Raw genomic sequence first — 57,671 nt, forward strand, 5'->3', positions numbered from 1 at the left:
GCTTAGCAACGACCGGAGTGGAACGTAGACCGTCGGTTCAGCGCGGACCGAAGCGGAGCGAAGACAGGTGGCACGAAGTGCCGGATGAGGGGATTCATACAACCACTTGGAGGTAACATGGTTCATTTTGTAGGCGCAGGCCCGGGAGCACCGGATCTTATAACCCTTCGGGGTAAAAAACTTATAGAGGAAGCCGACGTAATTATTTATGCCGGATCACTTGTGAACCCGCAGCTTTTAAACTATGCGAAGGAAGGCTGCGAGATACATGACAGCAGCAAATTGAATCTTGAAGAAGTTATAGAACTTTTCAAAAATGCTGAAAAAAATCACAAAGATGTCATCAGGCTACACACCGGTGATCCATCTCTTTACGGCGCAATCAGAGAACAGATGGATGAACTTGAAAAGCTTCATATTGATTATGATGTTACTCCGGGTGTCAGCTCTTTTTGCGGTGCTGCAGCAGCCCTTAATATGGAATATACACTTCCCGGAATTACCCAGAGTGTGATCATAACGAGGATGGATGGCAGGACACCGGTACCTGAGAAGGAATCTATTGAGGAACTCTCAAAGCACGGTGCAACAATGGTATTTTTCCTATCCTCAGGTGATGCAGGAAGACTGCAGGAAAGACTTATAAAAAGCGGAGTTTCAAACGACACTCCCTGCGGCGTCGTCTATAAGGCAACCTGGGAGGATGAAGATAAATTCACATGTTCGCTTAAGGAACTGCCGGATAAGATGAACGAACATGGAATAAGAAAGACAGCACTTATTATTGTAGGAAAATCAGTTGCGCAGTCGGGCTACGAAAAGTCCAGATTATATGCTGCGGATTTTTCGACAGAGTATCGAAAGGGCATAGATGCATAAAAGGACAAACAGCCGTATTGCTGCAGTATTTGTGATTTTATTTATTCTTGTACTTGCAGCTTTTCTGGTAAATCTTTGTGTGGGAAATGTTCACGTAGACATACGAACTATCGCACAAATTATTTTTACCGGAGGCGGTGATGAAAAAAGCAAAAACATAATAATGGATATCAGACTTCCAAGAGCACTTATGACGATGATTCTGGGAGGCGGTCTGGCTGTTTCTGGGTTCCTTTTGCAGACTTATTTTTCAAATCCGATTGCGGGTCCTTATATTCTCGGAATCTCCTCAGGCGCCAAGATGACGGTTGCACTGTTTCTTATTTTTGTAGTAGGAAACACAGGAAAGACATCCTCACTGCTTCTTGTAATTGCGGCATTTGCCGGGGCTCTCATAGCTACCGGTTTTATTATTCTGATATCGAGAAATGTAAAGAACATGGCATCGCTACTTGCTGCCGGCATAATGATCGGATATATCTGCAGCGCGATTACAGATTTTCTCATAGCTTTTGCGGATGATTCGGATATCGTAAATCTTCACAGCTGGTCGCAGGGAAGCTTTTCCGGAGCAAACATGAACGGTGCAATATACTGCCTTGTAATAGTTGGTATATCCATGTTTTTTGTAATGCTGCTTTCGAAAAGTCTTGATGCCTTCAGGCTTGGCGAGAATTATGCAAGAAGTGTGGGAGTCAATGTAAGACTTTGCAGGGTGGTGATAATCCTCTTATCAAGCATATTGTCGGCATGCGTTACAGCTTTTGCGGGGCCCGTTTCGTTTATCGGAATCGCTGTTCCGTTTTTGATGAGAGAGTCCTTGAAGTCGTCAAAACCAATAGTTCTGATACCTGCATCGTTCTTGTCGGGATCGATCTTTTGCCTATTAAGTGACTTATTGGCAAGAAGAATATTCGCGCCAACAGAGCTCAACATTTCTGCGGTTACTTCACTTTTCGGAGCGCCAATAGTTATTTTTATGATAATCAGGAGACATAGAAATCATGAAAATTGAAAACCTGAAAGCGGGATATCATAAAAATATAATAGTGAAAGACCTTAATATCGGGTTTGAAAAAGGAGAGATCATTTCGCTGATAGGTCCTAACGGAGGCGGAAAGTCAACTCTGTTAAAGAGTATATCGGGCCAGATAAAGCTCCTCGGTGGAAGTGTTTTTATTGGTGAGGATGCAATTGACAGGATTCCATTAAAAGAACTTTCAAGGAAAATGTCTATTGTAACCACAGATAGAATAAAGCCGGAACATATGACCTGCAGAGATGTGGTTTTATCCGGAAGGCTTCCCTACAGCGACAGTTTCGGTCTATATAGTGATACGGATTATTCGGCTGCTGATAAATCAATGACGTTAATGAAAATTGATGGCCTTAAAGAAAAGTATTACAACGCATTAAGCGACGGTCAGAAACAAAGGGCACTTATAGCAAGAGCAATATGTCAGGAGCCGGAGTATCTCATCATGGATGAACCGACTTCTTATCTTGATATAAAGCATAAGATGGAGCTGATGAATGTACTTGAAGGACTTTCGGAGCAAGGCACAACAATAATAATGTCACTCCATGAACCGCAGCTTGCACTGCAGATATCAGACAGAATCCTTATGGTTAAAAGCGATGGGAGTGTGGAGTGTTCTTCGCCGACAGAGGTGCTTGAAAGCGGGGCTTTAAAGGAGCTTTACGGACTTACGGATGAGATGTATAAGTCAGTAAAAATGCAGCTCGAATGTACACTGCCGGGCAATGAGACTGAAGATAATACTGTACGTCATTCGAGTTATTTCATAAACAAAGAGTGCGAGTATTATCCATGTCATGATCTTGATGAAAAGGATTTCAACTGTATGTTTTGCTATTGCCCTTTATATGACATGGAGGATTGCGGCGGAGAATTCACCTATACCGATAAGGGCGCTAAGAACTGTAAAAATTGTACGTTTCCTCATAAGAGAGAAAACTACGGCGCTGTAATAAAAAAACTCAAGGAAAAAATGTATGGAAAGCATTGAGGTTTCTGAATATAAATTCATATGTTTTACCGATGCCGGAAAAAGAATCATGCAGGAAATTGCAGAAAAGCTTTCGGGCGCTGAAACAAGAGAAAGGCAGATTAACAAGGAATTAAGCCTTGGTGAATGGACAGAGAGTGTTTTTCAAAAGGGTAATATTCTGATATACATCGGGGCAGTCGGCATTGCTGTGAGATCTATTGCGCCATTCGTAGATGATAAGACTAAGGACCCTGGAGTCATTGTGATTGATGAACAGGGCAAGTACGTAATTCCGATATTATCAGGACATATCGGAGGGGCAGTTGATGCGTCAAGAAAGCTTGCAGAGCTTATCGGAGCGAAGGCGGTTATAACCACAGCCTCTGACCTTAGGGGAGAATTTTCCGTGGACGTCTTTGCTACTAAGAACGGCATAGCCATAAGTGATATAAAGATGGCAAAGGAGTTTACGGCAGATTTTCTTAGATCAGGAAAAGCTTTTTACAGCATTGATGAAAGGTTCGAGGATGAAATACATGTGAACGGAATTCCTGAAAATATTAAATTTACAAGGGAAACTGAAAGTCCACAGTTTTTCATATCTCCTCAAAAAGCAGCAGAAAATTCCGGTGATAATAAAGAACCGCTCATATTGATTCCCAAATGCATCGCTGCGGGGATTGGATGCAGGAAAGGAAAATCTTCCGATGAACTTAGCGCGTTTTTAATGAGCATGCTTGAAACGGAAAACATAGATATCAGAGCTATAAAAGCGATATGTTCAATAGATATAAAGAAGGATGAACCGGGGGTGGTGGAACTATCGGAAAATCTTGCAATACCTTTCATAACGTATTCTTCGACTGAATTGATGGAACAGCAGGGAGATTTTTCATCATCTGAGTTTGCGTTTGAAGTGACAGGTGCGGATAATGTCTGCGAGCGCGCGGTTATGGCCTACGGCTGTAAGAGGCTTATTCTTAAAAAGACAGCCAGAGACGGTATGACGCTTGCCCTCGGCATAATGGATACATTTTTGGATTATATGGGAGAATTACCTGAATGACTAAGGAATTAAAGATTGTCGGGATTGGCCCCGGCAGTTATGAAGATATGACGATAAGGGCTACGCGGGCTTTGGCGGAGTGTGACTGCATAATCGGATATACGGTATATTGCGATCTCGTGCGGCCTCATTTCCCTGACAAAGAATACATAAGCACGCCAATGATGACTGAGGAAAAGCGCGTACGTATGGCTCTTGAAAAAGCGGATGAGGGTTGTAAGGCTACACTTATATGCAGCGGAGATGCGGGCGTCTACGGTATGGCAGGACTTGCTGTCTCCATGTCCTTAGAGTTTAGTGATGTATCACTTGAGGTTATTCCCGGAGTGACGGCAGCCCTTAGCGGTGCTGCGCTCCTTGGAGCACCGCTTATTCATGACTTTTGTCTTATCAGCTTAAGTGACAGGCTAACACCTATGGAACTTATAGAAAAAAGGCTAAGATCTGCTGCTCAGGCTGATATGGTAATTGTTTTATACAATCCGGAGAGTAAGAGCAGGAGCGGATATTTATCTCATGCCTGCGATATTTTGCTTGAGACTGTGGAGCCTGACAGGATTTGCGGCATAGTGAAAAACATTGGCCGGGATGGTGAAATGAAAAAAGTAATGACGATATCAGAACTTAAATCTGCAGATGCGGATATGTTTTCAACAGTTTTTATAGGTAACTCAACGACGAAGAAGATAGAAGATTTGATGGTAACTTCAAGAGGATATAAGAGTGAAGGATAAGATACTTTTATTTGGCGGAACTACAGAAGGAAGAGAACTGTCGAATTATTTGCGAAGCGAGGATATCCCTCATGCCGTCAGCGTTGCAACGCAGTATGGAGAAGAGATACTGCGTGAAAACGGTGAGGACAGTCTTCTTGTGGGAAGGAAAAATGCAGAGGATATTGAGAAGCTCATTGCAAAAGATTCCTATAATATTGTTGTGGATGCGACACATCCCTTTGCTACGATTGCTTCAGGAGAGATTAAAAAAGCCTGCGAAAATGCAGGGGTTACATATTTGAGACTTTCGAGAAATACCGGAACAAATGCATCCGGATCGGCAAATATTTTATATGTGGATTCTCTTGATAAAGCACTTGAAGTACTGCGAGAGGAAAAAGGTAATATACTTCTTTTGACCGGTAGTAAGGAATTAAATAAGATCTGCGAAAGCATAGACGATACTGCACGAATATATGCGAGAGTCCTTCCAAATGAGGATAGTATCTCCAAGTGCACGGCAGCCGGACTTTCTGGCAAACAGATAATTGCGATGCAGGGACCTTTTTCAAAAACTATGAACAAAGCTCTTTTTGAAGAAGTGCATGCCTCGGTAATACTTACGAAGGAAAGCGGGAAGACTGGCGGCCTTGACGAAAAGCTTGAAGCTGCAGCGGAATGCAATATAAAAGCAGTTGTAATAAAGAATCCTGAAAGTAAGTATGAAGCGGAAGATTGCTACGATCTTGAGGGTATTATCGGTGAAATAAGCCGGATTATAGGGATAGAAAATCCTGATTTAAAAGCTCAGTATGCTGCGACTGAAAGTAGTTCGTTAAATAAAAATACAATAGTTCTGGCCGGAGTAGGACCCGGTGATCCTAAGTATTTTACGCTTGAATTAAATGATGCACTTGAAAGGGCAGACATCATTTTTGGTGCAAAGACAGTAATTTCAAGGCTTGAGAAAAATGATTGCCCTAAAGTCCCTGTTTACAGAGGGGAGGAAATACACGAATATCTGAAGGCTCATCCTGAATTCAAATGTCCGGTCGTGGCTTATTCAGGTGACATAAGTCTTTGCAGCGGAGCTTCTTCATCGACTGAATTTTTTGCTGAACATGGCTACGATCTTCATCGCATAGTGGGAATATCTTCTGTAACTCTTTTTGCTAAGAAGCTTGGACTGCATCTTGAGAATGTCAGAATAGTCAGCGCTCATGGCCGCGAGTGCAATGTCCTTGGAACAATTCGAGGGGAAGAGGAACTTATTATTTTGCCTTCCGGAGTAGAACATGCAGCTGAAATATGCAGAGAAATCCTTAATGAGGCTTTTCTTTGGGGAGATAATAGCCGGAACAGATATGTCATAAAGATAGGCTATGAGCTTGGGTCAGAGAACGAGCAGATAATTGAGATTTCAGATGAGGCTGATTTGGACTCTTTGGAAGGACTTGAAAAGGGTAAGTGCCTCCTCTATATACGAGATAAAAAAGCAGCCGATTCTTCGGTCATAAAAGGACTTTCCGATGATGAGATTATTCGGGGGAAAGTACCGATGACGAAGGAGGAGATAAGAACTCTTTCGATAAGAAAGCTGTCACTTACAAAAAATGCAATCCTTTATGATGTCGGGGCGGGGACAGGTTCGATATCGATTGAAGCAGCTTTGACAGCACCGGGGATAAAGGTTTACTCAATAGAAAAAAAGGATGAGGCGGTTTCTCTTTTAAAAGAAAATAAGGAAAAGTTTGCGCTTTCAAATATGAAAATAGTAAAGGGCGAAGCGCCTTTGGCATTAACAGAACTTCCTGCTCCGACGCATGCATTTATAGGCGGAAGCAGCGGCAACATGAGAGAGATTCTGGATGCTGTTTTTGAGAAAAATGAGTATGCCAGAATTGTAATAAACTGTGTAACTTTGGAAACCTTTTCGGAAGTAATTCAAATACTTGAGGAGTTAAAGGAGCGTGTCCGGGATATAAGTGCGGACATTATTCAGGTACAAGTTACAAGGTTTAAGAAGGCAGGGAACTATCATCTGTCTGATGCACTTAATCCTGTGTATATTATTACGCTCCAAAAGGAGAGAAGCTGATGAGCTATGACTTAGATCTTCCAAGAATTCTTATAAGTGCGCCTAAAAGCGGAAGCGGTAAGACTCTGATTACCTGTGCGATTTTAAGGCTGCTTGAAAGAAAAGGTTATAAACCCGCATCCTTTAAATGCGGTCCGGACTATATCGATCCCATGTTTCATAAAACCGTACTTGGTATTCCTTCCAGAAACATAGATCTTTTTCTCATGGAGGAAGAAGGGATAATCAGAGCACTTCGCAAAGGTTCGGAAGACCATGACATCGGTATTATCGAAGGGGTAATGGGCTATTTTGATGGAATGAGTGCAACCTCGGCGAAGGGATCATCTTACGACATCAGCAGAATTACCGGTACTCCTGCGATTCTGGTGGTTGACTGCAAGGGCATGAGCAGATCGATTCTTCCGATGGTTAAGGGATTTTGTGATTATTGTTTAAATGATGTAGCCGGAGATAGCAATATTGGAATTAGCTCAAATAATATAAAAGGCTTATTTCTTAACAATATTTCAGATCATTTATGCGATGAAATTTCCGAGCTGATTCTGCGGGAAACCGGTGTACCTGTTATAGGACACCTTCCTGATCTGAAGGATATAGAAATAGGAAGCAGATATCTTGGACTTGTGATGCCTTCAGAGATTCCTGGGATACTCTCTCAGATATACCGTGTCTGTGATGCGCTTGAAGAGCGGTTTGACTTTGATTCTTTTATAAAAATATCGCGGGAAGCTGAAGATTTGAAAATTAGTGCTGAGGAGAATTACGGGACTAAACCATATACACCTATCAGAGTCGGCGTCGCAATGGATGAAGCCTTTTGTTTTTACTATGAAGACAACTTTGATCTCCTCCGAGAGATGGGGGCTGAGATTGTGTCCTTTTCACCTATTCATGATAAGGAACTCCCTAAGGTTTCAAGATTGATCCTCGGAGGAGGCTATCCTGAATTGTATGCAAAAGAACTCTCAGAAAACAGATCCATGAAAGAGAGCATAAAAAATGCCGCAATTTCCGGAATGCCTATACTTGCTGAATGCGGCGGATTTTTGTACCTGAAAAGCAGTCTAAGAGACCTTGATGGTAACAATTTTGAAATGGCAGATGTCCTTCCCGGAGAAGCATACATGACAGGTAAGCTAACGCATTTTGGATATGTGAACGTATCTGCTGTAAGCGCCAATCCCTATCTTGAAGTGGGAAGTACAGTTCGCGGTCATGAATATCATTATTATGATACGACTGATAACGGAGATATCTGCGACATCGTAAAGCCTTCCGGAACCCGTTCATGGAAAGGCTACCAGACAATGAACAACGTTTTTGCAGGATTCGCGCACCTTTACTATCCTTCCTGCAAAGACTTTATAAGGAAATTCCTATATTAAAAACTATCCCCCCCTTGGGAAAATTTATTGCCTTCTCCCTATGGGAGAAGGTGGCGCGAAGCGCCGGATGAGGGGATCTTAATGAGAATGCAAAAAGATATTATAAATATAAAAATAAATAAGCCATCCGCCACAATTTACAACTCCGTTAAGTCCTCCTGGGACCATATCTCAAAACCTCTTGATGGCCTTGGTGATTTCGAAGAACTTATATGCCGCATTGCTGCGATACAGGAGACGGAAACACCTGTGATATCAAAGCGTGCTGCGGTTATTTACTGCGCAGATAACGGCATAGTTGAGGAAGGAATATCTCAGAGTTCAAAGGATATAACATTATCTGTAGCAAAGGCGCTTGGAAGCGGAATTAGTTCTGCATGTACACTTGCGGGACACGCGGTTGTAGAGATCATCCCTGTGGATGTCGGAATTGACTGCGAAGAAAAGATACCCGGTGTCCGGGACATGAAGGTTTCAAAAGGTACTCGTAACTTTTTAAAAGAACCGGCGATGACTTTGGAGGAGACCTTAAGGGCGATAGACTGCGGGATCAACCTTGTGAAGGAACTTTCGGAGAAGGGATATGGGATTATTTCTACCGGAGAAATGGGAATCGGAAATACTACAACTTCAGCTGCAGTTTTGGCATGTCTACTACAAATTGATAGTGATACAGTTACCGGCAGAGGAGCAGGGCTTGATGATGACGGGCTCTCCAGAAAAAGGCAGGTAATAAAGACTGCTATAAATAAATATCCAGATAGGAACAATTTTGGAGAATTGGAAAGAGATGATGATACAGGCAAGCATAGTGTTTTAGAAATATTAAGAACCCTTGGCGGACTTGATATAGCGGCTTTGACAGGAACTTTTATCGGAGGCGCTATCTACCATATACCTATTGTTATTGATGGACTAATCAGTGCGACCGCAGCACTTATTGCTGAGAGACTGATTCCCGGTGTGAAAGATTACATGATTGCATCACATGCCGGAAGAGAATCAGGATGCTTACTGGCTCTTCAAGAACTTGGACTAAGGCCCTACATCGAAGGAAATATGGCCCTTGGGGAAGGCACCGGTGCACTTATGCTGTTTCCGCTTATCGATATGGTTTTTGATTTTTATAAAAAAGCTGCCAAATTCAGCGATTATGAGATAGACGAATATAAAAGGTTTTGAATATGATTGTATTTGTTTTAGGAATTCCCGACAGCGGCAAATCATCTAAAGCAGAAGAGATTGCTGTCAGACTGGCCGGTGATGGGCGAAAAATTTATATAGCGACCATGATTCCATTCGGAGAAGAAGGGAAAAAGCGTGTTGAAAAGCACAGAAAACTCCGTGCAGGAAAGGGCTTTGAAACCATTGAATGCCCGGTGAAAATTCAAAGCCTGATAGAGGATTTTTCTGTGTATTCTGATAACAGCACCAAAACTGAAAACAAGAGTGGCATCCATCCTCAATCGCAGGACACCTGCCTGCTTGAATGCATGTCAAACCTTGTTGGAAATGAGATGCACTCAGATGATAATAGTAAGCTTTCAGATGATGAGTTTGTAAAATACATAACGCAGTCCGTAAAAGCTTTTGGAAAAAGTGTAAAGAATCTGGTCATCGTATCCAACAGTTTTTCTCTTGAAGGCGAAGGCTATGATGAAGATACAAAGAGGTATACGCGCCTAATAGATTTGGTTAACAATGACCTGAAAAAATATGCGGATGAAGTCTACGAATTTCTAGACGAAAGGTGGACACATAATTGAGCATTTTTAAAAGTATAATAATTGCATTTTCAATGTATTCCAGAATTCCTATGCCTATGTTTACCTGGAATGAAAAGGACATGGAGCATGTGATAACATTTCTGCCGCTTGTCGGAGCGGTGATTGGTGGAATATGCTACGCAGTGGCAAGACTTAGCATATTATTTGAATTGCCATGTATGGTCATAACTCTTATTTTGACTTTGATCCCAATTCTTGTTACCGGCGGATTTCATCTGGATGGATTCATGGATGTCCAGGATGTGATAAAGTCATATCAGTCGAAGGAAAAGAAACTTGAGATAATGAAGGACCCTCATATCGGAGCCTTCGCTGTTATCAGTCTTGTAGGACTTGGACTCATCTGGATATGTTCACTTTATTATGTTGTTTACAGAGCTCTGCAGACGGGTTGCTACAAAACGGTATATATCTATGCAATTGTTTTTGCTTTTGTACGTGGGATTTGCGGCATTACCTGCGTCAAAATTCAAAATGCAAAAAAGGACAGCATGCTGAATATGGAATCAGGGAGAGCAGGAAATGGAGATTTCATCTTCCTTATATTTGAGAGTTTGGCAGCAATTCTTTTGATGGGGTTCATAAAGACAATAGCAGCACCGATTTGTACTGCAGTAATTTTACTCTATACTTTTTATTACAAAAGAGTTTGCGACAAAACTTTCGGAGGAATAACCGGAGATACTTCCGGATATTTTGTAGTAACAGGGGAGTGTCTGCTTACAGTAGCACTGTCAATTTTTTCGATTTGGAGCTGATTGATTAATGAATTTTTCATTGGATATAAAAAGCATAATACTTGCGCATATCATCGCTTTTATTCTAGGCGCTGTTCTTGACAGGATAATCGGTGATCCCATGAACTTTCCGCATCCCATCAGACTAATCGGAAGATTTATCGGTTTTCTGGATCATAAACTTAATCCTGCGCAGAGAAATCACGAAAATAATGGCTTAGAAAGTAAAGCTCACCTTAGAGATGCTGAGAAGAGAAAACATAGTGCTGAATTTAGTGGAGGAATCCTTCTTGTTATATGCGTTACATTTGCTACAGTTTTAATCACAGGAACCATAATGTTTGCGTCTTATTTTATCAGCATATATCTTGGCTTGATAGTAGAAGCTATACTCACCTGTTATATTCTTGCGGCAAAAAGTCTTAAGGTCGAAAGCCTTAAGGTGTCTGAAGCATTGCAAGACGGAACTATAGAGGATGCACGATACGCAGTTTCAATGATTGTAGGAAGAGATACCAAGAATCTTGATGAACCCGGAGTTATCAGAGCTGCCGTTGAGACTGTTGCAGAGAACGCTTCGGATGGGGTCATCGCTCCGCTTATCTATACCTTTATTGGCGGACCTGTCCTTGGGTTTTTCTATAAAGCTGTTAACACAATGGACTCAATGGTAGGTTATCATAACGACAAATATGAGTACTTTGGAAAAGCTGCAGCCAAAACAGATGATGTTTTGAATTTCATTCCTGCAAGAATTTGCGCTGTTCTAATGATAGCTTCAACATTTATTGCTTCGGTTTTCATCGAGCCCGGCATATATTCAGGAAAGCGGGCATTTAGAATTTTCAGAAGAGACAGGTACAATCACAAGAGCCCCAATTCAGCTCAGGCAGAAAGTGTCTGCGCCGGTGCACTTGGACTGCAGCTTGCCGGTGACGCCTATTATTTTGGAAAGCTGGTAAAAAAGCCTTTCATTGGTGATCCCATTCGTGAAATTGAACGAAGGGATATCAGACGCGCATGTAAACTGATGTATATTACTGAAGTTTTGTGTGCAGTCATGCTGATTTTATTTATGGCCGTTATTATTATTTTAAAAGTATATTCAAAATAATATACGTAAGTTGAAAAATGAAACAGGAGAAATAAGTGCTTCACGGCGGAGAAATATACGACAAAGAAATAGAATATGACTTCTCGGTAAATTTGAATCCCAATCCATGCCCGGATTCTGTTAGACAGGCATTGCAAGATGCTATAAGTGAGGTGGATCAATATCCTGATATAACGCAAAGAGAATTCAGGGAGAAGGTGGCAGAAGCAGAGAATAAATATCTTGCAGAGGAAGCCAGCCTAACCCGCACAAAGAATAATGCAAATAATGAATCGAAGAACTTGAATATTTCTCCTGATATGATCATTGGTGGTAACGGGGCATCAGAACTTATACTTGCAATTATTAAGATGCTGCAGCCTAAGAAAGTTCTTCTTCCTATTCCAAGCTTTTACGGATACAGACATGCCTTGAAGGCACTTAATAGCACAGAGAATAATTCAGAGAATATCGTGAATAGCAAAGATGATAATACTGGACAGGCTACGGGTAGGATAATTGTAGACGAATATCTTTTAAAGCCGGAAGAACAATTTGAGCTCAAGGATGATTTTATAAAGAATATTACAAATGATACAGATGCTGTAATTCTTGCAAATCCAAATAATCCCACAGGCAGATGCGTCGGCGAAAACATCCTCGAGAAAATCATAAGAAAATGCAATGAAACTCAAACTAATCTGATAGTTGATGAATGCTTCTTACATCTTTCAACAGGAGCGGCGAGCGCTGTAAAATATCTTGATAGATCAGATAACCTATATATTATTAACGCTTATACCAAGCTGTTCTCAATTCCCGGAGTGCGTATCGGATATGCTATTTCGAGCGAACAAAACATTTCAAGACTAAAACAGTGTTTGCCTGAGTGGAATATGTCTATATTCGCACAGAAGGCAGGGATAGCCTGCACAAACAGTTTGCTTGATACAAACTTCGAAGAAGAATCCAAAGCGCTGATTAAAGAAGAGAGAGAAAAACTCATAAAGGTTTTTTCTGAAAAAGGAATTAGAGTATATCCTTCCGATACAAATTATCTTCTTATCAAAAGTGATAGCAATTTATATGAAAAATTATTATCAAAAGGAATTCTGATAAGAGACTGTTCAAACTTCAAAGGCCTTGAGGAAGGATTTTACAGAATTGCCATAAAGGATTCTTTATCGAATTGTGAACTGATGCAAAATTGCAATAACTGCTTTTTCTCATAGAAATAATGTGCTTTTACTGTTATAATGTAGAAAGTTTTGAGTAAGTGTCGAACGTGATTATTGTTCGACGTTCTGCCGGGAATATACACGCTTGGCGGAACAAAGTTTTAGGAGGTAATACAATGAGAATTGCAGTAACTTATGACAACGGTGAAGTGTTTCAGCACTTTGGACATACAGAAGAGTTCAAGATCTATGAAATAGAGGATGGAAAAGTTAAGTCTTCGGAAGTAATCGGATCAAACGGACAGGGACATGGCGCCCTTGCAGGACTTCTTGGCAACAATGACATCGATGTACTTATCTGTGGAGGTATCGGTGGTGGCGCTAAGGCTGCTCTTGATGAATGCGGAATTGAGCTTTGCGCAGGAGCGCAGGGAAATGCTGATGAAGCGGTAGAGGCTTATCTTAGAGGAGAGCTTGAAAGCACAGGTGTAAACTGTGATCATCACGGCGAAGGACATACTTGCGGAGATCATCACGGTGAGGAACACTCCTGTGGTTCTCACGAAGAAGGTGGCCACTGCGGTAGCCATGGCTGCGGCGAAGAAGAGGAGTCTATGTGCGGACACGAAGGCGGCTGCGGCGGCTGCAGCGGATGTAGTTCTCAGCCTCCGATCGAGGGTAAAAATGTCGGTAAGATTTGCCGCACACATTACAAGGGCACATTTAATGACGGCACACAGTTTGATTCTTCCTATGACAGAGGTGAGCCTCTCCAGTTTATCTGTGGTTCAGGCATGATGATCCGCGGCTTTGACGAAGCTGTTGCAAATATGGAAGTAGGCGAGACTGTTGATGTACATCTTATGCCTGAAGAAGCTTATGGCGAGTTTGACCCTGAGGCTGTTTTCACTGTGGAAATCGCAGAGATGCCGGGATCAGAGGAACTTACCGTAGATCAGCAGGTTTATCTCCAGGATATGTACGGAAGACCGATTCCTGTGAAGGTTACAGCTAAGGATGAGAAGACTATCACTTTTGATGCCAACCATGAGATGGCGGGAAAAGAACTCAATTTCAAGATAGAGCTTGTTGAAGTAGTATAATTTCGGGTGTGAAAATATGCTGGATAAATTCATTATAATCGGGGCTACAACCCTGACACTGAGTGGTATTCTCGGTGCGATTCTTGTAATTTCCTGGCCGGATAATCAGGAGATTAAAATAAAAGAGTTAAATCTTAAGTGGAAGATACCGCTTCTTATTGAGGCGCTTCTTGTTGTGGCTACATTGGTTCTTGCTATTCTTTCCATAATTTTCTGGTTTAAGGGCGGCAGAACGCTTTGATATGTGAATAAATGAATTTTTTACATAAGGAGGAGTTATGAAAAATTACAAGTTAAACACTAAATGTGTTCAGGGAGGATATACTCCGACTAACGGAGAGCCCAGACAGATTCCGATTGTTCAGTCTACTACTTTTAAGTATGACACTAGCGGTGATATGGGAAAACTGTTTGATCTCGAGGCTTCCGGCTATTTTTATACAAGACTTCAGAACCCTACAAATGATTATGTAGCAGCAAAAATTGCTGAGCTTGAGGGTGGAACAGCAGCAATGCTCACTTCCTCAGGACAGGCAGCAAACTTTTTTGCGCTGTTCAATATCTGTGAAGCGGGAGATCACATTGTATCCTCTGCTTCAATTTACGGCGGAACTTTTAATCTTATCGCTGTAACAATGGCAAAGATGGGAATCACGGTTACCTTTGTTGACCCTGATTGTACTGAGGAAGAGCTGAACGCTGCTTTTCAGGACAATACCAAGGTTGTATTCGGTGAGACAATAGCTAATCCTGCGCTCACTGTTTTGGATATCGAGAAATTCGCGAAGGCAGCACATAAGCACGGTGTTCCACTTATTGTAGACAATACATTCCCTACACCTGTTAACTGCAGACCTATTGAGTGGGGTACTGATATCGTTACACATTCCACAACCAAGTATATGGATGGTCATGGAGCTGCGGTCGGCGGAGCTATTATTGATTCCGGAAAATTTGATTGGATGGCACATGCAGACAAGTTCCCCGGACTTACAACTCCCGACGAATCTTATCACGGTATTATTTATGCAGAGAAGTTTGGTAAAGAAGGTGCTTTCATTACTAAAGCTACAACACAGCTTATGAGAGATCTCGGAAGTATCCAGTCCCCTCAGCATGCATTCTACTTGAATCTCGGACTCGAGTCACTTCATGTTCGTATGCCTCGCCACGTTGAGAATGGAACAGCTGTTGCAGAGTTCCTTGAAAAACACCCCAAGGTAGTTAAAGTAAACTACCCCGGACTTAAATCTGATCCTTATTACGACAGAGCTATGAAGTACATGGGTAACGGCGGATGCGGAGTTGTATCCTTTGAAATTGAAGGTGGAAGAGCTGCAGCCGAAGAATTTATGGGTAAATTAAAGCTTTGTGCTATTGAGACACATGTTGCAGATGCGAGAACCTGCTGTCTCAATCCGGCAACTTCAACACACAGACAGCTTACAGATGAGCAGCTCGAAGCAGCCGGAATCCCTGCAGGACTTATCAGAATAAGCTGCGGACTTGAAGATAAGGAAGACCTTATCGCAGACATCGAGCAGGCACTTCAATAAAAAGCCTTCCCCTCATCCGCCCTTCGGGCACCTTCCCCCCAAGGGGAAGGCAAAAAACAAAAAAGCCTTCCCCCTTTGGGGGAAGGTGTCAGCGAAGCTGACGGATGAGGGGCTACGCATTCGCAATTATATGCCCCAGCACATGCACCGCATACAAGCTCATAGCAGCGCGGCTCTGCTTTAGCGCATCAGTCAACTCAAAATACATGGTCTTATCGTTATAGTCCCATTTGAAAACAGGCGAGAAGATGGCATCCCATTCCTTCAGATACTGCCCGGGTTTTCTGGTATAGCAGTTAGCTGCGGTTGCCTGAACCCTGTGAGTCTTGTCAACAAACTGAGCGACGGACTTATGCAGTGCCTGATCCTCAGCGGGAAGATAATAATAATCCTTGTAATTGTTATAGAAGAATTTTAGCTCGGCTTCAAGGAGCGGAATACGAAGAGTGGCAGTGTCGCCTTCAGCCTTGAAGTAGCAGCCTTTATAGGATGCACCTACAGAAGAAGGAAGAGTATCGGGAAGAGATATTTTCATAAGTATCTCTTCCTTTTTTGTTCCGTCAATGTCCTTATAATAGTTTGCCTGGACTTTCATTGCGCGAATAGGCAGGTCTATCACAGCATCGGGGTTTTCGTTTTCAGAACCTTCATCAACCAGGAATCCTGTGCGAACCTCTGGGAATACCGAAGCATCTGTATTGAACAGAATAACCTTCTGATTTATAAGCTTTTGGAAAAGATCATGATAGTAAAGAGCAGGCAGTAGCGCAAACATACCGCGGACATCATCAGCGTTATGAAGCAGCAAAAGATCATAGGAGCGCTCACTCTGAGAAATAAGATAATCCTTGTATACACTTATAAGTTCGCCTCCGGTGTAGACATCTGTTCTGTCGATACCCAGGAATAACTCAATTGTTTTTTGCTTGCAGTCAGGGACTCCGAGAATGTTTTTATATGGAGCAACCCTCTTGTAAATATCAATGGATTTTGCGGTTTCGAGAGTGTCTTCGATATGGAACCTTTCGCATTTGAACTTGATAAAACGCAGATCAAATCTGTCACCGTTGAAATGTAACAGAACCTTAAAGTCCTTTGCAAATGCGAGGAATGCTTTTAAAAGTTCGTCTTCCTCACCGCGCTTATCGGCGAAGAACTGACGGAGCTGCCAGGTTCCTTCTTCGTAGTAAGCACAACCGATGAGATAAATGACACTGTTTTTCGGAGAAAGACCAGTGGTCTCTATATCTAAAAAAAGGATATCTGCAGGATTATCACAAATCCTGCTAAGCGGGTATCCATCTGCAGTATTTTCTATTTTTTCATTAACTATTTTCATACCAATACTCCGTAAATTTTAGAAAAACTATAAACATTTTCATTGTAGCACACAAATAGTGAAAATAAATGAGTATATTTCTTATTAAAATCTGACTAATTCCAAATAATTGTAGTATAATAATTTCAGTATTTTTATTCGTTCAGAATAACATTATTTGGGGTGGGGGTGTTTTCTTTATATTTTTCCATTTTTAAGTAATATTTTTCTGGGCAAAAATTAGCCTTATATGGCAATAAAAGAAAGGGTAGGAAATGGCTAAATTAACTTTTGTGGGGGGAGTTCATCCTTACGAAGGCAAAGAGCTTTCTAAGGATAAGCCCATCAAGGAAGTCCTGCCAAAGGGTGATCTTGTCTATCCGATATCTCAGCATATCGGGGCACCTGCTAAGCCTATCGTTGAGAAGGGCGATCATGTACTGGTGGGACAGAAGATTGCTGAAGCAGGAGGCTTCGTCTCAGCACCAATCTATGCAACTGTATCAGGAACAGTCAAGGGAATTGAGAAGAGAAGACTGGCTACCGGCGGTATGTGCGACAGCATTATCGTTGAAAATGACGGTCTCTACGAGGAAGGCGAGATGCTTCCTACCAAACCCTTGGAGGAACTCACCACGCAGGAAAAGATTGACCTCATAAGAGAGGCCGGTGTTGTCGGAATGGGTGGTGCCGGATTCCCTACTGCTGTCAAATTATCTCCAAAAGAACCTGAAAAAATCGAGTATGTAATTGCAAACTGCTCTGAATGTGAGCCGTACCTTACCAGTGACTATCGTCGTATGGTTGAGGAACCCGAGCTCCTTCTCAGCGGTCTTAGAATTGCGGTTTCGCTTTTCCCGAATGCGCGAGGTATTCTTGCAATCGAGGATAACAAGCCGGATTGTATAGCAAAATTCCGTGAGCTTACCAAGGATGACGATAAGATCATGGTAAAAGCCCTTCAGACAAAATATCCTGAAGGTGCAGAGCGTATGCTCATATATGCGTGCACAAAGAGAGAGATCAATTCTTCAATGCTTCCCGCTGATGCAGGATGCATCGTAGATAATGTTGATACTCTGTGTGCGGTAAGCAGAGCTGTTACCGAGGGAAGACCTTTGATGGAGAGAATAGTTACCATCACGGGAGATGCAGTAGCTGATCCCCGTAACTATAAGGTCAGAATCGGAACAAACTACAGAGAACTTCTGGATGACGCAGGCGGATTTGTAAGAACTCCGGCTAAGATCATTTCAGGCGGGCCCATGATGGGATTTGCACTGTTTGACCTTGATGTTCCAACAACCAAGACTGCTTCAGCGCTTACCTGTCTTACTGAGGATGCTGTTTCCGCAATTGAGCCCAGTGCCTGCATTAACTGTGCTAAATGTGTGGATGTATGTCCCGAGAGACTCATCCCGAAGAATCTTGCGGATGATGTTGAGAATGGTCAGGAAGAAAAATTCCTTGCCGAGTATGGTATGGAATGCTGCGAATGCGGATGCTGCAGTTATATCTGCCCCGCAAGAAGACAGCTTACTCAGCTGATAAAGGGTATGCGTAAGATTCAACTTGGAAAGAGGAAGAAGTAACAGAAAGGAAAAAACAATGAGCGATATGATGAAAGTTTCGTCAAATCCGCATGTTCGGTCCGGTGTGACAACTTCAAACATAATGATGTGGGTTGTCATCGCACTTCTTCCGGCTGCCGGTTTTGGCATTTATAATTTCGGTATCGACGCCCTGATAATACTTTTGATTTCGGTATTCTCCACTGTCGCTACCGAGTTCTGCTATGAAAAGATAATGAATAAGAAAATCACTATAGGTGATTTTTCTGCAGTTGTTACAGGTCTGCTCCTTGGAATGAACCTGCCTTGCACAGCTCCCTGGTGGCTTCCCATCGTCGGTGGCGTGTTTGCGATTCTTGTTGTAAAGATGCTCTTTGGAGGTCTTGGACAGAACTTCATGAATCCTGCCCTTGCTGCAAGATGCTTTTTGCTTATATCATTCCCGGCACTTATGACCAATTTTGCAACGGATACTTATACATCACCCACACCTCTTGCTGCTCTTAAGGCAGGAGAAGAGGTTACCGTTATCGATATGATCATTGGTAAAATCCCCGGTACAATCGGTGAGACATCAATGATTGCGATAGTGATAGGTGCATGTATTCTTATCATGCTTGGAATCATTGATTTAAAGATTCCCGGAACATACATTGCTTCCTTTGTACTGTTCGTTATCATTTTCGGAGGACATGGATTAAACGGCACATATATTTCCGCACAGCTTGCAGGTGGCGGACTTATGCTTGGCGCGTTTTTCATGGCTACCGACTATGTAACGAGTCCCATAACTACAAGAGGAAAATATATTTATGGCGTGTTCCTCGGAGTACTTACCGGAATTTTCCGTGTATTCGGAGCTTCCGCAGAGGGTGTTTCCTATGCAATCATCATCGGTAATCTGATCGTTCCGCTCATCGAGAAGTACACAATTCCGAGAGCCTTCGGTATCAGACCCGTAGAAAAGAAGGAGGAGAAAAAAGCATGACAGATGTAAAAACTATGCTGAAAAATGCACTCATTCTTTTCATAATCACTCTTGTTGCAGGTGTTTCTCTCGGATTTGTTTATCAGGTTACGAAGGATCCGATAGCATATCAGAATGAGCTTGCACAGATTAAAGCTAATCAGGCAGTTTTCCCTGATGCAGCTAATTTCGAGGATGTTGATCTTGATGAAGCTACAGCTGCTTCGGTGCTCAGTGGCCCCGATTACAGCAAAATAGAGATCAACAGTGTAAAAAAAGCAGTTGACGGTTCCGGCAACGGTCTTGGATATGTCGTTCAGGTTACAAGCGGAGGATACGGAGATAAGATTGTCTTCACGGTTGGTATAACAAATGAATCCGTGGTTAACGGCATTTCACTTATTTCCATAAATGAGACTCCGGGTCTTGGAATGAATGCTGAGAAGGTACTTGTACCTCAGTTCCCGGGAAAACCGGCAACTCAGTTTTCTGTTACAAAAAATGCAGCTTCTTCAGATAGTGAGATAGCAGCTATTTCAGGTGCAACAATCACATCTAAAGCGGTTACTTACGGCGTAAATGCAGCTGTTGCATATTTCCAGGCTGCTCTTAACGGTTAAGGAGGTTCGTATGAGTGAAGAGAAAAAAGGAGCCTTGGGCTTTACACAGGACACTCCTATCGAGCGCTTCCTGAATGGACTTATAGTTGAGAATCCCACACTGGTTCTCATGATCGGAATGTGTCCCACGCTTGCAGTTACGACTTCCGCTATAAACGGTGTAACCATGGGACTTGCAACAACATTCGTTTTGGCACTTAGTAATGCGGTTATATCACTCCTTAGAAAAGTGATTCCGGATACCGTTCGTATCCCTGCATTCATCGTTGTAATTGCTTCGTTCGTTACACTGGTTCAGCTTGTTATGCAGGCTTATGTTCCGGTTATGTATCAGGCACTGGGCGTATATATTCCGCTTATCGTTGTTAACTGTATTATTTTTGGTAGAGCAGAGGCTTATGCTTCCAAGCACAACGTTGTTCCTTCATTTTTTGATGGAATAGGAATGGGACTTGGCTTTACCTGCGCTATCACAGTTATCGGACTTTTCCGTGAGCTTATCGGTGGCGGCACAATGTTTGATGTACAGGTATTTGGTGAGGGCAGTGTTGTTCCCGGACCTGTAGGATATTTCTTTAGTCAGTATCAACCGATTCGTATTTTCATTCAGCAGGCAGGTGCATTCATTGTTCTTGCAGTTCTGATCGCAATAATGAATCAGGTTAAGTTCAATCTGGAGAAGAAGGGTAAGGATACTTCCAAGTTTGGTGTCGGCGGTTGCTGCAGTGATGTGGAGATCAAGGATCCCAAGAAGGTTAAGGAAGAACTTCTTTCAAAAGAGAAGGCATCAGCTGAAGCTAAAGCGGATGTTGTAAAGCCTATTGAAGCTAAGGCAGAAACGATAAAGCCTTCCGATATCAAGGTTCCCGAGAAAGAGCCTGTAGTAGTTGGTAATGTATCGGAGCCACAGATAAAAGAAGTAATTGTTCCGGGAGAGGAGGATAAGAAATGACAGATACGATTATAGGACTTTTGTCCATTATGATTACAGCCTCTCTTGTTAACAACGTAGTACTTAGCCAGTTCCTCGGACTTTGTCCTTTTCTTGGAGTTTCAAGAAAAACAGAGACGGCTTTCGGTATGGGTATGGCATGCGTTTTCGTTATTTCGCTTGCATCCCTTGTTACCAATGCTATTTACAAATTTATACTTTCACCACTCGATTTATCATTCCTGCAGACCATCGTTTTCATCATGGTTATAGCGATGCTGGTTCAGTTTGTTGAGATGTTCCTCAAAAAGTTTGTGGTATCTCTTTATCAGTCACTGGGTGTATATCTTCCCCTTATTACTACAAACTGTGCGGTTCTCGGTGTTGCGCTCAACAATGTAACAGACGGCTACAGCCTTCTTGAGAGTACAATCTGCGGCTTTGCTACAGCAGTTGGTTTTACGATTGCCATCGTAATTCTTGCAGGCATTCGTGAGAAGATTCAGTTTAATGACATTCCGAAGCCTTTCAGAGGAATGCCCACCGTACTTCTTGCATCTGCACTTATGGCGATAGCGTTTACAGGATTCTCAGCATTGAGGTGAGATAGCGATTCTGAATAAATCCTCTGCCTTCCCCTTGGGGGGAGGTGTCAGACGAAGTCTGACGGATGAGGGGAAAAAGGAGAAAATTATGATTAGTGGTGTACTCATTGCTACTGCAGTGGTTGCCGGTGTTGGTATTCTTATCGGAATAATCCTTGGCGTTGCCGACATGAAGCTGCATGTAGATGTAGATGAGAAAGAACAGGCTATTTTGGAAGCACTTCCCGGAAATAACTGTGGTGGATGCGGATTCCCCGGATGTTCGGGATGCGCTGCAGCTATCGCCAAGGGTGAAGCTCCGGTTTCACAGTGTCCGGTTGGAGGACCTCCGGTAGCTGCTGTTATATCAGGAATTATGGGAGTTGATGCGGGCGAAGCAAAGCGTATGGTGGCTTATGTCCACTGTGGCGGCGATTGCGAACAGGCAACTCAGAGATATGAATATTACGGAGCAGAAGACTGCCGAGTTATCAATCAGGTTCCCGGTGCCGGTCCCAAGACTTGTACCTTCGGATGTTTAGGCGGCGGAAGCTGTGTGAATGTGTGTCAGTTTGATGCTATTCATGTGGTAAACGGAATAGCAGTAGTAGATAAGGAAGCTTGTAAGGCCTGCGGCCAGTGTATCAACATCTGTCCCAGACACCTTATTGACCTTGTTCCCTACGATGCAACAGAGTCGGTTCGTTGTAAGTCAAATGATCCAGGCCAGGCAGTTAACAAATACTGTAAGGTCGGCTGTATCGCTTGCCACATCTGTGAGAAGAACTGTCCCGCAGGTGCAATTACCGTAGAGAACAACGTTGCCTCCATCGATCAGGATAAGTGTACACATTGTGGCCTCTGCGCGCAGAAGTGCCCGAAGAAGGCAATAGAGGTTATTTCCTGAATAAATTCTTAGAAGAATATCTTGCTGTACTGGTACTTTTTAGATTATTTTTTTATTACATATGGGCATGCCATTAAAGGCATGTCCAGTTTTTATGGCTATTTTTCTATCTATTCATTTTGGTACAAGAAATTGGATATAAGATAGTTCAAGATAATACAGTCTATACCAAGATAACTGATGTTTCCGAAATATATAGGTGCGCGTAAATGGGACCATTACCAATATATCGAGTGATTCACTGATATATTGGTATGATGAAATTGATGTATTACCAAGAAAAAGCTAGATATACCAATATATTGGTATAAACATAATTGTTAATTACCAATATATTTCGCAAATCTCAAATATTTTGGCTTGGTAACGAAATATTATTACCAAGATATCTTAAGAATTCGCATAATCTTGGTTTGATACTGATTTTTAATAACCTAGATTTTCTGAAAAAACTATATATCTTGGTACGATGACCCATTTTCACGACCAAGAAACAATAAATATAAAAATATATGGGTACAAGTGCAATTTACCATTACCAAGATAATATGAAGCCATGAATCAGGAAAAGTGAGCCTTTATGAAGTTTTCAACTATCATAGAATTTAATGGCGACTTAGAATTCTCGTATGTTACCAATAGGTTCTTTCCTAATTGTATTCCTGATTTCTCGTAATCTCTGAACTTCAATATGTTGTCTTCAACATATTGAGGTTTATCCAACATGCCCAAATGCTCCCAATACACAACATTTCCGGCATGAGGATGCAGTATTGTAAAATCGGGATGCCGGATCTCGCCATTAAATAACGAAACGGGACACTCATATTTATAGGGAATTCCATGCCTGAATAAAGCATTTGCTATAAGTTCCTCGGATTTAGATCTAACATGTTCACCTCTTCTTGTCAGATGTAATGTTATATTTTCATGATTTTTCTTTGCAGTAAAAGGCAAGGCTTGCCAGGTTTCATAATAGTCCTTTACAGTCATTTCAGCATAATCCAATGTATCTCTTAATTCACCAGGAAAAGAAGAGACAATTGTGGCTGTTTTGCCGGGATTGCTATTGATGAATTTCTGAATGCCTTTAAGTTCTGCTTCTGCGGCGCTTACATATTTCTTGTCGTATTTTTTCTGAGCCAACGCCCTAATTAATGGCATCTCTGACTTAGAAATATAGGTTCCTTTTATGTTATTCTTACCACCAAGATAATATTGGCTACAGTGCTTTTTCTTTACTATTCGAAGACTACCGGCGGGAGCACTTTTCAGACGTTTTTTACGAGTTGCAATTTCCTTTTTCAAAAATTCAGCTCTTTTTTTAAGAAATGGTATGAATTCATACTCCGGTACTATATTTTTACTTTTGTTCATTTTTTATATTGCAAAAAATAAAATAATTTTGCTTGATTTATTCCTTTCTCCCATGGCCTATGGGTGTATTTAGTTTCACATATCAACATGTCATAGTTGTGAAAATAATATGCTGAACGCATATCAATTATCGGATTGATAACGAATCATATATAACCATAAATTTGCATTCATGTCAAGTGAGATGATTTGTGCGAATTTAACAGTAGATTTTTACATGCATACTTTGAAAGCGACAAATAAAAATAAGCACAAGCTTATACTCTATAGTAAAAGCTGTGCTTATTCTCATTTTAAATCATGCTTTAAATAATTATCATTTTTTTCCATTAAACGGCTTATTGGCAGCAATATAGCCATTACCGGATACACATTTTTGTATATCTTCAAATTTCTTATTATCCTTTACATAAACCTCATAGTTTCGTTCTCCTGTAAGAACAAGTTTTAACTTATTATCACCGGCTCTTGCAATGGACAGATTCCAGTCTTCACCGTCGTGAGTTATTTTAAGATTGATTTCTTCACTCGTCCCGGGCTTATCAAAAGTAAAATAGCCTCTAGTTGATTGGAGAATAGCGCTTAGTGCTGTAAGGTTGTCGCGACTTATCCTGTACTGTCCGTCAACGCCTTCACCAACGCATATATCTGCCTCATTGAAAAGGACAAACATATCTACTTTGAATTTGCGGAGCTTGTTTGACATTATAAGAATAACTGCGATCAATGCAATAGCTCCCACAAAAGCAACGGTAAAACCTATTGCAAACCCCATACCTGTAGTTTTTTCTTTTTTCATACCTTATGTCTCCTCCTAATGATGCAATAATCCCCTCTAAAAAATATATGCTTATTCTATCATAATAGCATCGTAATTCCATATAAAATTGGCTGATGTATCATATATATTAAAAGTGAATGTTTTCCAATCCAGGAAAAAGGCTGTATTTTTATTTGGAAATAGCTCTTGCTAAACCTCTTTTCAAGGATCCCATAGAGGAAATATCCTGTAAGGAAAAGGAAAAACCAGGGCATAATTGAAAAATAATCGGATGAAATAAACCCTTCTTGCATAAATCCGAGATAAGTCAGATGCAAATTGGACATTCCGTCGTTAAGTCCTCTTCCGTATAATGCATCAGGAAGAGCCAGTTTAAATACACCAAAATTCAACAATCGGACGTTGATTTTCTTTGTGATTGCAAATAATATGGCAGAAATAAAAAATCCCCATAGTGGATCAAACAGATGCTTGTTTTCTTTTGTGTGATTGGCATTATCGATGATTCCAAGCTTTTTTAGCAAAAAAATAACCAGTCCAAGAATAAGCATAGATGAGCCAAGGAGAGTTAACACCCCAATATAAACCGGATCCTCCGGTAAAACTATAAGCGTAACCGCTGTTACGATGAATCCACACAAGGATACAATAAGACCGTTTCTGATCGGCTGTCTTGCAAAGTGCAGACAAAAGCCTGATATCAATATAAAGCTCCAGCATATGCTCTGTTGCCACATATATGTTCCGATGGTTCCGTACCATGGCATGCTGAATCCTTTTATAAACTTAAGGTCCCAGCAAAAATGATACAGAATCATACTGATTACTGTTATGCCTCTTATCGTATCTATTGATTCAAGTCGATTTTTAGTCTGCATTTTTTTTATTTCCCCCATCGTTTTTCTATTCATCTATGATAACACAGCTTTGGATAACTATGATTAGTTGAATATCAATATTTTGATTATTATTTATCAGATAAGAGGAGTAGTGTATCTTGGGGACAATTGTCTGAAGTATATCATTGGACTCAGGTACATTATTGATCTCAAGTCTTCTGGGATAAGGACCGCTTTATGAGCCTGAATATTTTATAAATTAGCATTATCTTGGTAATGCTTAATTGCACCTGTACCCATAAAAATTTAATATTAAAATATCTTGGTATTGAAAATGGGTTACAGTACCAAGATATACATGGAATTCGTGAAATTTGGGTGATGAAAAATCGATATCGTACCAAGAAATATGGAATTATATAAAAATCTTGGTATAAAAAAGTTATTACCGAACCAAGATATTTGAAATATATGAAAAATATTGGCTATTATCAATCCTGTTTATACCCAGAAAATGGGTAAATATGATATTTCTTGGTAATACAACGATTTCATCATACCAATAAAATTGTGAATTACTCGATATATTGGCATTGGCCATGCTCATGTATACCAAGATATCCTTATTTAATAAATAATCTTGGTAGGCAGTAATAAAATTGACGTTAGGGAAAATCTCATAAAAAATAAGAAGTTTTGTAATTTAATTTCTTTATTATAGTGGGTAGATAAAAAATATAGGATGTATTATATTTAGGGCATGCGTTTCGAAAATATATTTAATATAGGAGATTTTTATGAGAAAAACCAAAATTGTATGTACTATCGGTCCGGCAAGTGAATCAGAGGAGATGATTGCAGCTCTCTGCAAGGCAGGCATGAATGTTGCGCGTCTCAATTTTTCACACGGAGATCATAAAGAGCAGCTCACTAGAATAAAGAGAATCAAGAAAGTAAGACAGGAGCTTGGACTTCCCATCGCTATTCTTCTTGATACAAAGGGACCGGAGTACAGAATCGGAACCTTTAAGGATGGCAAGGTTAATCTTGAAGAAGGTAAAAAGTTCACCTTTACAACCGAGGATATAAAGGGAGACGACACCATCGTTTCAGTTAGCTATAAAAACCTTGCGAAGGAGCTTTACAAGGGCGACAGAATCCTTTTAAATAATGCACTTTTGGAGTTTAAGGTTCTTAGTACAGACGGCACAAGGATTGAGACAGAGGTTGTAACAGGCGGTGAGCTCTCGGATAAGAAGAGCATGAGCTTCCCCGGAAAACACATCAAGCAGGTTTACCTCTCAGAGCAGGATAAATCAGATATCCTTTTTGGTGTTGAGAACGATGTGGACTTCATTGCATGTTCCTTCGTTTCTGTAAAGCAGGATCTTGTGGATGTTCATAATTTCCTCAAGGCTAACGGCGGCGATGACAAGGTTCAGCTTATTGCGAAAATTGAAAACCAGTCAGGTTATGACAACATTGAAGATATCTGCAAGGAGTGTGACGGCATCATGGTTGCGCGAGGCGACATGGGTGTTGAGGTTCCGTTTGAACAGCTTCCTGCAATCCAGAAGGATCTTATCACAAAGTGTCGTATGCTCGGAAAGCGTGTAATTACTGCTACGGAAATGCTTGAGTCTATGATCCACAATCCGCGTCCCACAAGAGCTGAGACTTCTGACGTTGCAAACGCTGTATATGACGGAACAAGTGCAATTATGCTCTCAGGCGAGACAGCTGCAGGTGCTTATCCTGTTCAGGCGGTTGAGACCATGGCTAAGATTGCGGAGACAACCGAGCAGAATATACATTACAACAAGCGCTTCTACAACTATGATTTCATTATAAAAAGTGATGTGGATGCAATTTCTCATGCGACCTGCGGAATGGCTATAGACCTTGACGCAAAGGCAATTGTTGCTTGCACACTTTCAGGACGCACAGCAAGAATGGTTTCAAGATTCCGTTCACCTGTTGATATAATCGGCCTTACTACTAATGAAAAGACCTGGAGATGGCTCTCACTTTCCTGGGCAGTTACACCCAAGATGTGTGATGTATTCCCTTCAACGGATGTGCTTTTCTACAGTGCAAAGAAGGTTGCAATTGAAACCTTTGACCTTAAGGAAGGCGACAAGATAGTTATTACAGGTGGTGTTACAAACGGCGAATCAGGTAACACGAACCTTATCAAGATAGAGGATGTTTAATGAGTAAGAAAGCAAAAAGAGCAGTTCCCTTTATAGCTTTAGGGGTAAGCTTTGTAGTGTTATTAACTGTAGTTGTTGCGGTTTTGCTTCGGGATCCCGTAGAGGTAAGAGAAAACTCAGGTGATGAGGCCGAGCAGGTTGTAGCACAGACAGAGACTGTAGATGCCGCTGAAAATGCAGCTGAGGATCCCGAGAGTTCAACTGATAATCAGACAGTAACAGAGGAATCTGCCGAAGTGCAGGGTGAAGGCGTAAATACAGAAAATTCCGAGGCAGACAAGGCGCAGGAGCAGACAAGCGCAGAAGAAGTTCAGAGCGAAACAGAAGATCAGGCAACAGCTGAAGATCCTCAAAATGTAAATGAGGAACAGACGAATGAAGCAGATGCTCAAAATTCAGATGATGCCAAGGATGCAGCTCAGGAAGAGTCATCTTCCGAAGATGCTCAGGTAGAAGGTGAGGAGCAGGCAAATGCCGAGGAAGTACAGACTGAAACTGTGGCAGCTCCCGCTGAAACACCACATACTGGTGGTCACATCGTATGTATCGATCCCGGACATCAGAATGGTGCAATGACGGATAAGGAGCCCAACGGACCAGGTTCAAGCACAATGAAAATGAAGGTTACCGGAGGAACTGCCGGAAAAACCACAGGCCTTGCAGAGTATCAGCTTGCGCTTACAATCGGACTCATGCTTAAGGATGAGCTCACAAGACGCGGATATACTGTTATTATGACAAGAGAATCCAACGATGTAAGGATAACCAATATTGAGAGAGCACAGATAGCAAATAATGCTGGCGCAGAAGCATTTGTAAGAATACATGCAAACGGTTCCGACGATACTTCTGTAAACGGAGCAATGACTATCTGTCAGACTCCTTCAAATCCTTATAATGCGAATATGTATTCTCAGTCAAGAAAGCTTTCGGATTGTGTACTGGATGCATATATTGCTGCGACAGGATTTAAGAAGCAGTATGTTTGGGAGACGGATACCATGACAGGTATCAACTGGGCGACTGTTCCATCAACCATTATCGAGATGGGCTATATGTCCAATCCTACAGACGATACCAATATGGCATCACCTGAGTATCAGCAGAAGATGATGCTTGGTATTGCAAACGGTATAGATAATTATTTTGCACAATAAATAAAAAGTACTGTCAGACTCGATTTACGAGAAGACAGTACTTTTTTTAAACATTTTTTCTAAGTGCCCCGACAAAACGAAATAGTGCGGAATATATGAGCCCGACGGAATATATAATTACAACCGTGTGAGTTTCTTTTATAAAGATTATACAGCAGGCTGCAAGAATCATATCGTATATTCCGTGTGCTAATTTAAGTTTAAAGGCTCCGCCATGGCTCCTGTTTTCCAGTGCCCGAAGAATTTCCACAAGTCCGGTAAAACTATGTAAAATTGCAAGATACAGAATAACATAGATACGGGGAATGTTGTTCAGCATACAGGTGAGGTATCCGAAATCAGTGAAAATAACGCCCTTATAGAGCATATACTTTCCACCCAGCATATGACGTGCCATGGTGAAAAAATATATGAGGGTATTGATTCCATATATCAAAAGACCGGTGCCAAGTATAAGGACAATATACGAGTATCCATGCTCGGGATCTGACATGAGGTATATCGCTGCAGCAATCATAAGTATGGAAAATATGAAACTTTTGATTTTTTGAACTCTGGTCATATATTAGTGCCTCTTTATTTTCTTGGAGGAAAAACCTGCCAGGAAATTTCCTGATTTTTGAATCTCACTTTTTACCATCATTTTTTGATCTAAAGCAGCGTTCAGAAATTTTCCGAGAAATGTATGTTTCTTTTGCTCAATAAGAGCGCCACGGTATTCATCCAGATATTTATTTATATCAAACTCTTCAATCTCCATGCCGGAGAGTTCCTCACCGAAAGCTTTCCAGTCCGCGTTGGCGTTAAGCTGGCGCTTTTCGAGAATACCGCGAATCCTTTCTTTGTAATCGGCGATGGCTTCCGTATCATATTTTTCAAGCTCGAAAACATCGTTACTTCCGCGGAGATACTTCATTGCATATATCATCTGGCAAAAAGCATTTATATAATCGGAAGGATTGTCTTTAAGTATTTCCGAATAATTTCCCCACATTGGCGTATATTTGTAACGCGCAAAGCTGTAATCCGGAAAATGACCGGCCCTTCCGTGTCCTAGATTCATTATGGAGTTTTCGTTTCCCTGATACAGAGAATTGGTGTAAAGTCCCTTTTCTATATCATCGGGAAGAGTTGCATTGTGCCTGAAACTGATCTGACGCTCAGTAAAACCGTTTCCATCAGGAATAAGCTCATAAAAATCATAGTTTGTATTGTTTATTACAAGGGAAGGAGTGCCTGCAAAATACCTATGAGCCCAGGTATCGGCAAGGATGTGCATGGCAATGCCCACCGCCTGGAGAGGTTTGTCCTTTGCAAGGTCTATAGTCTTGGAAACCAGTTCTCCGTTGGGGCCGCAGATTAGTCTGTATTTGTTTTTATACCTTTTTGAAGCCCACTTTTTTTCTGCATACAGATCATAGGGCAAAAAGTGAAAAGAGGACCAAATGCCCGTGATTTTTTGTAGCCCAAGTATATCGGTGGGCATATCCATGAGCTCAAGATTAAGCTGTGTTGTGGCATACTTATCAGGCACCATTATCCTTGACAGGAAAGCTGCCGTGCATTCATCTACAAACTGGGCACTGTAACAGATATCCATACATTCTTCATGGGTGTAACCCGCAAGAAATGCAGCACAGTAGGTTGCGTAATAATGAAAATCAAGCTGCATATCACATCCTCCCCAGTTGTTTTTTTGTTTTTGCCGAAAGGAAATATGATACGAACATATCGAGAATAGCGAAGCAAAAAGCAACATCAGTTAAGAATGCAGCAATGGTAGTATCATTCGGGTCTGAGCTGGTTTCGATAAAAAATCTATTAAAACCGGAAAAGGTCAGAATCAGTGCAAAAAAAGCCCAAAAAAGGAAAGCTTTCTTGTCCTTTTTTCCACGACCTACAAGAATGGCACAGCCTCCAACATAAAGGTGCCACAAAAGAATCAGGATAATAACAAGGACTAAGATACCTGTTACTATTCCTTTCATAAAAGGAATTTCAGTATTACCGCCGGTAACAAATTCAAAGAAATCAATGTCTCCGAAAGCAATTTCTTCAATAGCCTTTATTATAGTCCAGATACCGAAAATAATAATGCCTACACCACTTACAACAAGACCATTGTTATATTTTCGAAGGCGTCTTTCCAATTCTGTTTTGTCCATTTTTATACCCCTGGTAAGAAAAGTGTAAAATTTAAAATAGGTATTTATCTACTTAATATAATTTTAACTTAGCAATATTCTTTTTACAACGCTCAGAATAATTGTAACTTTTGAATATGTGATAATGGAAGATGATTAAATGATGAAAAAATAATACTAAACAATTTTCATATTGATAAAGGCAGTCAGGAGTTGGTAAAATAAAGAGCTAAGGAGTGCCTTCTGTTGGCATGAAGAAAAGTTAAAAGGGGACATTTTAAATGAAGAGGAAATTGGGGAATCTGTTATTCGTCATCACAGCTCTGCTGTGTTTTTTTGTATTATCCGGAAATTCTTCCATACTATCAAAAGCAGCTGAAACGAAAACTGCAACAGTGAACGGAACTCTTTTGGAAGGAGAGTCTTTCTGTGCTGCAGTTAAGAATCTTGCTAACGGCACAACCTGGATGAAATATGATACTGCAGATAAGAAGGTTACGAAGATAGTTTTTGTATCAAAAACACCTACCGGTCAAAAGAGCAACAAATCTGTCGGGACAGGTGTTACAGCTTATTATGACGGAAAGGGCGTTGTTTCCGTATACAGTGCTGCTGAGAAAATAATCTTTCCGGAAAATTCCGCATATATGTTTTCTTATTATGCAAACCTTGCACAGATTGATTTTGGAAACGGCAGAATAAATACATCAAATGCAGTCAAAATGTCCGGCATGTTTCGTGGCGATACCAGTTTAAAGACTGTTAACTTCGGGAATTTTAATACAAAGAATGCCTATGATATGAGCTGGATGTTTGGAGGCTGTAAAAATCTTACAGACCTTGATCTTAGCAGCTTTGAGTCTGATAAAGTTTATTCTACGGAAGGCATGTTTACAGGTTGTGACATGCTTAAAAAAGTGATCTTCAGAAAATTCAATGCAAAAGGCATAGGAGTTATGAGCAGTATGTTTGCTTATTGCAAAAGCCTTGAAAGCATTGATTTAAGTTGTTTCGGCCCTTCTGAGGTTGTACAAATCAATAATATGTTTTATGCTTGTGATTCTTTGAAAAGTATTATTATTCCCAATTTTAGTGCGACAAATGTTTGCGAGGCTGACAGCATGTTCGCCAATTGCCCAAAACTTGAATATATAGATATGAGAAGCCTTGATCTGTCTGCAGCACCAGTTACGGATTCAATGCTATACGAGTGTTATAACTTAAAAGCAGTTATTACACCCAAGGCTACCAGAGGCTTTATGGATTTCCCTATTTTAATGGTTATTGATAATAACTCTGACGGAAAACCCGATGTTGCAGGTACTTACCATAAAAACCCGGTTTCAGACACTATTAATAGAATGATTCCTTTTGATGAAAACACAATGACCTATGCACCTGCATTGGACACTCCTAAGGATGAACCTGTTGAAAATGTAAATGAAAATGTGTATGGGGAAAAGGAAGTTACTATAAAAGGCGTAACATATCGCTTCAATACTGATGGAAGTGCGGTAGTTACAAAGATTACGGCAAAGGGGAAGGTGTCAATAAACAAAGTTACTTATGAAAAGATGACACACCCGGTAAGAAAGATTGAAACAGGCGCTTGCAAAGGGAATAAAAAAATCAAATCACTTACTATTGGAAAGAATGTAACTTCAATTGGAAAGGATGCGTTTAAAGGCTGTAAAAAACTTAAGAAGATAACGATAGATGCAAATAAATCCCTGAAGATTGAGAAAAATGCGTTTAAGAAGATTGCAAAGAAAGCAACGGTTTCCGTAAAGGGTATTAAGGGCAAGAAGAAATCTAAACTTGTAAAAGCAATCAGGAAGCAGATAGGGGCGTGAGTATGAAAAGTATAAAGAATGCATTTATAATCGCCGCAGGATTTTTGTTGATACTTTGTATGACTGCATTAAACTGTGAGGCAAGAGATTACTCCACCGAGACCGGTACGATCAACAACATGAGCACTATAAAGAGTAAATTGGCAGGAGAGGTGACTTATAAAGCCTCATCAGGCTATAGTGTGCAGACACACATAAATAAAACTGTAAAGAAGATGATTTTCATAACAAATGCCGATGTTACTCCTTATAAGAACTTACCAAGTACTTCTGTAGGAAATGGTGTATCCGCATATTATGATGCAAATGATGGAACAGTATATATTTGTACAACAGCGGCTAAGATTTTTTTAGATCAGCCGGAGGGTACCTTTGCGGAGTACAGAGTACTTGAGGAAATTGATTTTTCAAAGGCTAATGTCTGCTTTTCAAAAAATGCTGATTCCACAAAGAATATGTTTCACAACTGCCAAAAGCTTAAATATGTTGACCTTAGCAGTTGTGATACATCGAATGTAACCGATATGTCCTCCATGTTCGAGGGCTGCGAATACTTAAAAAGTGTTAAGCTTGGAAATTTCAAAACCTCTAAGGTTACTACTTTCCAAAGAATGTTTTACGGATGTGAGCGATTGGAAAATCTGACGCTTCGAAGCTTTGATACATCAAATGCCAGCGATATGAGACGAATGTTTGGAAAATGCAGAAATCTTAAAGAACTGGATGTTTCAGGTTTCGATACCTCTGCTGTAATGTATATGGGGTATATGTTTGGGCAGTGTAACAGTCTTACAGCCCTGAATCTTAGCTCCTTTGATACCAAAGCTGTATTAAATATGGGATCAATGTTTGAAGGCTGTGAGAATCTTCAGTCATTGGATTTGGCTTCTTTTGATACAAGCAGTACGACATATCTGAATGCTATGTTTTACGGATGTCGCAGCCTTAAGTATCTGAACCTGAGCTCTTTTGAGCTTTCGCAGAATACAATTACAGGTGCGGGATTCCTGAAGGGCTGTAAAGCAATTACTATTCTTGATGCACCGAAGAAGGTTGCAAAAGAGATTGATCTTCCAATCGAATATTATATTGACAATAATAAAGATGGAAATCCTGATACAAAGACAAAATATTCTAAAATGGCGGTTGCAAGTACAAGTAACAGATACATATTCTGGGTAGAAAAGCCCGTTGTAGCGCCTAAAAAGACTCCGACTATAACCAAGGTACACTCATTTGGTATCGACTATGATATACATCCGGATGGAAGAGTAGTCGTAACAAAGATAAGTGTCTTGGAAAATGTAGCTATAGATACTGTTAAAGCAAAGGGTGTGAGATACCCCGTAACAGAGATAGCGGATGGCGCATGCAAAGGAAACAAAAATATTCAGACTATAGAAATAGGTTCTTCAGTAAAGTCTATCGGTAACAGTGCATTCTACGGATGCAAAAACCTTAAGAAGGTAACTATAAATGCGAATAATCATTTGCATGTGGGCTCTAATGCATTTAAAAAGATGAGCAGAAAGACCGTGATACAAGTAAAGGGCATCAAGGGAAAGGCAAAGAAACAGCTTGTAAAGACGATTAAAAAGAATACAAATGCTAAGGTAAGATGACCTTTATGAAGGAAATACGGGGAAATAAGGTATGAAAAAGATATTTAGATATATGATGTTTGTCTTTGCTGTTTTATTTGCACTTGTTCTTACGCCAAAGACAGCTTTAGCGGCAAGTAAAACTACCGGACAGCTCTATAATGGGACAACCTTTAATAAAAAAATCAAGAAGATTACGGTTGGCGAAGAGGATATCAGCTATATTGCCAGTGGTGTTAAGAAAATTATTTTTACAAGAGATAGTAAAACGTATCAGGCATTAAAAAATAGAACAGTAGCTTTACCTAAGGAAACAGTTGGAAGCGGCGCTACTGCTTATTATGATGCAGCGGAAGGTACTGTTTATGTTTACTCAGCAAATCAAATGATTTTTGACACCGACTGCAGCAACATGTTCACCGGTTTTGATAATCTGGAAACTATTACATATGATAAGCTTTCAAGCGTTAATGTAACTAAGGTTTCAAGAATGAAGAATATGTTTGACTTCTGCAAAAAGCTGACCTATTTTGACGCAAAGATGTTCAAGGGAATCAAAGCGACAAATGTATATGGAATGTTTGCAGGATGTCAGTCTTTAAAAAGTATTGATCTTAGCGGGATTGATTTGAGTTCTGTAACAGACTTATCCTACATCTTTGAAGGTTGCAGTAATCTTGAATATATAAGCTGGAAAAAGTTTGATACATCTAAAGTTACAACGATGAAAGGCGTATATCGCGGCTGCAAGTCAATTAAAACCATAGTCTTTCCTGATTGGTTTACGATGCCAAATGTAACAGATATGATGTTCTGTTTTGATGGCTGCTTAAGTCTTGTGTCTGTTGATTTCGGAAAAATGACCGCAGCAAAAGTAACCAATATGCAGCAGATGTTTGATGGCTGTACATCCTTAAAGTCGATCACCCTGTCAAAGCTTAATACAGCTAAGGTGAAAGATATGTCATGGATGTTTGCGGGTTGTACAAGCCTTGAATCTGCTGACCTTCATACTTTTAATACATCAAATGTTACCGATATGGGACACATGTTTAAAGGGTGCACAGGCTTGAAAACAGTCAATTTAAGCGGCCTTGATATAAGAAAAGTTGAATCGGTTGCTGAAATGTTTTGTGGCTGCAGCTTCTTGGAATCACTGGATTTAAAAGATTTGGACTTTTCTACAGTTTGCAGTAAAACCTATTATGCTGATTTGATTTTAGGGTGCGATAATTTAAAAGTACTTACATCACCTAAAAATGTCACCAAGGCTATACCGCTTAAGGCGACCTTTGCTCTTGATGATAATAAAGATGGCAAGCCGGATACTGCTGAAAAATACAAAGTATTTCCTATATCAAAGACAAGCCATAGATATATCAGGATATCTGATGAGAAGCAGACGGGAGATTACAGCGGATCTCAGGAATACCAAAATGATACGGTTGTAGAATCCAAGCCTGTCGATAAGACTGTAAAAGTGGGCAGCAATACCTACATAATTCATCCTGACGGAACTGCTACGGTAACTAAGATCGCAGCTAAAGGAAAAGTAAAAATAGACGAAGTAAAAGCTTTCGGAGCTAAGTATCCTGTAACAAAAATTGCAGATAATGCAGCAAAGGGAAATAAAAAGATTAAGTCCCTTACCATTGGTTCAAAAGTGACATCTATTGGTAAAAACTCATTTAAGGGCTGCAAAAAACTCAAGAAAGTAACAATTAAAGCCAATAAGAATCTTAAGGTTGGAAAAGGTGCTTTCAAAAAGCTTCCCAAGAGGGCTGTGATTCATGTCAAAGGAATCAAAGGCCATGCTAAGAAGAAGCTCGTTAAGGCAATAAAGAAGCAAACAAATGCAACTGTTTCTTGACTTTTCATTACATGATAGTTAAACTAGTTTGCAGAGCGTTGAAGATGTGGGGCGTGCCCCAAGATGTTCTGTTTTCCATAACAGAGAAACTGGTCGGCGGCTGAGAGCCAGTTTGGTAAAGACAGTTCGGAATTTTCGCATCGGAGCTACAATTTCATTAAGAATTAAGCGTCTGTCATTTGATGACAGGAATCAGGGTGGTACCGCGGATTATATTCGTCCCTTACATCGTTTTTGATGTAAGGGATTTTTTATTGGTATTTAGAAAAAGTTCCTTAGATAAAACGATATCAGAACTTCATTTTTAAGGAGGATTCACATGATAAAAGAACAATTGGAAAAAATCAGGGAGAGCGCGCTTAAGCAGATCGGCGAGACAGATGGCCTCGATATGCTTAATGATATTCGTGTTAATTTCCTTGGAAAAAAGGGTGAGCTTACAAGCATCCTTAAGAGCATGAAGGATGTTGCTCCCGAGGACAGACCTAAGGTTGGTCAGATGGTTAACGAGGTTCGCGAGGAGATTGAGAAGAGCCTTGAAGCTACCAAGAAGAAGATGGAAGTAGCTGTTCGCGAAGCTAAGCTTGCCAGCGAAACCATCGATGTAACTCTTCCTGCAAAGAAGAATAACGTAGGACATCGTCATCCCAACACAATTACACTTGAGGATGTTGAGAACGTATTTATTGGAATGGGCTACGAAGTTGCTGAAGGTCCCGAGGTTGAGAAGGATTACTACAACTTTGAAGCACTCAATATTCCTGCAGATCACCCTGCAAAGGATGAGCAGGATACTTTCTATATCAGCGGAGATCTGCTTCTTCGTACACAGACCTCATCTACACAGGTACATGAGATGGAGAAGGGCAAGCTTCCTATTAAGATGATTGCTCCCGGTCGTGTTTTCAGAGCAGACGAAGTTGACGCAACACACAGTCCCAGCTTCCACCAGATTGAGGGACTTGTTATTGATAAGGACATCACATTTGCAGACCTTAAGGGAACACTTGCTGAGTTTGCAAAGGAAATCTTCGGCGAGGATGTTAAGGTTAAGTTCAGACCTCATCACTTCCCGTTCACAGAGCCCTCTGCAGAGATGGACGTAAGCTGCTTCAAGTGCGGCGGTAAGGGCTGCCGTTTCTGTAAGGGTGAAGGCTGGATCGAGATCCTTGGTTGCGGTATGGTTCATCCTCACGTTCTTGAGATGAGCGGAATCGACCCTAATGAGTACACAGGCTTCGCATTCGGACTCGGACTTGAGCGTATCGCAGTTCTTAAATATGAGATAGACGACATGCGTCTTCTGTACGAGAACGACATTCGATTCTTAGAACAGTTTTAACTTAAATAGAAAGTGAGGTTGCGCAATGGACGCAAATTTATCATGGATTAAAGCATACGTACCGGATTTAAACGCAAGTGATCAGGAGATCCTCGATGCACTTACACTTTCCGGAACAAAGGGCGAGGGATTCCATCGCCTTGATAAAAACTTAGAGAAAATCGTAGTTGGTCAGATAGACAAGATCGAGCAGCATCCCGATGCTGACAAGCTTGTAATCTGCCAGGTTAATATCGGATCCGAGGAGATTCAGATTGTTACCGGCGCAAAGAACATGAAAGAAGGGGACAAGGTTCCCGTAGTTCTTGATGGCGGAAGAGTTGCCGGTGGACATGACGGCAGCCCGAATCCCGAGGAAGGAATCAAGATAAAAGCAGGTAAGCTTCGCGGAGTTCCCAGTGCGGGCATGATGTGTTCAATTGAAGAGCTCGGCTCAAGCAAGGACTTTTATCCCGATGCTCCCGAGGACGGACTTTATATACTTCCCGAGGACACTGAGGTTGGAGCAGATGCTGTGGAAGTTCTCGGACTTCACGACACAGTATTCGAGTTCGAAGTAACAAGTAACCGTGTAGACTGCTACAGCATCCTCGGTATTGCAAGAGAGGCAGCTGCTACATTTAAGCTTCCCTTCAAGGCTCCTGTTGTTAAGGTTGAGGAGACATCTGAGAAGGCTTCTGATTACATTTCAGTAGAAATTAAGGATGCAGACCTTTGCTCACGTTACTGCGCAAGAGTTTGTACAGACATCAAGGTTGGTCCTTCACCCGAATGGATGCAGAGAAGACTTGCTGCAAATGGTGTAAGACCTATCAACAACATCGTTGATATCACAAATTATGTAATGCTCGAGTATGGTCAGCCCATGCACGCATTTGATCTTTCAACAATTGCAGGAAACAAGATCGTAGTAAAGCGCGCTAAGGACGGCGAGAAGTTCATAACACTTGACGGACAGGAGAGAAATCTCGACAGCGAAGTTATCATGATCTGCGATGGCGAGAAAGAAGTTGCAATCGGCGGTATCATGGGTGGCGAGAACTCCATGATCACAGAGGACGCTAAGACAGTTCTCTTCGAGGCTGCTACATTTAACGGCCCCAACATCCGTAAGAGTGCTAAGAGAATCGGACTTCGTACAGATGCTTCAGGCTTCTTCGAAAAAGGCCTTGATCCCAATAATGCTGAGGACGCAATCAATCGCGCATGCCAGCTTGTAAATATCCTTGGCTGCGGTAAGGTTACATCCGGAATCGTTGAGGCTAAGTCACCTATCAAGGAGCTTAACAGAATCAAGTTTGAGCCCGACAGAATAAATGCACTTCTCGGAACAGATATCGACAGACAGACAATGCTTGATATCTTCGCAAGAGAAGAGCTCGTATATGATGAAAAAACAAATGAGATCGTTGTTCCCAGCTTCAGACAGGATCTCATCGGTATGTGTGATATTGCAGAGGAAGTTGCCAGATTCTATGGCTACGACAAGATTCCTTCAACTCTTCCTAAGAACGCACCTACAACAGGTAAGCTTACTTTTAAGATGACAGTTGAGAAGACAGCACGCGAAGTCGCTCAGTTCTGCGGATTCTCACAGGCATACGGCTATTCCTTCGAGAGCCCCAAGGTATTTGATAAGCTTCTTTTACCTGAGGATGCTCCTGAGAGAAATGCAATTAAGATTTCCAACCCGCTTGGTGAGGATTTCTCAATCATGAGAACAATCCCGCTTAACGTTATCCTTACAAGCCTTGCTACAAATTACAAGCGCAGAAACAAGGATGTTAAGCTCTATGAGATAGCTAATATCTATATTGCAAAAGAGCTTCCGCTCAAGGAACTTCCCGACGAGAGATCACAGTTTGTTCTCGGATTCTATGGAGATGGCGATTTCTTCACAATGAAGGGTGCTGTTGAAGAGTTCCTTGGACAGATTGGTATGGCAGATGACCTCGAATATGATGCTAAGGCAGGCAAGCCTTTCCTTCATCCCGGACGTCAGGCTCTTATAAACTTCAAGGGTGAGACTATCGGATATCTCGGAGAGGTTCATCCTGAGGTACTCGACAACTACGGAATCGGAACAAGAGCATATATTGCAGTTCTTGACCTTCCTTCAGTTGTTCCGCACGCAAGCTACATGCGCGTATACACAGGTATCGCAAAATTCCCTGCTGTAACCCGTGATATCAGTATGGTTGTTCCTACAGCTGTAACAGCCGGTGACATCGAGAAGATGATCAAACAGCGCGGTGGCAAGAAGCTTGAGAAGCTTGAACTTTTCGATATCTATGAAGGTTCACAGATTGAGAAGGGCTTCAAGTCAATGGCTTATTCACTTGCCTTCAGAGACAAGGAAAAGACTCTTGCAGATGATGAAGTAAACGCAGCTATGAAGAAGATTCTTAATGGCCTTGAAAGCCTTAACATCTCACTTAGAAGCTAATATTATTTTCTAAAAAATGATGGAAGCCTTCCCTCAGATAAATGGGTGGAAGGCTTCTTTATGCCCATAATCTATTTGCATAAATTTTTTTGATACCTGATGCAACATATTTGCCTCCAAATCTGTATATAGTATAGAACCTCAAAAACGCAGATTTATTCGGAGGATTTATTATGAAAAAGAATATTATCGCAGTTGTATTAGGACTTATACTTGCATCCGGTTTGTTCGTAGGTGCCGGAAAATATATTGCTTATTCCCGGAGACTGGTACCTGCTGAGCCTATGGCTCAAGAAAGCGAAACAGAGCTAAAATACAGTGAAAATAGCAATTCCTACGGAGTAACGGATAAAAAAGAATTTGATAAGAAGCTTGTTGAGTTTATAGAAGAGAATGGGTACGAAAACAAGAACTACATGATATCGCCTACATCTTTCAGAGCAGCACTTGCTATGTCAGTTGCAGGAGCTGATGGAAATACCAAAGAAGAACTTCTTCACGCGATGGGCTTTAACAGCATTGAGGAAGTAAATGAGTGGTATTCATCAGTGGTGGATTCTTCTGAAGAATCAGCATTTATTTCATCAAACTCAATCTGGAGAAATACTAAGGCAAACGGCAAATTTTTATCTTCCTACAAAAAGTATGTAGCGAAGCACTATGATGCTAAAGCAGAGGAAGTATCACCTGAGAAAATTACAAGTAAGGTAAATGACTGGGTTAATAAAAAGACTAATGGAATGATAAAGGAAATAAGCAGCGATCTTTCAGAATATGATCTTTTGCTGATAAATGCCTTGTATCTTAAATCTTCATGGGTAAATAAATTCTATGAGGGCAGAACAGAGCTCGGTGATTTTAGGACCTTTGAAGGCAAAACAGCCATTAAGGACTTCATGAAACAGCAGGAAGATTATAAATACTACGAGGATAAAAACGGAAAACTGGTTGTGATTCCTATGAATGGTGGAGTTGATGCAGTTTTCATACTGGGTGATATAGATGATCCCAGGGAGAAAATGAACCTGGCTAAAAAGGAGACAGTATCGGTCAGACTTCCCAGGTTTGAGACAGAATCTGAATTTACATCTTCTGAGCTTATGGGGTATTTGAACAGTCTGGGTGTACAGGATGCATTTAATGATAAAGCGGATTATTCAAAAATGTGTGAAGTCATGGATGTTCAAATAACAGAGATAATTCAGAAGACCAAAATAAAGATAGATGAAGAAGGTGTTGAGGCAGCCGCTGTTACAATGGTTGCAAAATGCGATTCCTGCGCTATGCCGGAAGAGAAAGAAATAAAGGAATTTAATGCAGATGAGCCATTTAAGTATATGATTATGACTCATTCGGATGATCCGGAATTACTATTTTACGGACAGATCGTTGAATAAGACTACAAGAAGGGTTTAGACATGAATGGAAAATTAAAAAGCTTTATATATATGATATTTGTTACGTTGACAGTTAGTGCATTTTTGCTTGGAATAGCAAATATAGTCACTTCAAAAATGATGGAAAGATATGTTGAGGTTCCAGCTTACATAACTGATGTAAGCTTCAAACATTCGCAAATACGTCATTATAATGTGAAATATTACTATACACTTCATTATAGTTATGAAGGGCAGGAGTATGAAGTCGAAAAGGTAAGCAGAATAGCTCCTAATGAGAATCTTGATAGAGCATGGCTTGATCCTGTATATATGAAAAATGTGGAAACTGTTAGTAAAGAGAAGCATGTTATATACGGATTTGTGCTCCTGGCTGTTTCCGCGATATTTGGATTTATAACAGTATTTATAACAATTTTAAGAAAAAAAATATCCAAGATAAAGCAGGAAAAGCAGAACTATCAAAACACCGCCACTTATCAAAATAGCTCAAATTATCAAAACCAACAAAACTATCAAAATTATCAAAATAGTCAAGGCTATAGCATGTACTCAAGAAAATACATGAATGCGCAAATAAGATCCATCTATGGTAAGTTACCGATAGGACCAATTATTTCAGGTATTTATGCGGCGGTATTCGCGTTTATGGGAACAATTACATCCATTCTTGGTGCTGTATTTACCAAAAATCCGAGTGGGGCACGAATACAAATAAACGGAAGACTTTTGCAGGGACAGGAATCAATTGATGCAGCTATGAAATGGGGAAAGGTACTTCTTAGAGTTGGAAGTGTTGCATTTGTAGTGGCATTTATCATGGTGGTACTAACAGTTGTATTATTCACGCGTTATAATAATCAAATAAGATATCAGAATGACGCAATTTAAAGGGAAATGCAAAGTAAGCGAATGATTATTGATCATTACGCTTACTTTGTTTTTTTGGAATAATACTTTTTGACATATTTATAGATGGAATCTTTATGATTATCTGAGAGATTATCGTATGTTTCAATAATAAATGAAAGTTTTGGATCCTCAGAATTAATCATATATTCAGGAGTGGAAGAGGGTTCGGTATTTGTAGAAGCACTATTGTTTGAAGTGTCTATGAAGGCTTCCATGAATTGTGTTAGTGCAGCGGCTTGAGATATGCCGGATTTTGAGCAAGCTTCTTTAAAGTTGTCGGTAAGGTCTTTTTTTAATTTATAACCTTTTGTAATATAGCCGACCTTCTCCTGATAGCGCTGAGACCATATTGTTTGATTTTTTGGATTACCTACAGGCATATTGTAATAACCTCCTATAATTGTTATAATAAAACTAATCTGAGTGGAGCGATGCGAGAAGTTTTGGGCTCGCCCCACTCGTCGCCTTAATTAAGAATTACTTTTTTTCAGGTTCTGTGATTAGTTTTTGAAGATACGCCAAAATTTTTTCTTTTGGCGTATCTTCTTCAATTAATGTACTTTATATGTGATCTTTAGGCTTTTTGTGAAAGGGATATTAATGCCTGTATACAGACTTGATGATAAAAAAATCATGTTCCCCGATCCCCGGCTTGCAGAAGATGATGGCCTTCTTGCAATTGGCGGGGATCTTTCCATGGACAGGCTTATTCTTGCCTACAGCAATGGAATCTTTCCGTGGTATACGGAGGGTGAACCGGTATTGTGGTGGGCTCCCAAGGAACGCTTTATTATCAGGCCTGCTAACATTCATGTGTCTCATTCAATGAGAAAGTTTTTCAGAAAGCATGAGATATCAATACGCATAAACCGTGATTTTGCAGATACGATGCATAGATGCAGGATTAAGAGGGAGTTTACGGAAGAAGGAACCTGGATAACCGATGACATGGAAGCGGCTTACAAAAGGCTCTGCGATAACGGCTTTGCTCTAAGTGTGGAATCCTTTGTGGATGGGGAGTTGGCAGGAGGTCTTTATGGTGTCAGCCTTGGCAGATGCTTTTTCGGAGAGAGCATGTTTTCTGAGATGGAAAACGGATCAAAAATCGCGCTTATTCTATTCTCAAAAGTGCTCGAAGAAAATGATTATGTAATGATCGACTGCCAGTTTGAGACAGAGCATCTAAAAAGCATGGGCGGTAAAATGATCAGCTTTGAGGAGTATAGGGCGCTCCTTGTGGAGGGCTTTGACCGAAAAGAGAAACAATAGGATTTTTTGATAATTTATTGTTTTTTTATCAACTATTATTCATATGTGATGTTATAATTTTAGCAGAAGATGGCGGCATTTTAGGGGAGAATATCTGTATGGAAGAATTATACCTTAGCGCTGAAAACCTGCTTCGTTACATAGTTGAATTTTCAACCTTATTATTGGAATTCTTTGGCATATGCATTCTTGTGTATACCGGCTTAAAGAGCTTTTACCTTTGGATAAAAAAGGATGGCTCAATTAGACTGGAGCTAGCACAGGGAATTGCACTTGCGCTTGAATTCAAGCTTGGCGGCGAGGTTCTTAGAACTGTTGTTGTCAGAGAATGGGCTGAGCTCGGCATTCTCGGTGCTATCATTGCGCTCAGGGCAACGCTGACCTTCCTTATCCATTGGGAAATTAAAAACGAGGAGAAGGCTTTGCAGCCTACTCTCAAGGAAAGTCTTGAAAGTAAGGAAGAGCATAAAGTCTGACTTCATCTTATGAACACTTTTAATCTAATGACATATCCCGTGACATACGGGTTAATCGCAATTAATATAATCATTTTTATTCTAATAAATCGCAAGGTATTAAGCGTAGGGCAGCTTGGCTCGTCCTATATCAAGACGCTCCAGGAGAAAGAGTTCTACAGGATTGCCACAAGCGCCTTCACTCAGAAGGAATTCCTGCACCTTGCCTGCAATATGTATTCTCTTTATAACATCGGACGTGTGCTGGAAGATGCACTGAAGTCCGATGTCTTTGCTATATGCTATTTCACTATCATGATCGTGGGCGGAGCGATTTCTGCAAGACTTCACAAAAAGGGTTCGCCCTTTACTCTCAGCATCGGAGCCTCCGGCGTCATCTGTGGCCTCATTGGGATTTACATGGTAATTGCATTCTCTGTCTGGGGATTCTCAGGAATAACTTCCATGATTCCAACAATTGTTATTCTAGCTCTTATGACCACTTCCAAGAAGATAGATTCCATCGGCCATTTCACAGGCCTTCTTTGCGGTATTCTTGGAGGAATTGTGTTAGTGAATATCTATCATTTCGGATGAATTTTCTCTTGTTTTTCTGATTACCTTTAAGTGCCTGCTTTGTTGTAAAAAGGTAAATGTGGGCTTTGGATTTTTTATGGAAACAACAAGTTCTAACACTAATTCTTGATTTGTTGTTCGGCCTTTCGCAAGGCACAATAAAAGTGAGTATTTCCTTCTGATTTGTTGTTAGGCATTTCTCCAAGAACAATAAAAATGTAATTTCATTCTGATTTGTTGTTCGACTTTTTTCTAGAAACAACAAATGTGACTATATCATCCTGGTTTGTTGTTTGACCTTTTTCTAAGCACAATAAATTTTGATAATGCTACTTGAATTGTTGTTTGAGCCTTTCCTCAGGTACAATAAAAAACTATGTATAACCTTTTACTTAAAAAACGATTAACACGCTCATTTGATGGTGAGCATGTTTTATAATATTCTTAAAGGTTGCTATTTATTTGACATAGCATTTATTTACAGGAAGGAGTTCAGCTTATGAGGGAAAAGAGTAAAAAGACTGTATCATTATTACTGACGACAGTTTTGTCAATGTCCATGGCATTAGGACTATTATGTGTTGAAAATAATATTGCTAAAGCAGCTACTTCAACTACATTTAATACAACACAGTACGAAAGTTTTTACGATTTTAAAAAAGTTAAAGATTATCCAAATGGTGCCACTTTGGTATTTGAGGAAGATGTAGCTGTTAACACTTCTCTGCATGGAGAGGATATTTTAATTGAATCTCCTTTGGCATTTATGATTGGAACAGAAGGTACTATGGTTGAAGAAGGTTATGATGTAGAGATATGGTATCATGGACAAACTAATGGTGGTATACCGGTTATTACAAAGCTTCCTGATCAGACTATATGTAGTGCATCATTAAAGATGAAAGTTCCTGAAGGTTATAACGCCCAAAGTGCAAAATATTATGATGAAAATAATGACACTTGGAAGGCGGTATCATCATATACTGAGGACAGTTTCACATATCCAATCGAAGGCAAAATAGTCTATTTTGAAGAACACGGTTTTGTTTACCAACCAAGAAACAGTTGGGCTGTTGAACTGAAAAAAGCAAAGACCGATATTTCAACACTTAAAGCACAGGCTACAATTCCTCAGGTTACATACAAATATACCGGTAGTCCTATTGAACCAGAGGTTACTATTCCGGGACTTACAAAAGATAAGGACTATAAAGTCGAATATGCAAAGAATACTGATGTAGGAACTGCAACCATAACAATAAAAGGCATTTACAACTGCTATGGCTCATTTACCATAGAGTTTACAATTGAGGATACAAATAAGGAAGCGGATAAGGATACATATAAGGATACGAAATATACTGATGAAAAAGGCGGTGCTGAATACATTCTTAATACTGATGCTGATGGAAATATAACAGCTACTTATACAGGAACATCAAAGAAAAAAGCGAAAAAGATAACTGTTCCATCAAGTATTACACTTCCGGATGGAAAGGAAGCTAAAATTACAGAAATAGGGCCGAATGCTTTTAAAGGATCAAAAGCTACCCAGATTACAATACCCAGCACAGTGACTAAAATCAGTGCTAAGGCTTTCGCAGGCTCTGAAGCAAAGAAAATTATAATTAAGACGGATAAGAAGGGTAACATTTCAATTGGCAAAGGTGCTTTCAAAAAAATGAAAGCAAAAAATGTTCAGATCATTATTAAGGGCTGTAAGGGTAAGGCTAAAGAAAAGCTTGTGAAGAAGATTCAGAAACAGGCACCAAAGGGAACTAAAGTTAAATAATCTAGAACAAGAACAAGCAGGCTCATTGAACCTGCTTGTTTCTTTCTGTGACAAAACAATAACAGAAATTTTGACTATTCTTAATTGACGGTAATTTAATAATAATATTTTTATAAAAATGGTTGGCACGTTTCGTGACATGAGTAAAGTCATTGACAAAACTGTATAGATTATTGAAAGGTATTACTTCAAATGTGAGAATGAGTATTAGGATTACCTATTTTATTACTATTTTTAGAAAAATAAATACTATATTGTAGAACAATAACTGGATTTTTGAAAGAGAGGTATATCTTATGGGGATTTTTAGAAGACTAGGTTGTTTAATATTTTGTGTGGCGTTATGTGTATGCTTAATGCCTAATGTTGTTGTTCACGCTTCAAAAACTTTTGAAGTTGCTATTGAGGATGAAGATGGAGCAGATCTGCCCACAAAGTGTACGGTTGTGTTTGAAAATGTGGATTACACATCGTGCAATAATTATAACAAACCACAACGTATACACTTCACACAAGAGCAGGCTGGATGGTGGGATGAAATAAAAGATACTATCGAAAATGGTTATGACGCATATGCATATAACATTTATGTAGGATATTTTGAGACCAATACCGCGTATGTGGATGGAGAAGTTTATTCTGCTACTATTACTGTGCCACTTCCAGAAGGGTATACTGGAGCAACTGCAAAGAGGCTTTTACTCTATGATTATGTTAGTACGGATAAAACAGTACTGCCAGTAACGTCATATACCGATAAGACTATTACATATCCAGTTAAAATGAAATGTGAGGCATATGATCATGATACTGATGGGGTGAATGAATATAGATTTTCGTGCGAATCATTTGTTGAATTAAGTAAACCTAAGGACATATCTACAGTAAAGGATAAGGCAAAACTATCATCGGATAAGATGGAATTCACAGGCAATGCATTAACTCCTGATGTTACTATCGAAGGGCTTACGAAAGATAAAGACTTCACAGTATCTTACAAAAATAATATTGAAATTGGAACGGCAACGGTTACAGTAACCGGTATAGGTGCATATACAGGGGCGTTTGATCTGACTTTTACAATAGAGAAAACATATAAAGATGAGGAAGTGTCTGATCAGGAATCGGGTGCAGATTATGAGGTTAATACAGAAGCCGATGGAACTACCATTGCTACCTATAAAAAATCAACAAATAAGAAGGCTAAGAAAATAAGTATTCCTTCTGAAATCAAGCTTCCAAACGGAACAACTGCAAAGGTGACTAGAATTGGAGCTAAGGCATTCAAAGGTTCAAAGGCTGAGCAGATTACTATTCCGTCGACAGTAAAGAAGATTGATGCCAAAGCTTTTGCCGGATCATCAGCTAAAAAGATTATTCTTAAGACTGACAAAAAACCAAATCTTTCTATTGGTAAAGGCGCATTCAAGAATATGAAGTCTAAGAATATTACAATCCAGATTAAAGGTTGTAAAGGTAAAGAAAAATCAAAACTGAAGAAAAATATACAAAAACAATCAGCAAAAGGAACAAAAGTAAAATAATTTTTCACAAGGAGATTTTTTATGAGATTATTCAAAAAAATATTATCATCAGTTATTGCTTTTTCATTAGTTACAGGCTTGTGGTGTGGTACTTCCTATCTAGCTAAAGCAGGGACTTCTTCTACATTTAATATCAATCTATATACAAGTGATACTTTTGAAAGTCCAATAAAAGAATATCCTAATGGGGCAACTTTGGTATTTGATGGAAATACTGATATTAGTGTTAATAAAAATCTACAAGCTGAAGGAATATTAGCGACTCCATTGGTAATATTCATAGATAAAGGAAATAATATGAAGGAAGATGGTTATGACATATTAGTCAATGCGCATGGGCAGGCAGGAGGAGGAATTCCTGTCTTAACAAATCTTCCGGCGAATACAGATTATACTGGATTATTGACTATTCCCGTTCCTGACGGATATAATCCGGCAAGCGCAAAGTACTATGATATTAATGATCATCTTTGGAAAGCTGTAACATCATATACAGAAAGCACAGTTACTTATCCTGTTGAAGGCGGTTTAGCATCTTTTATTGAGTATGGCATGATATTTCAAATTGGCGGAGATTGGTATACAGAATATAAAAAGGCAGCAACAGATATATCAACACTAAAGGGGCAGGCAACTATTCCTCAAAATTCATACACATATTCTGGTAGTGCTATTGAGCCTGAAGTCACTATACCGGGCCTTACAAAAGAAAAAGACTTCAAAGTTGAATATGCAAAAAATACTGATCCCGGGACAGCAACAATAACAGTTACAGGCATTTACAATTGTTATGGGTCATTTACTATCGAGTTTACAATTACAAAAGAAGATAAGAATGCAGAAGATAAGAAAACGGAATATAACAATACAGAATATAAAGATGAAGATGCAAGTGCTACGTATATATTAAACACTGATAAAGACGGTAATGTAACAGCAACATATAAGGGCTCAACAAATAAGAAAGCAAAAAAGATAACAATACCTACAAGTATTACATTGCCCGATGGAACAAAAGCTACGGTAACTGAAATAGGACCCAATGCTTTCAAGGGTTCCAAGGCTACCCAGATTACAATCCCCAGCACAGTAACAAAGATCAGCAGTAAAGCCTTTGCTGGATCTGAAGCAAAGAAGATAATAATTAAGACAGATAAGAAGGGAAATATATCAATTGGAAAAGGTGCTTTCAAGAGTATGAAAGCAAAGAATGTTCAAATTATTATCAAGGGATGTAAAGGGAAAGCAAAAGATAAGCTGATAAAGAAAGTTAAGAAACAGGCACCCAAAGGAACTAAGGTTAAGTAAGATAAACATTTATTATTCTATGTTTACGATAATTTAGTAATGATTTTAAAAGGAGGTTTTCTGTATGCGAGGTTGCAAACTATCTACAAAGAGATTTTTATCATTTGTTTTAATAGCATACTTATGCTTTGTTTTACAACCTATAAGTGCTTTGGCAAATGATACAAAGGATACGTTTTCTAACATTCCCATTATGCTACAATCTGGTACCGAAGCAGTTGAAAAAGGAAAAGCAACATTAAAGTTTAACTCGAGCGTGTATTCAGTCCGGGATGAAGGCGAAGAATATCAAATAGTTTCAGCTATTGGAAGTAAGCCAGAAGATTTAGGACCGGGAGGACAAGAAGTTACAATAGATTCCGGTTATGACTTAGCGCAAGTTTATAGTATATTTATTTCCGGAGTAACATCAGATTCTTTACAACCCAATTCTGTTAGTGCATGTGTACTTACAGTACCTGTTCCTGACGGATGTACTGCAACAGGTGCAAAACGAGTTGTGAAATGGGGAAAAAATGCAGCAGCAGGTAATCCGGATACACAAAGAGAAGATGCGATCGATAACAAAGATGGTACAGTATCAATTAATATAGTAGTCGGTATTGGTCGATTTACTGATACATCAGTTCAAATGGAAGGCCTTGCTGCTATTGAATTCAAAAAGCTTGAAGAGACTAAAGATATTGCAACTCTAAAAGGTACAGCATCACTAACACCTGTAAATGCTGAATATACTGGTGCAGCCATTACTCCTGAGGTTACAATTACGGGTCTTACAAAGGATGTAGATTTTACTGTTGCTTATACAAACAATATTGAACCCGGTACAGCTACAGTTACTATAACAGGAAAAGGTGCATTTACAGGATCGTTTACACTTGAATTTACGATTAACAAGAAGGAATACAAACAGGAAGAAGTAAATGATGAAAAGACAGGCGCAAGTTATGAAGTAACAACAAATGCTGACGGAACAATTAATGCGATTTATAAAACGCCAACAGATAAAAAGGCAAAAAAGATTAAAATACCAGAGAATGTAACACTTCCAGATGGATCGACAGCTAAGGTTACTCAAATTGCACCCAAGGCCTTTAAGGATTCCAAAGCTACTCAGATCACTATTCCTAAAACTGTAACTAAGATTAGTGCTAAAGCTTTTGAAGGGTCATCAGCAAAGAAGATTATTCTTAAGACTGATAAAAAGGCTCAAGTTTCAATCGGAAAAGGCGCTTTCAAGAAAATGAAGGCTAAGAAAACTACAATCCAGATTAAAGGATGTAAAGGCAATGCAAAGAAGAAACTCTCCAAGCAGGTTAAAAAACAGGCTTCAAGTGGAACTACAGTAAAATAATTTGTTACAACTAATGATAGTATCTATGTATCATATCTCTTCAGAGAGGCTGTTGCACTATTGTGTGTGGCAGCCTCTCTGAAATTTTATAAGCCAAACACCACTTTTTTTCATAAATCCCCATAAACGAAAAATAACAACAATAATGTCGCAATGATGGATATGTATTCTACTCCCAACTACAAATAAAATAGTATCAACAAAGAAAAACTAAGTTTGTCATTCGTTTTATTAAAAAGGAGGCGAAATTTTATGACAATCACTTGGAAACAGAGTTCATATTCATTTTTTCTTGCTGCTATTCAGCTGATACTGGGCATAAGCTGGTACGTTGCCGGAAGGAGCAGATGGCTGATTCTCATGGCATTTGGACTTATGATAATTCAGATCGTGAATGGAATATCATGCAGGATGCGTGAGAAAAATGAAGAAATGAAGTAAAGTGTGGTATTATTGTTTAGTATGTAAAAAGTATTTTGGAGAGGAGAACCAAAATGGGATTATTAAGAGGACTTATACTTGGTGCAATAGAAGGTTGTATAGCAAGCAGCATCATGAATGAGAAATCAGGAATGGTGAAGAATATTGTTCTTGGTATCGTTGGTGGATGCGTTGGTGGTTTCGTGTTCGGACTTGCAGGATTATCAGCAAGCGGACTTATAGGAAACCTTATCATTTCAACAATCGGTGCATGTATCTGCATCTGGATTGGAAGAAAGCTTTCCAGTTCTGACAATAAAGATTGAACCTGAGAAAATCGCACTATCTGAGCAGCACATATTCATTAGTGAATAGAGCGCTGCTCTTTTTATCTGTATAATTCATATAAATCATTTGGAAAAAGAGGGAGCATAGGGACTTATGGATGCAGAATACAGGAAAATTGTATGTGTTGCTGTAATAATCGCGTCTGCTGTTTTTCTAAGCGCTATCACTTTCAGTAACTATATTGGGACAAAGGCAAGTAAGGAGAATGACGTAATGAGTGAAGAAGTTAGTTTCAGGAAAAATCCTATTATAACGGATATTTATACAGCCGATCCGGCTCCGATGGTGTATGGTGATACTCTTTATCTCTACACGACACATGATGAGGATGAGCTGATAAATGATTTTTATACTATGAGGGATTGGAGATGCTTTTCCACCAAGGATATGGTGAACTGGGAGGATCATGGATGCATTTTCTCTCTGGAGGATATCTCCTGGGCAGACGACAGGGCATGGGCTCCCCAGGCGATTGAGAGAAACGGTAAATTCTATCTGTATTGCCCAGTTCATAAGAGAAACGGTGGAATGGCCATAGCTGTAGGAATTTCAGACAATCCGGCAGGCCCTTTCAAGGATTTGGGTCATCCGCTTGTTGATGAGGGAGACTGGAACGACATAGATCCCACGGTTTTCATAGATGATGACGGACAGGCCTATCTTTACTTCGGAAACCCGGAACTTAGATATGTTCTTCTTAATGAGGATATGATATCTTACGACAAGGAAGTTGGAGTTGTGAAGATACCCATGACAGAGGAAGCCTTTGCAAAGGGCAGTCATGATACCGGAACCTCCTATGGTGAGGGCCCCTGGTTTTATAAAAAAGACGGCCTCTATTACATGGTTTACGCTGCTTTCGGTGTGGGACAGCAAAATGAGCACCTGGCATATTCGACTTCGGATTCTCCGACAGGTCCCTGGAAATATGGCGGAGTTCTGATGACAGAAGAGGGCGGAGTTTTCACCAATCATCCCGGAATTGCTGACTTTAAGGGACATTCGTACCTGTTTTATCACACAGGAGAGCTACCGGGGGGAAGTCTTTTCCACAGAAGTGTATGCGTAGCGGAATTTAAGTATAACGAAGACGGTTCCATAGACACTATTTCCAAGTGTGATGGAGTACCGGCCATAAACTGAGCAAATGATAGTAGACTCTCAAGGTTAAAGTATTTATCGACCTTTGGGAGTCTTTTCATGTGGTGTGATAAATTTGTGATAGTAATATTGATACCATCAATACAGGATACATAAGGTGCACAAAGGTGAGGGTAGAAATATGACTATTACAAAAACTTTGAACGGAACTTCATTGTACATGGTACTTGGCGGAAGACTTGATACAAAGTCCGCGCCGGATCTTTATGAGGAGATCAATAATTCAATAGACCAGGTCGATAATCTTGAACTGGATATGGCGGATCTTAAGTACATTTCATCGGCCGGACTAAGAGTCCTTCTTACAACTCAGAAAGAGATGAACAAAAAAGGCACAATGGTCGTTAGAAATGTTGGCCCGGATGTGGGTTACATTTTTGAGGTAACAGGATTTGACAATTTTCTTACAATAGAGTGATTTAGCAGATTTCCGGCAATTCCTGGGTAATACGTGTCAAAAAGTGATATGAAAATGCTGAACCAATCTGATATAATGATTGATGTATTACATATGTCCGAGCGGCATATTTGGGGAGATTGGTATGAGTTTATCACAGCATATTCATATTGCACTTGAGCTCTGGTGCGCTTTTTTCTGCGGCATTGCCATAGTCTGTGTTTTAGCGTCGAGATTTCAGGATAATGTAAAATCGAGGCTTCTCATTTTTCAGTTAAATACCATTGCTTTTATAAATTTATTAGAGGTTCAGGCCTATTATTTCAGAGGTAATACCACAAAGCTTGGTTATTACTCTGTCAGAATAGCTAACTTTGGCGTCTTTTTTTTGAACCATCTGCTTTTGATATTCGCAACACACTATATCTGTCACAGGATGGGGAGTAGCCACAGCAAGGGAACAAAGCTTACCTGTAAGGCAATAACTATACTTAGCGTCATTGGAATGGTTCTGCTTATTCTATCCAGAGTATTTGGGTTCTATTATGCCTTTGATGATCAGAACAGATATTATAGGTTAAACGGAACCTACTGGATTATGCTTTTTATTCAAATGCTGGCCATGATGATTTTGACAGGATACACCATATGTCACTGGAGGCATTTGAAAAATCTTGAGAAAGTCGCCTATTTATCCTATGAACTTCTTCCGGTTCTTGCAATAGGAGTTCAGAACTTTGTATATGGAATTTCACTTGCTACACTTGCAACCACTTACTCAGCTCTTCTCATGTTTGTTGTATATGAGATTGAGTATTCGGAGGTTGTGGTTCTGGACAAACAGCGCATAGAGGCTGAGTTATCTCTGGCGACATCAATCCAGACTTCCATGCTTCCGCATGATTTTCCGCCCTTTCCCGACAGAAAGGAATTTGACATTTTTGCCACGACTGAACCGGCGAGAGAGGTGGGCGGCGATTTTTATGACTACTTCCTTGTTGATGATGATCACTTATGCATCGTTATGGCAGATGTTTCGGGAAAAGGCATACCTGCAGCACTTTACATGACAATATCCAAGGTGATCCTGAAAAATACTGCGATACTTGGAAAATCCGTATCTGAGATTTTGACCCTCACCAATGATGGACTTACTAAGGAAAATAACACCGGTATGTTTGTGACTATCTGGATAGGTATGCTGGAGATATCTTCAGGGATACTTACCTGCGCAAATGCCGGTCATGAGTATCCTGCGATTATGAGAAAGGGTGGCAGTTTTGAGATTTTCAAAGATAAACACGGCTTCGTTCTTGGCGGAATGGAAGGCGTGAAATACAAAGAGTACACTATTCAGATGAATCCGGGAGACAGGATTTTCCTTTATACAGACGGGGTGCCCGAAGCAACGAATAATGTTGAAGATATGTACGGTATCGAGCGCATGATAGGTGCACTTAATAAAGAACAGGAAGCTCCTTTGGAAGAACTACTGAAAAATGTTCGCACGGATATTGGATCCTTTGTCAGGGATGCGGAGCAATTTGATGACCTCACAATGATGTGCCTCGAATACAGAGGATAGTTTTAATCATATATTTATGTGTAGTTTATCAGGTTTTTATTTCATTAATGCATAATGTAAGGTATATATGAATACACAAATTTGATTACTTATGAAGGGGAGATATTGATGGAAAATAAAAATCCAGAGGTTAATTACCTTAAGGTAGTAATTGTAATTGCGGTAATTTTTCTGATAGCAGCTTTCTGTATCATAAAAGGAGGAAGGGGAACGGTTAAGACGAATACTTCTTCCGGCAACGCCCTTGCATCCTGGACAGATACCGCACCTGCGAAGGAAGCACTTATAAATTATATGAGTGCAATCACTGATGAAAACAGTGCGGATTATATTCCTGTTGAGAGACGAATTGCTGTGTTTGATCTTGATGGAACACTCTTTTCAGAGACAAATCCTATTTACTTTGATCACAGCCTGCTTCTTCACAGAGTACTTGAAGATCCGGATTATAAGGATAAGGCTTCTGATTTTGAGAAGGACGTTGCAGCGCAGATCCTGCAGTGGATTCAGGACGGTGAATATCCTAAGACAATGGATATTGACCACGGAACAGCAATTTCAACTGCTTTTGCCGGAATGACTGTGGATGAATTCCAGGATTATGTTGAGGAATTCAGTAATCAGCCGGCTCCCGGATACGACGGTATGACAAGAGGAGAATCCTTCTATCAGCCGATGATGGAGGTTATTGATTTTCTTAATGAAAATGACTTTACAGTCTATGTTGTCAGTGGAACAGACAGATTCATAGTCAGAGGCGGAGTTAGAAATAACTTAAAGGTTCCAATGAATCAGATTATCGGTTCTGATGAAACTATCGAAGCCAGCGGACAGGGAGACGAGGATGGCCTTAAATACCAGTTTACAGCTGATGATAAGGTTATTACAGGCGGCGAGTTTGTTGTTAAGAATCTTAAGACGAATAAGGTTACCGCAATTGTTCGTGAAATAGGTGTTCAGCCTGTTCTTGCTTTTGGTAACAGCTCCGGCGATTTCAGCATGGCTAATTATGTAATTCATGATAATCAGTACAAGAGTCTTGCATTTATGCTTTGCTGTGATGACGTTGACAGAGAATATGGCAATCTTACAAAGGCAGAGAAAATGGAAGCTGACTGCGCAGAGCAGGGATTTATTCCGGTTTCCATGAAAAATGACTGGACTACAATTTATAAAGAAGGCGTTAAAAAGAATCCTGATGTAGGTCTTGATATCTATGATCAGGAATACGAAGAAATAATGGATGATGCGGCATGAGTGATAGAAGAAATAACGAGAGAATTCAAATGTACAGTAGTGCCCTTGTTTATATTGAGGGCTATGACGCTGAAATAGAAGCTATTGTCACCAATCTCAGCGAAGAGAATATTGGTTTAAAATGCCGTATTTCCGATGAGCAGAAAAAGAAGATTGAGGACAGTAAAATGATTACTTTCCAGTTTGTTGATACATATCTGGAAGGTAAAAAGGCAAAGACAGATGTTGTACAGGCCTGTGCTCTTATACAACGCATGGAATATTCCGATGGAGAATGTTTTATTGGCGGAGTGGTAAGAGACGAGAATTTTAAACGTTATGTTCTTCGAAGAAAGCTATCACCGTATTATAAATAAGTGATATAAAAAGCGTAGCAGTAGATGGTTTACTGCTACGCTTATTTTTTTTCAAGTAATTATGAGATTGTCTTAGTGAATTTTGATTTCTACTTTAATATGAGAATCAACGTTTGACTTAAATACTTTCGCGTCTGAAGGGCTGCCAACAATGTTTCCGTAATGAGTGGGAATAGCTACTTCGGGTCTGATGATATTTACAAGCTCTGCTGCCTTCTGGGCATTCATGGTATACTTCCCTCCGATGGGAACAAGAGCGATATCACATCTGACCTGTTGTGCGTCCTTGGTGAGGCTGGTATCACCGGCCACATATATTCTTTTGTGATCAATTCTGAAAATGTAACCTACATAGCCTGCTGCCTTCGGATGGAAGGGTTTAAGGTTGTTATAGGCGGGTACTGTCTCAAATTCAAGACCATCAAATTCTTTGTAAATTTTAGGCTTTACCCCAAGAACTTTTCCGTTCTCCAAAAGAAGAACTTCTGCTTTACTTGCGATTTTTTCCGGAGCAACAATACGAGTATCACTTTTAATGATTTTCTTTATATCATCCGGAGAGAAGTGATCATAGTGATCATGTGTGATGAAGATATAATCCGCATCATGCGGAGCGTCCTTTATCTCAAAAGGATCGACATAGATTACTCCTTTGTCGGAATTGATTCTAATGCTACTGTGAGTAAGCACTTCAATGTTTTCAACCATTTACAACATTTCCCCCTGAAAAGATTCGTGTAAAAACACTATATATAGTATACCAGAAAATTTGACCTACAAACGAGAAAATGTTGTTTTATATTCATGCGGTGTAACTCCGTATTTTTGCCTGAAGTAGGTGATGAAAGCGCTGGTGCTGGGAAATGCAAGGAGATCCGAAAGCGAAGATATGGATATATCAGTAATCTCAAGAGCATGCGCTGCATATTCAAGCTTCTGATTTCTTATGAAAACAGAAGGCCTTTCAGATAATTCTTCCTCGAATATTTTTGAGATATAACCTTCACTTTTCCCTGTTATGGAAGCAAGGTCGGACAGAGTGATTTTTTCATGGAGATGTCTTGAGATATACTCGCAGCATTTCTTCACGTACAGGCCGCAGCTTCTGTATTTGTAAGCGCTCACCTGATAGGTAAAATCGTAGAGCGCACAGTTTTGAAGATGATTGAGTTTTGAGATATCCGTCTCCATGAGGCTGTATTTAATATAGTTGTCGCTAAGGGAGTAGGCGATATGATCTGGGAGTCCGCCATCAAGTGCAGCTCTGGTATAGAGTGTTATTCCGCTGACAAACATACTGATTGCCTGGGAAAGAGGATTTTCCGAGACTTCTCCGATATCGTTGAAGGCTCCGGGACTGTAATGATTCTCGGAAGGATCGAAACTCTCTATTAGAGCCAGAATCT

Annotated in this window: 54 protein-coding genes (1 of these 54 running past the window's edge); 44 read left to right on the plus strand and 10 right to left on the minus strand. The window is 40.1% G+C overall.

Translation table 11 applies throughout. The features are described 5' to 3' along the window. Positions 1-117: 117 nt before the first annotated feature. The 15 genes from cobM (at position 118) to G596_RS0100075 (ending at position 15,613) form a co-directional block, all read left to right on the plus strand. Complete coding sequence (gene cobM / locus G596_RS0100005; protein WP_022759766.1) at positions 118-879, plus strand: precorrin-4 C(11)-methyltransferase; 762 nt, start codon at positions 118-120, stop codon at positions 877-879. Next, the gene (locus G596_RS0100010; protein WP_022759767.1) at positions 872-1,894 is read left to right on the plus strand and encodes a FecCD family ABC transporter permease; all 1,023 of its coding nucleotides are present in this window, start codon (positions 872-874) and stop codon (positions 1,892-1,894) included. The genes cobM and G596_RS0100010 overlap by 8 nt, the downstream gene beginning before the upstream one ends. Next, positions 1,884-2,909 carry an ATP-binding cassette domain-containing protein gene (locus G596_RS20280; RefSeq protein ID WP_022759768.1) on the plus strand — a complete coding sequence of 342 codons (1,026 nt, stop codon included), beginning with the start codon at positions 1,884-1,886 and terminating at the stop codon, positions 2,907-2,909. Before G596_RS0100010 ends, G596_RS20280 begins: the two co-directional genes overlap by 11 nt. Then, positions 2,896-3,957 carry a cobalt-precorrin 5A hydrolase gene (locus G596_RS20285; RefSeq protein WP_022759769.1) on the plus strand — a complete coding sequence of 354 codons (1,062 nt, stop codon included), beginning with the start codon at positions 2,896-2,898 and terminating at the stop codon, positions 3,955-3,957. The genes G596_RS20280 and G596_RS20285 overlap by 14 nt, the downstream gene beginning before the upstream one ends. Beyond that, the gene (gene cobJ / locus G596_RS0100025) at positions 3,954-4,691 is read left to right on the plus strand and encodes a precorrin-3B C(17)-methyltransferase (RefSeq protein ID WP_022759770.1); all 738 of its coding nucleotides are present in this window, start codon (positions 3,954-3,956) and stop codon (positions 4,689-4,691) included. Before G596_RS20285 ends, cobJ begins: the two co-directional genes overlap by 4 nt. Next, positions 4,681-6,771, plus strand: coding sequence for a precorrin-6A reductase (gene cobK, locus G596_RS0100030; protein ID WP_022759771.1), 2,091 nt, complete (start codon positions 4,681-4,683; stop codon positions 6,769-6,771). Before cobJ ends, cobK begins: the two co-directional genes overlap by 11 nt. After that, a complete protein-coding gene (locus tag G596_RS0100035) occupies positions 6,771-8,159 on the plus strand; it encodes a cobyrinate a,c-diamide synthase (RefSeq protein ID WP_022759772.1) in 1,389 nt (462 codons plus the stop codon). The genes cobK and G596_RS0100035 overlap by 1 nt, the downstream gene beginning before the upstream one ends. 81 nt (positions 8,160-8,240) lie before the next feature. Further along, positions 8,241-9,341: a nicotinate-nucleotide--dimethylbenzimidazole phosphoribosyltransferase gene (locus G596_RS0100040; RefSeq protein WP_022759773.1), complete on the plus strand. Its 1,101-nt coding sequence runs from the start codon at positions 8,241-8,243 to the stop codon at positions 9,339-9,341. 2 nt (positions 9,342-9,343) lie between these two features. Continuing rightward, complete coding sequence (locus tag G596_RS0100045) at positions 9,344-9,925, plus strand: bifunctional adenosylcobinamide kinase/adenosylcobinamide-phosphate guanylyltransferase (RefSeq protein WP_022759774.1); 582 nt, start codon at positions 9,344-9,346, stop codon at positions 9,923-9,925. Further along, positions 9,922-10,704, plus strand: a complete 783-nt coding sequence (locus G596_RS0100050) for an adenosylcobinamide-GDP ribazoletransferase (RefSeq protein ID WP_022759775.1) — start codon at positions 9,922-9,924, stop codon at positions 10,702-10,704. The genes G596_RS0100045 and G596_RS0100050 overlap by 4 nt, the downstream gene beginning before the upstream one ends. Positions 10,705-10,711: 7 nt before the next feature. Beyond that, positions 10,712-11,797, plus strand: coding sequence for an adenosylcobinamide-phosphate synthase CbiB (gene cbiB, locus G596_RS0100055; RefSeq protein ID WP_022759776.1), 1,086 nt, complete (start codon positions 10,712-10,714; stop codon positions 11,795-11,797). Between the two features lie 35 nt (positions 11,798-11,832). Beyond that, a complete protein-coding gene (locus tag G596_RS0100060) occupies positions 11,833-13,008 on the plus strand; it encodes a pyridoxal phosphate-dependent aminotransferase (RefSeq protein WP_022759777.1) in 1,176 nt (391 codons plus the stop codon). 122 nt (positions 13,009-13,130) lie between these two features. Further along, positions 13,131-14,057: an FKBP-type peptidyl-prolyl cis-trans isomerase gene (locus G596_RS0100065; protein ID WP_022759778.1), complete on the plus strand. Its 927-nt coding sequence runs from the start codon at positions 13,131-13,133 to the stop codon at positions 14,055-14,057. Between the two features lie 16 nt (positions 14,058-14,073). Next, the gene (locus G596_RS0100070) at positions 14,074-14,298 is read left to right on the plus strand and encodes a hypothetical protein (protein ID WP_022759779.1); all 225 of its coding nucleotides are present in this window, start codon (positions 14,074-14,076) and stop codon (positions 14,296-14,298) included. A gap of 37 nt (positions 14,299-14,335) precedes the next feature. Beyond that, positions 14,336-15,613, plus strand: a complete 1,278-nt coding sequence (locus G596_RS0100075; RefSeq protein ID WP_022759780.1) for an O-acetylhomoserine aminocarboxypropyltransferase/cysteine synthase family protein — start codon at positions 14,336-14,338, stop codon at positions 15,611-15,613. A 112-nt stretch (positions 15,614-15,725) separates the two neighbouring features. Here G596_RS0100075 and G596_RS0100080 read toward each other — a convergent pair whose 3' ends face one another. Then, a complete protein-coding gene (locus G596_RS0100080) occupies positions 15,726-16,952 on the minus strand; it encodes a ribonuclease H-like domain-containing protein (RefSeq protein ID WP_022759781.1) in 1,227 nt (408 codons plus the stop codon). 254 nt (positions 16,953-17,206) lie between these two features. Between G596_RS0100080 and rsxC the strand changes: the two genes are divergently transcribed. The 6 genes from rsxC to G596_RS0100110 all read left to right on the plus strand — a co-directional run bounded on the left by rsxC (position 17,207) and on the right by G596_RS0100110 (position 22,511). After that, a complete protein-coding gene (rsxC, locus tag G596_RS0100085) occupies positions 17,207-18,523 on the plus strand; it encodes an electron transport complex subunit RsxC (protein ID WP_022759782.1) in 1,317 nt (438 codons plus the stop codon). A gap of 16 nt (positions 18,524-18,539) precedes the next feature. Next, positions 18,540-19,490 (plus strand): RnfABCDGE type electron transport complex subunit D, encoded by a 951-nt coding sequence (locus G596_RS0100090; RefSeq protein ID WP_022759783.1) that lies wholly within the window; start codon positions 18,540-18,542, stop codon positions 19,488-19,490. After that, positions 19,487-20,089: an FMN-binding protein gene (locus G596_RS0100095; protein ID WP_022759784.1), complete on the plus strand. Its 603-nt coding sequence runs from the start codon at positions 19,487-19,489 to the stop codon at positions 20,087-20,089. The genes G596_RS0100090 and G596_RS0100095 overlap by 4 nt, the downstream gene beginning before the upstream one ends. A 10-nt stretch (positions 20,090-20,099) precedes the next feature. Next, the gene (rsxE, locus tag G596_RS20290; RefSeq protein ID WP_022759785.1) at positions 20,100-21,041 is read left to right on the plus strand and encodes an electron transport complex subunit RsxE; all 942 of its coding nucleotides are present in this window, start codon (positions 20,100-20,102) and stop codon (positions 21,039-21,041) included. Further along, positions 21,038-21,625, plus strand: coding sequence for an electron transport complex protein RnfA (locus G596_RS0100105; protein ID WP_022759786.1), 588 nt, complete (start codon positions 21,038-21,040; stop codon positions 21,623-21,625). Before rsxE ends, G596_RS0100105 begins: the two co-directional genes overlap by 4 nt. Before the next feature lie 88 nt (positions 21,626-21,713). Continuing rightward, complete coding sequence (locus G596_RS0100110; protein ID WP_022759787.1) at positions 21,714-22,511, plus strand: RnfABCDGE type electron transport complex subunit B; 798 nt, start codon at positions 21,714-21,716, stop codon at positions 22,509-22,511. 561 nt (positions 22,512-23,072) lie between these two features. On the opposite strand, the gene G596_RS23295 is transcribed toward G596_RS0100110, so the two are convergent. The 3 genes from G596_RS23295 to G596_RS0100125 form a co-directional block, all read right to left on the minus strand. Continuing rightward, a complete protein-coding gene (locus G596_RS23295) occupies positions 23,073-23,888 on the minus strand; it encodes a hypothetical protein (protein ID WP_022759788.1) in 816 nt (271 codons plus the stop codon). A gap of 316 nt (positions 23,889-24,204) precedes the next feature. Beyond that, a complete protein-coding gene (locus G596_RS0100120; RefSeq protein WP_022759789.1) occupies positions 24,205-24,687 on the minus strand; it encodes a hypothetical protein in 483 nt (160 codons plus the stop codon). 59 nt (positions 24,688-24,746) lie between these two features. After that, the gene (locus tag G596_RS0100125; protein ID WP_022759790.1) at positions 24,747-25,547 is read right to left on the minus strand and encodes a heparan-alpha-glucosaminide N-acetyltransferase; all 801 of its coding nucleotides are present in this window, start codon (positions 25,545-25,547) and stop codon (positions 24,747-24,749) included. 758 nt (positions 25,548-26,305) lie between these two features. Here G596_RS0100125 and pyk point away from each other — a divergent pair. Further along, positions 26,306-27,721 (plus strand): pyruvate kinase, encoded by a 1,416-nt coding sequence (gene pyk / locus G596_RS0100130; RefSeq protein WP_022759791.1) that lies wholly within the window; start codon positions 26,306-26,308, stop codon positions 27,719-27,721. After that, the gene (locus tag G596_RS0100135; RefSeq protein ID WP_022759792.1) at positions 27,721-28,878 is read left to right on the plus strand and encodes an N-acetylmuramoyl-L-alanine amidase family protein; all 1,158 of its coding nucleotides are present in this window, start codon (positions 27,721-27,723) and stop codon (positions 28,876-28,878) included. Before pyk ends, G596_RS0100135 begins: the two co-directional genes overlap by 1 nt. Before the next feature lie 46 nt (positions 28,879-28,924). Here the strand turns inward: G596_RS0100135 and G596_RS0100140 are convergent, their stop codons facing one another. The 3 genes from G596_RS0100140 to G596_RS0100150 are packed head-to-tail and all read right to left on the minus strand — an operon-like array spanning position 28,925 to position 31,043. After that, positions 28,925-29,440 carry a DUF308 domain-containing protein gene (locus tag G596_RS0100140; RefSeq protein WP_022759793.1) on the minus strand — a complete coding sequence of 172 codons (516 nt, stop codon included), beginning with the start codon at positions 29,438-29,440 and terminating at the stop codon, positions 28,925-28,927. 3 nt (positions 29,441-29,443) lie between these two features. Continuing rightward, the gene (locus tag G596_RS0100145) at positions 29,444-30,550 is read right to left on the minus strand and encodes a DUF6765 family protein (RefSeq protein ID WP_022759794.1); all 1,107 of its coding nucleotides are present in this window, start codon (positions 30,548-30,550) and stop codon (positions 29,444-29,446) included. A gap of 1 nt (position 30,551) precedes the next feature. Beyond that, on the minus strand, positions 30,552-31,043 hold the full coding sequence (locus G596_RS0100150; RefSeq protein ID WP_022759795.1) for a hypothetical protein: 492 nt from the start codon (positions 31,041-31,043) through the stop codon (positions 30,552-30,554). A gap of 260 nt (positions 31,044-31,303) precedes the next feature. Between G596_RS0100150 and G596_RS0100155 the strand changes: the two genes are divergently transcribed. The 7 genes from G596_RS0100155 to G596_RS0100185 all read left to right on the plus strand — a co-directional run bounded on the left by G596_RS0100155 (position 31,304) and on the right by G596_RS0100185 (position 42,422). Then, positions 31,304-32,875 carry a BspA family leucine-rich repeat surface protein gene (locus G596_RS0100155; protein WP_022759796.1) on the plus strand — a complete coding sequence of 524 codons (1,572 nt, stop codon included), beginning with the start codon at positions 31,304-31,306 and terminating at the stop codon, positions 32,873-32,875. 2 nt (positions 32,876-32,877) lie between these two features. Beyond that, complete coding sequence (locus G596_RS23300) at positions 32,878-34,497, plus strand: BspA family leucine-rich repeat surface protein (protein ID WP_022759797.1); 1,620 nt, start codon at positions 32,878-32,880, stop codon at positions 34,495-34,497. 31 nt (positions 34,498-34,528) lie between these two features. Continuing rightward, on the plus strand, positions 34,529-36,346 hold the full coding sequence (locus G596_RS25435; RefSeq protein WP_022759798.1) for a BspA family leucine-rich repeat surface protein: 1,818 nt from the start codon (positions 34,529-34,531) through the stop codon (positions 36,344-36,346). Positions 36,347-36,668: 322 nt separating this feature from the next. After that, complete coding sequence (gene pheS, locus G596_RS0100170) at positions 36,669-37,688, plus strand: phenylalanine--tRNA ligase subunit alpha (RefSeq protein WP_026671130.1); 1,020 nt, start codon at positions 36,669-36,671, stop codon at positions 37,686-37,688. Between the two features lie 25 nt (positions 37,689-37,713). After that, positions 37,714-40,134 carry a phenylalanine--tRNA ligase subunit beta gene (gene pheT, locus G596_RS0100175; protein WP_022759800.1) on the plus strand — a complete coding sequence of 807 codons (2,421 nt, stop codon included), beginning with the start codon at positions 37,714-37,716 and terminating at the stop codon, positions 40,132-40,134. A gap of 173 nt (positions 40,135-40,307) precedes the next feature. Continuing rightward, the gene (locus G596_RS0100180; RefSeq protein WP_022759801.1) at positions 40,308-41,531 is read left to right on the plus strand and encodes a serpin family protein; all 1,224 of its coding nucleotides are present in this window, start codon (positions 40,308-40,310) and stop codon (positions 41,529-41,531) included. A 21-nt stretch (positions 41,532-41,552) separates the two neighbouring features. Next, positions 41,553-42,422, plus strand: a complete 870-nt coding sequence (locus tag G596_RS0100185) for a hypothetical protein (protein WP_022759802.1) — start codon at positions 41,553-41,555, stop codon at positions 42,420-42,422. A gap of 41 nt (positions 42,423-42,463) precedes the next feature. Here the strand turns inward: G596_RS0100185 and G596_RS25140 are convergent, their stop codons facing one another. Beyond that, positions 42,464-42,823, minus strand: a complete 360-nt coding sequence (locus G596_RS25140) for a hypothetical protein (protein ID WP_022759803.1) — start codon at positions 42,821-42,823, stop codon at positions 42,464-42,466. Between the two features lie 220 nt (positions 42,824-43,043). On the opposite strand from G596_RS25140, the gene aat reads away from it, so the two are divergent. From aat to G596_RS0100260, 14 genes are all read left to right on the plus strand, one after another. Beyond that, entirely contained in the window at positions 43,044-43,712 is a 669-nt protein-coding gene (gene aat, locus G596_RS0100195) for a leucyl/phenylalanyl-tRNA--protein transferase (protein WP_022759804.1), read from the plus strand. A 98-nt stretch (positions 43,713-43,810) separates the two neighbouring features. Next, positions 43,811-44,188 (plus strand): DUF1622 domain-containing protein, encoded by a 378-nt coding sequence (locus tag G596_RS0100200; protein WP_022759805.1) that lies wholly within the window; start codon positions 43,811-43,813, stop codon positions 44,186-44,188. 9 nt (positions 44,189-44,197) lie between these two features. Further along, positions 44,198-44,764, plus strand: a complete 567-nt coding sequence (locus G596_RS23310; protein ID WP_022759806.1) for a rhomboid family intramembrane serine protease — start codon at positions 44,198-44,200, stop codon at positions 44,762-44,764. Positions 44,765-45,242: 478 nt separating this feature from the next. After that, entirely contained in the window at positions 45,243-46,535 is a 1,293-nt protein-coding gene (locus G596_RS0100210; RefSeq protein WP_022759807.1) for a leucine-rich repeat protein, read from the plus strand. Between the two features lie 296 nt (positions 46,536-46,831). Beyond that, positions 46,832-48,079, plus strand: a complete 1,248-nt coding sequence (locus G596_RS0100215; protein ID WP_081646600.1) for a leucine-rich repeat protein — start codon at positions 46,832-46,834, stop codon at positions 48,077-48,079. 21 nt (positions 48,080-48,100) lie between these two features. Continuing rightward, entirely contained in the window at positions 48,101-49,387 is a 1,287-nt protein-coding gene (locus G596_RS0100220; protein WP_022759809.1) for a leucine-rich repeat protein, read from the plus strand. 64 nt (positions 49,388-49,451) lie between these two features. Continuing rightward, positions 49,452-50,741, plus strand: a complete 1,290-nt coding sequence (locus tag G596_RS0100225; protein ID WP_022759810.1) for a leucine-rich repeat protein — start codon at positions 49,452-49,454, stop codon at positions 50,739-50,741. A 252-nt stretch (positions 50,742-50,993) separates the two neighbouring features. After that, the gene (locus G596_RS0100230) at positions 50,994-51,182 is read left to right on the plus strand and encodes a hypothetical protein (protein ID WP_022759811.1); all 189 of its coding nucleotides are present in this window, start codon (positions 50,994-50,996) and stop codon (positions 51,180-51,182) included. Between the two features lie 53 nt (positions 51,183-51,235). Further along, positions 51,236-51,487: a GlsB/YeaQ/YmgE family stress response membrane protein gene (locus G596_RS0100235; RefSeq protein WP_022759812.1), complete on the plus strand. Its 252-nt coding sequence runs from the start codon at positions 51,236-51,238 to the stop codon at positions 51,485-51,487. 115 nt (positions 51,488-51,602) lie between these two features. Further along, positions 51,603-52,652, plus strand: coding sequence for a glycoside hydrolase family 43 protein (locus tag G596_RS20320; RefSeq protein ID WP_022759813.1), 1,050 nt, complete (start codon positions 51,603-51,605; stop codon positions 52,650-52,652). Positions 52,653-52,791: 139 nt separating this feature from the next. Next, complete coding sequence (locus G596_RS0100245) at positions 52,792-53,088, plus strand: STAS domain-containing protein (protein ID WP_022759814.1); 297 nt, start codon at positions 52,792-52,794, stop codon at positions 53,086-53,088. Positions 53,089-53,212: 124 nt separating this feature from the next. Then, complete coding sequence (locus tag G596_RS23315; RefSeq protein ID WP_022759815.1) at positions 53,213-54,652, plus strand: PP2C family protein-serine/threonine phosphatase; 1,440 nt, start codon at positions 53,213-53,215, stop codon at positions 54,650-54,652. Positions 54,653-54,760: 108 nt separating this feature from the next. Continuing rightward, a complete protein-coding gene (locus G596_RS20330) occupies positions 54,761-55,909 on the plus strand; it encodes an HAD family hydrolase (RefSeq protein WP_022759816.1) in 1,149 nt (382 codons plus the stop codon). Further along, positions 55,906-56,265, plus strand: coding sequence for a hypothetical protein (locus G596_RS0100260; RefSeq protein WP_022759817.1), 360 nt, complete (start codon positions 55,906-55,908; stop codon positions 56,263-56,265). The genes G596_RS20330 and G596_RS0100260 overlap by 4 nt, the downstream gene beginning before the upstream one ends. A 72-nt stretch (positions 56,266-56,337) precedes the next feature. Here the strand turns inward: G596_RS0100260 and G596_RS0100265 are convergent, their stop codons facing one another. Both G596_RS0100265 and G596_RS0100270 read right to left on the minus strand, forming a co-directional pair. Further along, on the minus strand, positions 56,338-56,973 hold the full coding sequence (locus G596_RS0100265; protein ID WP_022759818.1) for an MBL fold metallo-hydrolase: 636 nt from the start codon (positions 56,971-56,973) through the stop codon (positions 56,338-56,340). Between the two features lie 66 nt (positions 56,974-57,039). Next, positions 57,040-57,671: the 3' portion of a helix-turn-helix transcriptional regulator gene (locus tag G596_RS0100270; RefSeq protein ID WP_022759819.1), read on the minus strand. Its footprint extends 235 nt past the window's final position; only the last 632 of its 867 coding nucleotides appear in the window; the start codon falls outside the window, past its right edge; its stop codon occupies positions 57,040-57,042.

It is taken from the genome of Butyrivibrio sp. AD3002 (assembly GCF_000420905.1).
Lineage (GTDB): Bacteria > Bacillota > Clostridia > Lachnospirales > Lachnospiraceae > Butyrivibrio.

Coding starts and splice junctions, on each gene's coding strand:
- G596_RS0100185 (WP_022759802.1), top strand. CDS start 41,553: ATGAATGGAAAATTAAAAAGCTTTATATATATGATATTTGTTACGTTG.
- G596_RS0100070 (WP_022759779.1), top strand. CDS start 14,074: ATGCTGGATAAATTCATTATAATCGGGGCTACAACCCTGACACTGAGT.
- G596_RS25140 (WP_022759803.1), bottom strand. CDS start 42,823: ATGCCTGTAGGTAATCCAAAAAATCAAACAATATGGTCTCAGCGCTAT.
- G596_RS0100110 (WP_022759787.1), top strand. CDS start 21,714: ATGATTAGTGGTGTACTCATTGCTACTGCAGTGGTTGCCGGTGTTGGT.
- G596_RS0100245 (WP_022759814.1), top strand. CDS start 52,792: ATGACTATTACAAAAACTTTGAACGGAACTTCATTGTACATGGTACTT.
- G596_RS0100230 (WP_022759811.1), top strand. CDS start 50,994: ATGACAATCACTTGGAAACAGAGTTCATATTCATTTTTTCTTGCTGCT.
- rsxC (WP_022759782.1), top strand. CDS start 17,207: ATGGCTAAATTAACTTTTGTGGGGGGAGTTCATCCTTACGAAGGCAAA.
- G596_RS23315 (WP_022759815.1), top strand. CDS start 53,213: ATGAGTTTATCACAGCATATTCATATTGCACTTGAGCTCTGGTGCGCT.
- G596_RS23310 (WP_022759806.1), top strand. CDS start 44,198: ATGAACACTTTTAATCTAATGACATATCCCGTGACATACGGGTTAATC.
- G596_RS0100090 (WP_022759783.1), top strand. CDS start 18,540: ATGAGCGATATGATGAAAGTTTCGTCAAATCCGCATGTTCGGTCCGGT.
- G596_RS0100235 (WP_022759812.1), top strand. CDS start 51,236: ATGGGATTATTAAGAGGACTTATACTTGGTGCAATAGAAGGTTGTATA.
- aat (WP_022759804.1), top strand. CDS start 43,044: ATGCCTGTATACAGACTTGATGATAAAAAAATCATGTTCCCCGATCCC.
- G596_RS0100260 (WP_022759817.1), top strand. CDS start 55,906: ATGAGTGATAGAAGAAATAACGAGAGAATTCAAATGTACAGTAGTGCC.
- G596_RS0100220 (WP_022759809.1), top strand. CDS start 48,101: ATGAGATTATTCAAAAAAATATTATCATCAGTTATTGCTTTTTCATTA.
- G596_RS20330 (WP_022759816.1), top strand. CDS start 54,761: ATGGAAAATAAAAATCCAGAGGTTAATTACCTTAAGGTAGTAATTGTA.
- G596_RS23295 (WP_022759788.1), bottom strand. CDS start 23,888: ATGAACAAAAGTAAAAATATAGTACCGGAGTATGAATTCATACCATTT.
- G596_RS0100135 (WP_022759792.1), top strand. CDS start 27,721: ATGAGTAAGAAAGCAAAAAGAGCAGTTCCCTTTATAGCTTTAGGGGTA.
- G596_RS25435 (WP_022759798.1), top strand. CDS start 34,529: ATGAAAAAGATATTTAGATATATGATGTTTGTCTTTGCTGTTTTATTT.
- G596_RS0100080 (WP_022759781.1), bottom strand. CDS start 16,952: ATGAAAATAGTTAATGAAAAAATAGAAAATACTGCAGATGGATACCCG.
- cobJ (WP_022759770.1), top strand. CDS start 3,954: ATGACTAAGGAATTAAAGATTGTCGGGATTGGCCCCGGCAGTTATGAA.
- cbiB (WP_022759776.1), top strand. CDS start 10,712: ATGAATTTTTCATTGGATATAAAAAGCATAATACTTGCGCATATCATC.
- rsxE (WP_022759785.1), top strand. CDS start 20,100: ATGAGTGAAGAGAAAAAAGGAGCCTTGGGCTTTACACAGGACACTCCT.
- G596_RS0100265 (WP_022759818.1), bottom strand. CDS start 56,973: ATGGTTGAAAACATTGAAGTGCTTACTCACAGTAGCATTAGAATCAAT.
- G596_RS0100140 (WP_022759793.1), bottom strand. CDS start 29,440: ATGACCAGAGTTCAAAAAATCAAAAGTTTCATATTTTCCATACTTATG.
- G596_RS0100010 (WP_022759767.1), top strand. CDS start 872: ATGCATAAAAGGACAAACAGCCGTATTGCTGCAGTATTTGTGATTTTA.
- G596_RS20285 (WP_022759769.1), top strand. CDS start 2,896: ATGGAAAGCATTGAGGTTTCTGAATATAAATTCATATGTTTTACCGAT.
- cobM (WP_022759766.1), top strand. CDS start 118: ATGGTTCATTTTGTAGGCGCAGGCCCGGGAGCACCGGATCTTATAACC.
- G596_RS0100035 (WP_022759772.1), top strand. CDS start 6,771: ATGAGCTATGACTTAGATCTTCCAAGAATTCTTATAAGTGCGCCTAAA.
- G596_RS0100145 (WP_022759794.1), bottom strand. CDS start 30,550: ATGCAGCTTGATTTTCATTATTACGCAACCTACTGTGCTGCATTTCTT.
- G596_RS0100095 (WP_022759784.1), top strand. CDS start 19,487: ATGACAGATGTAAAAACTATGCTGAAAAATGCACTCATTCTTTTCATA.
- G596_RS0100105 (WP_022759786.1), top strand. CDS start 21,038: ATGACAGATACGATTATAGGACTTTTGTCCATTATGATTACAGCCTCT.
- G596_RS0100215 (WP_081646600.1), top strand. CDS start 46,832: ATGGGGATTTTTAGAAGACTAGGTTGTTTAATATTTTGTGTGGCGTTA.
- pheT (WP_022759800.1), top strand. CDS start 37,714: ATGGACGCAAATTTATCATGGATTAAAGCATACGTACCGGATTTAAAC.
- G596_RS0100120 (WP_022759789.1), bottom strand. CDS start 24,687: ATGAAAAAAGAAAAAACTACAGGTATGGGGTTTGCAATAGGTTTTACC.
- G596_RS0100155 (WP_022759796.1), top strand. CDS start 31,304: ATGAAGAGGAAATTGGGGAATCTGTTATTCGTCATCACAGCTCTGCTG.
- G596_RS0100150 (WP_022759795.1), bottom strand. CDS start 31,043: ATGGACAAAACAGAATTGGAAAGACGCCTTCGAAAATATAACAATGGT.
- G596_RS0100075 (WP_022759780.1), top strand. CDS start 14,336: ATGAAAAATTACAAGTTAAACACTAAATGTGTTCAGGGAGGATATACT.
- G596_RS0100225 (WP_022759810.1), top strand. CDS start 49,452: ATGCGAGGTTGCAAACTATCTACAAAGAGATTTTTATCATTTGTTTTA.
- G596_RS0100065 (WP_022759778.1), top strand. CDS start 13,131: ATGAGAATTGCAGTAACTTATGACAACGGTGAAGTGTTTCAGCACTTT.
- G596_RS0100210 (WP_022759807.1), top strand. CDS start 45,243: ATGAGGGAAAAGAGTAAAAAGACTGTATCATTATTACTGACGACAGTT.
- pyk (WP_022759791.1), top strand. CDS start 26,306: ATGAGAAAAACCAAAATTGTATGTACTATCGGTCCGGCAAGTGAATCA.
- G596_RS23300 (WP_022759797.1), top strand. CDS start 32,878: ATGAAAAGTATAAAGAATGCATTTATAATCGCCGCAGGATTTTTGTTG.
- G596_RS0100180 (WP_022759801.1), top strand. CDS start 40,308: ATGAAAAAGAATATTATCGCAGTTGTATTAGGACTTATACTTGCATCC.
- G596_RS0100125 (WP_022759790.1), bottom strand. CDS start 25,547: ATGCAGACTAAAAATCGACTTGAATCAATAGATACGATAAGAGGCATA.
- G596_RS0100045 (WP_022759774.1), top strand. CDS start 9,344: ATGATTGTATTTGTTTTAGGAATTCCCGACAGCGGCAAATCATCTAAA.
- G596_RS20280 (WP_022759768.1), top strand. CDS start 1,884: ATGAAAATTGAAAACCTGAAAGCGGGATATCATAAAAATATAATAGTG.
- G596_RS0100040 (WP_022759773.1), top strand. CDS start 8,241: ATGAGAATGCAAAAAGATATTATAAATATAAAAATAAATAAGCCATCC.
- G596_RS0100200 (WP_022759805.1), top strand. CDS start 43,811: ATGGAAGAATTATACCTTAGCGCTGAAAACCTGCTTCGTTACATAGTT.
- G596_RS20320 (WP_022759813.1), top strand. CDS start 51,603: ATGGATGCAGAATACAGGAAAATTGTATGTGTTGCTGTAATAATCGCG.